We start from the raw sequence: 48,601 nt of genomic DNA, 5'->3' as shown, positions 1-48,601 counted from the left end.
CACACCGGCGTGGGCATCACCCGCGCCGACATCGCGGCGCAGCCTCGGCGGACGCCTGGGCGGCGGCGATGGTGGCGGTGCGGTTGGCCTCGGCCTCCTGCTCGAGCTTGTAGCGGGCGGCGTCGGCGGGCTTGCGGACCTCGGTGTCGAGCTGGCGCTGCTTGAGCTCGGCGTTGCGCTCGGCGACCTTCTGCTGCTCGGCGAGGATGGCCTGGTCGCGCTCGGCCTGGGCGAGCGGGCCGGCGGCGGCGGACTTGGCCTTGGCGGCGTCGATCTCGGCCTGGATGGCGGCCTGCTTGAGCGACAGGTTGCGCTGGGCCTCGGCGATGGCCTCCTCGGCGAGCAGGCGCTCCTGCTCGGCGGCCTGGCGGGCGCGGGCCTCGGCGATGGCGGCGTCCTTGAGCACGCGGGCGGCCTCGGGACGGCCCAGGTCCTGCAGGTACGAGCCCTCGGCGACGATGTCCTGCAGCTGGAACGTGTCGAGCACCAGGCCCTGGTTGGTCATCGAGTGCTCGGCCTCCTCGGCGACCGCGCTGGCGAAGGCCGCCCGGTCCCGGATGATCTCCTCGACGGTGAGCCGGCCGACGATCGAGCGCAGCGCGCCGGCCAGCACCTCGCGGGTGAAGTCCTCGATCTCGCTCTGCTGGTTGAGGAAGCGCTGCCCGGCGGCGCGGATGGCGTCCTCGGTGCCGCCGACCTTGACGATGGCGACACCGTGCAGCTCGGCGCGGATACCCTGCTTCGACACGGCGCCCTTGATGCTGACGTCGATGCGGCGGCTGGACAGGTCGAGCGACTGCAGCTTCTGCACGACCGGCATCACGAACACCGACGCGCCCATGACGACCTTCTGCCCGGACAGGTCGGTGGAGCTGGTGCCGTCGGCGGACTGGGTCACCCGGCCCTTGCGCCCGGTGATGATGAACGCCTCGTTCGAGCCGGCCACCTTGATCCGGGACAGCACGAATAACACGACCAGGACGGCAAGGACGACAACGCCGATCACGGCGATCACCACGGGGGACATCAGGGCCTCTCAGAGCGGGGGGTCTCGGCGACCCCGGGAGTTTCCTCGACCACGACGCTGGTCTCCGACGGTGCCTCGACCACGAAGACCCGCGCGCCGGCCGGGAGGGGACGGTCGGACCGGGCGTACACCTTGACGGGTTGCCCGCCGAGCCGCAGCCGGACCTCGCCGTACCCGGATCCCGCGGGCACCGGCGTGACGACCACGCCCTGGGTGCCCACGAGATGGTGCCGGGCCGGGGTGGCGTCGGTGGGCATGCTGCGCGCGGCCCGCGACAGGCGCCACGCCAGCCAGGCCGCCGGCACCGCGGCGAGCACCGCGATCACGCCCGCCAGGGCGACCGGCGCCCCGAGCTCCACGGCGATCGCCCCGGCGAAGCCGAGCGCGCCGGCGAACCCCGCGACCACCTCGAGCGGCACCAGCGCGTCGAACGCCGGGAACTCGAACCCGCTGAGCAAGGCGATCGCCAGCACGGCCACACCCGCGCCGCCGATCACCAGGAAAACCACGGTCGCCGTAGCCACCCCTGTTGCCTCTTTCCGCCCCGTCCCGGTCACCGACCGGCGCCATCAGGGTAGGGGACGGCCGCCACCTGCGGTTATCGGCCTCAAGGTCAGGATCAGGAGCAGGCGGCGACGACGGCGTCGCTGAGGTCGCAGAAGTGCTCGGACGCCTCGCCGCTGGGGTGCAGGCGGTTGGTGACGTAGGCCAGGACCAGGTCGCGGTCGGGGTCGGCCCAGGCCAGGCAGGCGTTGGAGCCGTTGTGGCCGAAGGTGCGCGGGCTCGTGCGGCGGCCCAGGGCCCGGATCCGGGTGGGGTCGTCGTCCGGGCCGCCCAGCTGGAAGCCCTGCGACCAGCGGACCGACCGGCCGAAGTACCGGTCGGTCTCCCCCTCGCTCGACGGCGTGAGCAGCTCGGCCGTCGCGGCCGGCGGCAGCACGTCGCCCTCGAGCACGGCCTGGTAGAAGCGGGCCAGGTCGCGGGCCGGGCCCGCCATGGTGGCGGCCGGGACGACCGCCTCGCGCAGCAGCCGGCGGTTGAAGAGCAGCTGGCGGGGCCCGGCCGCGCCGCGCAGCGGGACCCGGTGGCGCCACTGGTGGCGGGGCGTGCCCAGGTGAGTGTGGTGCAGGCCGAGCGGCTCGATCAGCTCGCGGCGCATCAGCTCGCGCAGCGGCTCGCCGGTCGCGCGCTGCAGCACCTCGCCGAGCAGGAAGCCGTAGCTGATCACGTGGTAGGCCGGCGCCGCCCCGGGCGCGTGGTGCGGCCTCGCGGCGGCGAGGGCGCGGGTCGAGCGCTCCCAGCTCGGGCAGGCCAGGGCGTCGCGGACCAGGCTGCGGGCCCACGGGAGACCGGAGCGGTGCTGCAGGACCTGCCGGACCGTGATGCCGTCCTTGCCGTGCGCCGCGAACTCGGGCCAGTGCCGGGCGATCGGGTCGTCGAGGTGGAGCGCGCCCGCGGCGGCCAGGCGGTGGGTGAGCACGGCGATGAACGGCTTGCCCGCCGAGAAGAGCAGGAACGGCACCTCGGGCGGCACGCCCCACGTGCGGTCGAGGACCACCTCGCCGCGGTGCAGCACGACGAGCTGAGCGCTCGCGCCACGCTCGGTGACGAGGTCGGTGACCCGGCTGAGCGCGGCGGCGCCGACATCGGTGACCGGGACGTCGCCGCGATGGTCCATGAGCATGACGTCCAGCTTGACAGCAGGTTAACCGTTTGGCTGCCGTCTGAGCCCCACGTCACCGTCCCGGGTGCCCGCCTTCCCGCGGAGCGCCCGGAGGTCAGCCGGCGTCGCCGTCGACGACGAGGACGCGGGTGAAGTAGTCGGCGAGGTTGGTGGCGAGGGGCTGGCGTTCGCCGGTGCCGGGGGTCCAGAGCCAGATGCGGACCGGCCCCGGCGGCCCGAAGGCTATCCGGTCGCCGCCCCCGGCGTCGTCGTCGCCGAAGAGCAGGAGGTCGTCGGTCTTGGCGTCGGCGTTCTCGCGGACGACCCGGTCCACCGACCAGATCAGCTCCACGCCGTCCGGGCTGCGCACGCCGTCGGTCTCGGCCAGCAGGGTGGCCAGGTCCTCGGGCAGCGGGCCGAGGCGGTCGGCCGCCGCGGCCAGGTCCGGGGCGGGCACACCCGCACTGAGCTGAGCGGACGGCATGACCGCCAGCAGGATGTCGCGCCACGAAACGGCCAGCATGAATGGCATCCTAGACACAACGAAGCCGTCCGTAAGCTCATTGTTGCGCTGAGGTAAAAGTCGTCGCCGGGCGTTGACCGTCGCATATGGATCACCGGAAGCTGTTCTCCGAGGTGGTGCACGGTGGAAGAATCCGGGTACGACGTGGTCATCGTGGGCGGCGGCACCGCCGGCGCGGTGGTCGCCTCGCGGCTGTCGGAGGATCCGGACGTCCGGGTGTGCCTGATCGAGGGCGGCCCGTCCGACGTGGGCGACGACCGCATCCTGCGGCTGCGCAACTGGATCAACCTGCTCGAGACCGAGTTCGACTACGCCTACCGCACGGTGCCCCAGCCACGTGGCAACGACCACATCGTGCACTCGCGGGGCAAGATGCTCGGCGGCTGCTCCTCGCACAACACCATGATCAGCTTGCTCCCCCCGCCCGCCGACTTCGCCGACTGGGTCGCCGCCGGCGCGACAGGCTGGTCGTACGCCGATATGCTCCCCTTTTGGGGTCGCCTCGCCACGCGGATGCAGCCAGTTGTCGAACGCAATCAGCCGTCGACTTCGTCGAGGCCGCGAGCCGCGCGCTCGATGTCCCGATGATTGCGGACTTCAACGCCGGTCCGTTCGCCGAGGGCGCCGGATTCTTCCCGGTCGCCTACGACCCGGCCACCGGGCACCGGCAGAGCTCCTCGGTCGCCTACCTGCACCCCCACCTCGGGCGTCCCAACCTCACGATCCGCACCGGCACGTGGGCCTTCGCGCTGGAGACGGCCGGCGACCGCGTGACCGGCGTGCGGGTCCGCAGCCAGGGCCGGACCGACACCGTCCGCGCCGACGAGTACGTCCTGAGCGCCGGAGCCATCGACACCCCGCGGCTGCTGCTGCTCTCCGGCATCGGGCCCGCCGCCGATCTGGAACGCCTGGGCATCCCGGTCGCCGCGGATCTGCCCGGCGTGGGCGAGAACCTCCTCGACCACCCGGAGTCGCTGATCCTCTGGGAGGCGGCCCGCCCGGTGCCGCCCGAGTCGGCGATGGACGCGGACGCCGGCCTCTTCGTGCGCCGCGACCCGGCCGGCAGCCGCCCCGACCTGATGTTCCACCTCTACCAGATCCCGTTCACGCTGCACACCGAGCGCCTCGGCTACGACGTGCCGGAGCACGGCTTCGGCATGACCCCGAACGTTCCCCGCCCGCGCAGCCGGGGCCGGCTGTGGCTGACGTCGCGGGATCCCGGGGTGCCGCCCGCGCTGGACTTCCGCTACTTCACGGATCCCGGGGGCCACGACGAGCGGACCATCGTGGACGGCCTGCGCCTGGCCCGCGAGGTGGCCGCCACGGAGCCGTTCGCGTCGTGGATCGCCCGGGAGATCGCGCCCGGGCCGCGGGTGCGGACCGATGAGGAGCTTTCCGCGTACGGCCGGGCAGTCCACCACACGGTCTACCACCCCGCCGGAACCTGCCGCATGGGCGCCGGCTCGGACGCGGCGGCCGTGACTGGGCCCGACCTGCGGTTGCGTGGCTTCACCAACGTACGCATCGCCGACGCCTCGGTCTTTCCGCTCATGACCTCGGTCAACCCGGTCGTCGCCGTCCTCATGATCGGCGAGAAGGCGGCCGAGCTGGTGCGGGGTCCCCTGGCCGCGGACGGTGGCGCTCCAGGCACGGCGGACCTGGCGGAGGGCTCGTTCAGCGGCTGACCGAGGAGGGGACCGATGATCACCGTCGACCGTCTGTGGAAAGTGTTCGGTCCCCGCCCGGAGCGGGTTCCCGGCTCGGAGCTGGCCGCGCTGCCCCGCGCCGAGCTGCACCGGCGCACCGGCTGCGTCGCCGCGGTCCGCGACGTGAGCTTCGAGGTGGCCGCCGGGGAGGTGTTCGTGGTCATGGGCCTGTCCGGCAGCGGCAAGTCGACCCTGGTCCGCTGCCTGACCCGGCTGATCGAGCCCACCGCCGGCGACATCGCCATCGGCGGCGACCCGGTGCGCGCCATGAGCCCGAAGCACCTGCGCGAGCTGCGCCGCCACCGGGTGGCCATGGTGTTCCAGCACTTCGGGCTGCTGCCGCACCGGCGCGTGCTCGACAACGTCGCGTACGGCCTGGAGATCCAGGGGACGAGCCGGACGGCCCGCCACCGCCGCGCCGCCGAGGTGCTGGAGCTGGTCGGCCTGGCCGGGCACGAGCAGCAGTATCCCGACCAGCTCTCCGGCGGCATGCAGCAGCGCGTGGGGCTCGCGCGGGCGCTCGCCGGGATCCGGAGGTGCTGCTCTTCGACGAGCCGTTCAGCGCGCTGGACCCGTTGATCCGCCGCGACATGCAGGCCGAGGTGCGCCGGCTGCACGCCGAGGTCGGCAAGACCATGCTGTTCATCACCCACGACCTCGCGGAGGCCCTCACCCTGGGCGATCGCGTCGCGGTCCTCCGCGACGGCGCCCTCGTCCAGGTGGGTACGCCGGAGCAGCTCGTGGGATCCCCCGCCGACGACTACGTGCGCGACTTCGTCCGCGACGTGCCCCGGGCCGACGTCCTGTCGCTGCGCTGGATCGTCCGCCGGACGCCCGATGACCCGGCAAGCGCGACGCCTGCGCCGGCCGCCCTGCCGGCCACCATGCTCATCCGCGACGCCGTGCCCCGGATCCTGCGGGCCCACGAGCCTGTCCCGGTCGTCGACGACGGCCGGGTCATCGGGGTCGTCGGCGTCGACGAGCTGCTGCCCGTCCTGGCCGGTCACCCCGATCGGATACCCGCATGAGCGCCGGCACGGCCGCCGCTGAGGAGGGATCCCGGCCCGCCGCCACCGTGTCCCGATGGCCGCGGCCGGGACGCCGTACCCTCGTCGCGGGACTCGCCGTCGCGGCCGTGGGCGCCTGGCTGGGCGTGCGCACGACGGGGGCCGCGGACAGCGACGACGCGGCCGCCTTCCGGTTCTTCGACGACGTGCGGGACTGGGTGGACGCCCATCGGGACACGCACCCGCTCTTCCGCTACGGCGTCAACTATCTCCGGCTCGCCGTCGTCGAGGTGGTCGGGTTCGTGCAGACGCTCCTGCACCTGCTGAGCGGTCCGGGCACGATCGCCGCCGTGGGCGCGGTCGCGTTCCTGGCGGCGGGGATCCGCACCGCGGTCCTGGCCGTCGCCGGGTTCCTCGGGCTCGGGCTGCTCGGCCTGTGGGAGGCGAGCATCGACACGCTCGCGCTGACCCTGGCCGCGGTCGTGCTCGCCGTGCTGATCGGGATGCCGCTCGGGGTGCTCGCGGCGCACGTGTCCCCGGTCGGCGCGGCGCTGCGGCCGGTGCTGGACGTGATGCAGATCCTGCCGACGTTCGCGTACCTCGCGCCCATGACCCTGCTGTTCTCGATCGGCGAGCCGGCCGCGGTGATCGCGACCCTGATCTACGCGGTGCCGGTCACCGTCCGCATCACCGAGCTCGGCATCCGCGGGGTCTCCCCCGTCGCCGTGGAGGCCGCCACGGCCCTCGGATCCACGCGCGGGCAGGTGCTGGCCAAGGTGCGGCTGCCGATGGCCCGGGCGAGCCTCGCCCTGGCCGTCAACCAGACGATCATGATGGCGCTGTCGATGGTCGTGGTGACCGCCCTGATCGACGCGCCCGGGCTGGGGCAGGACATCGTGCGCGCCCTGGAACGCGTCAACGTCGGCGCGGCCTTCGACGCGGGCCTCGCGATCGTGCTGCTCGCCGTCGTCCTCGACCGGATCACCACGGGCGCCGCCCGGCGGGCCACGGTGCACCGCTCGACGCGTACCCGACTGATCAGAACCGGTCTGGCAGCCGCCGCGGTCCTCGCGGTGAGCCTGATCCCGTGGGGGTCCGGCCATCCCGGGTACTCGTTCGCGCCGGTGGTCAACGACCTCACCGGCTGGGTGGAGCTGCACTGGTACGACGCCACCGACGCGCTCCGCAACGCCGTCAGCGCCGTGCTTCTCAACCCCTTGGAGTCGCTGCTCACGACCACGCCCTGGTGGTTCTTCGTCCTGGTCGTCGCGGTGTTCGGCACGCTCGGCGGGGGCTGGCGCTCCGCGCTGGTCGCCGCGCTCGCCGCCGCCGGGATCGCCGGGCTGGGGCTGTGGCTGCACGCCATGCAGACCCTGGCCACCGTGCTGGTCGCGACGCTGGTGACGATGGTGCTCGGGATCCTGTCCGGCGTCCTGTGTGCCCGGCACGACCGGTTCGCGGCGGCACTGCGGCCGATCCTGGACGCGGCGCAGACCATGCCGTCGTTCGTCTACCTGCTGCCGGCCGTCGCGCTCTTCGGGGCGAGCCGGTTCACCGCGATCGCCGCCGCGGTCATCTACGCCGTACCCCCGGTGGTGCGCCTGGTCGAACGCGGCGTGCGCGACGTGCCCGCCGAGGCCGTCGAGGCCGCCCGGGCGGCCGGCTCGACCCCCGCCCAGCTGCTCTGGAAGGTGCAGCTGCCGCTGGCCCGCCGGGGCCTGCTGCTCGCCGCCAACCAGGGCATCGTCATGGTCCTCGCCATGGTCGTGGTCGGCGGGCTGGTCGGCGCGGGCGCCCTGGGCTACGACGTGGTCGCCGGCTTCGCCCAGCGCGAGGACTTCGGCAAGGGCCTGGCCGCCGGCTTCGCGATCGTCCTGCTCGGCATCGTCCTCGACCGCCTCACCCAAGGTTTCGCGAAGGAGCGCGCCTCATGAGATGGGCCCTGATCACCTCCACCACGCTGCTGCTGGCCGTCGCGGGCTGCGGCGGCGCCTCCTCCACCGCCGGCACCGACGCCCCCGCCGCGAAGGGCACAGTCAAGATCGCGATCAACCCCTGGGTCGGGTACGAGGCCAACGCGGCCGTCCTGGGATACCTCCTCGAGCACGAGCTCGGCTACACCGTCGAGGAGAAGAACCTCAAGGAGGAGGTCTCGTGGCAGGGGTTCGAGACCGGAGAGGTCGACGTCATCGTCGAGAACTGGGGTCACGACGACCTCAAGAAGACCTACATCGACGAGAAGAAGGTCGCCGTCGACGCGGGCCCGACCGGCAACAAGGGCATCATCGGCTGGTACGTCCCCCAGTGGATGGCCGACAAGTACCCGGACATCACCGACCACACGAACCTGAACAAGTACGCCGGGCTCTTCAAGACCTCGGAATCCGGCGGCAAGGGTCAGCTGCTCGACGGCGACCCGTCCTTCGTGACCAATGACGCCGCCCTGGTGTCCAACCTGAAGCTGAACTACAAGGTCGTCTACTCCGGCTCCGAGGCCGCCCTCATCAAGGCCGCCCAGCAGGCCACGGCGCAGCAGAAGCCGCTGCTGTTCTACTTCTACGAGCCGCAATGGCTGTTCGCCAAGGAGAAGTACGTCCGGGTGAAGCTGCCCGCCTACACCGCCGGCTGCGACGCGGATCCCAAGAAGGTCGCCTGCGACTATCCCGATTACGTCCTCGACAAGATCGCGAGCAAGAAGTTCGCGGACACGGGCGGCCCGGCCTATCAGCTGATCAAGAACTTCACGTGGACCAACGACGACCAGAACCTCGTCGCGGACTATCTCACCAACCAGGGCATGGACCACGAGCAGGCCGCCGAGAAATGGGTCAAGGAGCACGAGGCCACCTGGAAGCCCTGGATCCCGTCGTGAGGATCGTGGTCATCGGCGCGGGCATCGTGGGATGCGCCCTGGCCGACGAGCTGACCCGCCGGGGCGCGACGGACGTGACCGTGCTCGACCAGGGCGACCTGGCCGACACCGGCGGATCCAGCTTCCACGCCCCGGGACTCGTCTTCCGCACCAACCCGTCACGGATGATGGCGTCCCTCGCGAAGGACACGGTGGCGAGGTATCAGGAGCTCGGCTGCTTCGACCCGGTCGGCAGCCTGGAGGTGGCGACGACGCCGGAGCGGCTGCGGGAGCTGCACCGCCGGCACGGGTTCGCGCAGTCGTGGGGGATCCCGTCGCGGGTGATCGGGCCCGAGGAGTGCGCCGAGCGGTATCCGCTGCTGGCCGTCGGCGCGGGCGGGCTCTCTCCGGCGGAGGGCGCGGTGCTGGGCGGGCTCCTTCCGGCGGAGGGCGCGGTGCTGGGCGGGCTGCTCGTTCCCGGCGACGGGCTGGCCCGGGCGGCGGCCGCGTGCCAGGTGCAGGCCGGCCTGGCGATCGAGCGCGGCGCGACGTTCCTCGGCCACCAGCGGGTCGTCGCGATCGACCGGGCCGGCGGGCGCGTCACCGGTGTGCGCACCGACGACACCACGTACCCGGCCGACGTGGTCGTGAGCTGCGCCGGCTTCTGGGGGCCGGTCGTCGGGCGCCTGGCGGGCGTCCCGGTCCCACTGCTGCCCATGGCCCACCAGTACGTCCGGACGGGCCCCGTCGCCGCCCCACCGGCCCCGATCCTGCGCCACCAGGACCGCGACCTGTACTTCCGCTCGCACGGCGACCACCTCGGCATCGGCTCCTACCTGCACCGCCCGATGCCCGTGGACCCCACGGCGCTGCGCGGGTCGATCCTGCCGTTCACCCCGGACGACTTCGCCGAGTCGTGGGACGCCGCCCGGGCGCTGCTGCCGGGCCTGCGCGACGCGGCGATCGCGCACGGCTTCAACGGCGTGTTCTCGTTCACGCCCGACGGCTTCCCGCTGCTGGGCGAGTCCCGGACGCTGCGCGGCTTCTGGACCGCCGAGGCCGTCTGGGTCACCCACTCCGCGGGCGCCGCCCGGGCCGTCGCCCGGTGGATCGTCGACGGGCGGCCGGGGCTGGACGTGCACGAGGGGGACCTCAACCGGTTCGCGGACGCGCGGACGTCCCCGTCGTACGTGCGCGAACGCTCGATCCGCAGCTTCATCGAGGTGTACGACATCGTGCACCCGCAGGATCCGCCGTCGGTGCGCGGTCTGCGGGTGAGCCCCTTCCACGAACGCCAGGCCGCCCTGGGCGCGGTCTTCGGCGAGGCCGCCGGGTGGGAGCGACCCCTCTGGTACGAGTCCAACGCCTCCCTCCCCGGGGCTGGCCTGCCGGACCCCGCAGGGGCTGACCCTCGGAGTGACCTTCTCGACGGCCTCGGGGCCGGCTTCCGGCTGGACGAGTGGTCGGCGCGGCACTGGTCGCCGATCGCGGGCGCGGAGGCCCGGGCGACGACCGAGCACGTCGCTCTCTACGACATGAGCCCGCTGACCCGGCTCGAGGTGACCGGGCCGGTGTCGTTCCTGCAACGGCTGACCAGCAGCAACGTCGATCGGCCGGTCGGGTCGGTCACGTACACGCTGCTGCTCGACGACGCGGGCGGGATCCGCAGCGACATCACGGTGGCCCGGCTGGGGCCCGAGCTGTTCCAGGTGGGCGTGAACGGGCCGCTCGACACCGCGTACCTGGAGTCGCTCGCGCCGCCCGGGGTGAGCGTGCGCGACGTCACGGGCGGGACGTGCGGGGTGGGCCTCTGGGGTCCGAAGGCCCGGGACCTGGTCACGCCGCTCACCGATCTGGACGTCACGCACGAGGGCTTCGGATACTTCCGCTGCCGGCAGGGGCACCTGGGCGACGTGCCCGTGACGATGCTGCGCGTGTCGTACGTGGGCGAGCTGGGCTGGGAGATCTACACCAGCGCCGACCTGGGCCGCCGGCTCTGGGACACGCTGTGGGCGGCCGGGGCGGAGCACGGTCTCGTGGCCGCCGGGCGGGCGGCGTTCCAGAGCCTCAGGCTGGAGAAGGGCTATCGCGCCTGGGGTATTGACATGACGACCGAGCACGACCCGTACGAGGCCGGTCTCGGCTTCGCCGTCCACCCGGACAAGGGCGACTTCCCCGGCCGGGCCGCCCTGCTCGCCAAGCCCCCGCCCACCCGTCGCCTCGTCCCCCTGGTCCTCGCACACCCCACGCCCTGCGCCCCGGCACCCGCCCCAGCCGCCGCGGCTGCACCCGCCCCGGCCGGCGCCGCAGCACCCGCCGCCGCAGCCCTGGCACCCGCCTCCGCCACCGCGGGGGCACCTACCCCTGCCGCCGCCGCACCCGCCTTGGCCGCCACGACCGAGATGACACCGTCAGCCGCGACCGAGATGACGACGTCAACGGGCAGGGAGGTGACGGTGTCAGCGCGGGGCGCGGCGACGGTGGTGCCGGTGGGCGGGGAACCTGTGTACGTCGGCGGGACCGCCGTCGGCTATGTGACCAGCGGCGCCTACGGTCACATCGTGGGGGCGGCGATCGCGTACGCGTGGCTGCCCGCCGCGCTGGCCGTGCCCGGGACCGCCGTGCACGTCGGCTGGTTCGACCGGCGGGTTCCGGCCACGGTGGCCGCGGAGCCGCTCGTCGAGGCGACAGGGGCGAGAGGAAAGCAATGACGACGTACGACGTGATCGTGGCCGGGCTGGGCGGCATGGGCAGTGCGACGGCCTACCACCTGGCGTCCCGGGGGCTGCGCGTGCTCGGGCTCGAGAAGTTCGGCCCGGCGCACGACCGGGGCGCCAGTCACGGCGGCTCGCGCATCACGCGGCAGTCGTACTTCGAGGGGGCCGACTACGTGCCGCTGCTGCTCCGGGCGTACGAGCTGTGGGAGCGGCTGGCGCACGACTCCGGCCGGGACGTGATCAGGCTGACCGGCGGGGTCATGGTCGGGCGGCCGGAGAGCCGGACCGTGTCGGGCAGCCTGGCCAGCGCGCGGCGGTGGGGGCTGAAGCACGAGATGCTCGACGCGGCCGAGCTGCGCCGGCGCTTCCCCGAGATGGATCCCGAGCCGGACGAGGTGGCGCTCTTCGAGGCCAAGGCGGGATACGTACGCCCCGAGGAGACCGTGCTCGCCCACCTCGACCTGGCCGCGCGGGCCGGCGCCGAGCTGCGCTTCCACGAGCCGATGACCCGGTGGGAGGAGACGGCCGGGGGCGGCGTCCGGGTCGACACGCCCGCCGGGTCGTACACCGCGGGCAAGCTCGTGGTCACACCGGGCCCGTGGGCGCCGCAGCTGCTGGCCGACCTGGGCATCGCGTTCACGATCGAGCGGCAGGTGCAGTACTGGTTCCGGCCGTCGGGCGGCGACTTCGCGAGCCTGCCCATCTACATCTGGGAGGATGCGGCCGGCAGCCAGGTGTACGGCTTTCCCGACGCCGGCGAGGGCGCGAAGATCGCGTTCTTCCGCCGCGGGGAGGTCACCACGCCGGAGACGATCGACCGCGAGGTGCACGACGACGAGATCGCGGCCATGGCGACCCGGGCCGGGCAGCACTTCCCGCAACTGCCCGGGACGTTCCTGCGCGCCAAGACGTGCCTCTACAGCAACACGCCGGACGAGCACTTCGTCATCGCCACGCATCCGGCGCACGCCGCGGTGACCGTGGCGTGCGGGTTCTCCGGGCACGGCTTCAAGTTCGTACCCGTGGTCGGCGAGATCGTCGCGGATCTGGCGGTCGCGGGATCCACCCGGCACCCGATCGCGCTGTTCGACCCGGCGCGCTTCACCGCACAGGAGGTTCCGTGACGGCGAGCCTGCACCCCACGCTGCCCGGCCACTACTACACCGATCCCGCGCTGTTCGCCGTGGAGCAGGCGCGGATCTTCGAAGCGATGTGGTTCTGCGCGATCCGGGGCTCGGACCTGCCGGCCCCGGGCGCCTTCCGGACGGTCCGGATCGGGCGCGAGTCCGTGCTGATCACCCGGTCCGCGGGCGGGGTGCGCGCCTTCCTCAACGTGTGCCGCCATCGCGGGGCGCAGCTGTGCACCACCGAGTCGGGCACGGTGAAACGGACGTTCCGGTGCACGTACCACGCCTGGGCCTACGACCTCGACGGCACGCTGGTCGCCGCGCCCAACCTGGTCAAGATGCCGGACATCGACCGCACCGAGTACGGCCTGCGACCGCTCGCCGTCCGCGAATGGCTGGGATACGTCTGGGTGTGCCTCGCCGACGATCCGCCGTCGTTCGAGTCCACCGTCCAGGGCGCGGTGGTCGAGCGCCTCGGCGACCTGGCCGCCATCGACCGCTACGGCATCGAAGACCTGGCGGTCGGCCGGCGCATCACGTACGACGTCCGCGCCAACTGGAAGCTCATCGTCGAGAACTTCATGGAGTGCTATCACTGCTCGACGATCCACCCCGAGCTGGTGCACGTGCTCCCCGAGTTCGCGGGCGGCTACGCGGCCCAGTACTACGTCGGGCACGGCGCCGCCTTCGCCCCCGGCGTCGAGGGCTTCACGGTCGACGGCTCGGCCGGGGTCACCACCATCGACGGCATCGACGCCGCGCAGGACCGCCGCTACTTCGCCGTCACGATCAAGCCGCAGGTGTTCGTCAACCTGGTGCCCGACCACGTGATCCTGCACCGCATGTATCCGCTCTCGGCCGATCGGACGATCGTCGAGTGCGACTGGCTGTACCTGCCGTCGGTCGTCGCGTCGGGCGCCGACCTGTCCCGCTCGGTGGAGCTGTTCGACCGCGTCAACCGGCAGGACTTCGAGGCGTGCGAGCGCTGTCAGCCGGGGATGAGCTCCCGCGCGTACGCGCAAGGGGGTGTTCTGGTCCCGAGCGAGCACCACATCGGCGCCTTCCACGCATGGGTCCGCGACAGGGTCGGCTGAGGCGCCGGGCCACCGCGCCATGGGCAACCGTGGAGTGCCGCGTGGCGCGCGCCACCGCCCCGGCCGGGGGCCCGCTCTGCGAGCAGCGCCGCGCGCCACGGAGACCGACGCCGCACGGCACGGGGACCGGGGCCGCGGGGCGGAGGCCAGCACCGCGCGCCGCGAGGGCCGGCGCCGCGCGGTGCGCCGGCGGCGCGGGGTGCGGCCGGAGCCGCGCGGTGCGGGCCGGAGCCGCGCGGTTGTTTCCGACTCATGTGAGCGTTAACATCCGGGCCATGACCTACGGTTCCGCCGCCTTGCGCGAGGCTGTCCTGCGCGCCAACCAGATGATCCCGGCGACCGGGCTGGCCGCGCTCACGTGGGGCAACGTCAGCGGCGTCGACCGCGAGGCCGGGCTCTACGTGATCAAGCCGTCCGGCGTCGCGTACGAGGACCTGACCCCGGAGAAGCTGGTGCCGGTGAGCCTGGAGACGGGCAAGGTGCTGGACGGGGACCTGCGGCCTTCCGTGGACAGTGAGACGCACCGGGCCTTCTACCTGGCGTGGCCGTCGGTCGGCGGGATCACGCACACGCATTCGGCCAACGCGGTCGCCTTCGCGCAGGCCGACCGGGACATCCCGGTGCTGGGCACCACGCACGCGGATTCGTTCAGCGGGCCCGTCCCGGTCGCCCGGCACCTGACGCCCGAGGAGTGCGCGGTCGACTACGAGCTCAACACCGGGCACGCCATCATCGACACGGTCGGCGGCGACGAGGAGGCGCAGGGCATGCCGGTCGCCCTGGCCGCCCATCACGGCCCGTTCACGTGGGCCGCCACCGCGCAGAAGTCCGTCGAGTACGCGATCATCCTCGAGAAGGTCGCCGAGATGGCCCTCAAGACGCTGTCGCTGAACGCGGCCGCCGCGGTGCCGCCGCACCTGCAGGAGCGGCACTTCAAGCGCAAGCACGGCCCGGGCGCCTACTACGGCAACCCCAGCCACTCCTGACCCGGGAAGCGCAACCAGAAACGACGGCCCCGCCGGGCATCGGGCACCGGGCAAGGCAGCATGCGGAAGGGCCGCCCCGCCGAAGCGGGGCGGCCTCAGCCGATCAGCGTCGGGATCCGCTCGAACAGCTGCGTCGTGAACTTCACCATCTCCGCCAGCATCCAGTTGCCGCTGAACAGGATGGCCGCGCCGACCGCGGCCGCCTTCGGCACGAACGACAGCGTGGCCTCCTGGATCTGCGTCACGGACTGGAACAGCGAGATGGCGAACCCGATGGCCAGCGCGGTGAGCAGCGTCGGTGCGGACAGCTTCGCCGCGATGGTCATCGCCTGCAGCCCGAGCTCCACGATCTGCGTGTCCGTCATGCCCTCCTGTTCGGGCCCTGAAGGATTCCGAGAAGTGCAGGACGGTTGCAATCGGGTTGACGGCGGTACCCACCGATCACGCCGGCCCCAGGGGCATCACGAGGCAGCGGGCAGCACATGGTCGGCGATCTTGTCGGTGGACAGGCACAGCGAGCACACGTACGCGTCGTGCGTCCGGCAGGCCGCCATGTCCGGCCGCTCGTACTGCTGCCGGCAGACGTGGCAGGTCAGCTGCTCCCCCGACGGGTTGCCGAACTCGTCGTACATCGGCAGCGGGATCCCGTCGTCGGCGCGGCGCAGGTAATACCTGCCCCGCGTGGCGAGCGCGATGATCGGCGGCAGCACGACGCCCAGCACGATCGCGACCAGCGGGGAGTACGGCTTGAGGGTGTCGCCCAGCGCGCCGAAGAAGGCCAGGATCGACAGGCCCGCGGCGAGCAGCATCGAGCCGAAGCCGACCGGGTTGACGGCGTAGAGCATGCCGCGGCGGAACTCGGGCTCCTTGGGCGACAGCTTGAGGACGTACTTGTTGATGGCGATGTCGGATGCGACGACCACGACCCAGGCCATGCCGCAGTTGGCGTAGAAGCCGAGGATCGTGTTGAGGAAGTCGAACATGTTCGCTTCCATCAGCACCAGCGCGATGGCCAGGTTGACGCCGAGGAAGACGATGCGGCCCGGGTAGTGCTTGGTGACGCGGGTGTACGAGTTGGTCCAGGCCAGCGAGCCGGAGTAGGCGTTGGTGACATTGATCTTGATCTGGCTGATCACCACGAGCACGACGGCGAGGGTCAGGGCGAGCCAGCCGGGCATGATGTCGCGGTAGATCTCCAGGAACTGGTGCACCGGCTGGTTGGCCACGGCGGCGCCGTCGGTCACGCTGGCGATGATGTAGACGGCGAGGAACAGGCCGATGATCTGCTTGATCGCGCCGAAGATGACCCAGCCGGGGCCGGCGAGGACGACCGCGGTCCACCACTTGCGGGAGTTCTCCGGCGTACGCGGGGGCATGAAGCGCAGGTAGTCGATCTGCTCGGCGATCTGCGCGATCAGCGACAGGCACACGCCCGCGGCCAGCATGATCGAGCCGAGGTTCGTCCCGCCGGCGCCGTCCTCGCCCTGGTAGGCGAAGAAGCTGTCGATCGAGTCGGGGTGACTGATCAGCAGGTACGCGAAGGGCAGCACCATGAGCACGAGCCACAGCGGCGTGGTCCACACCTGCAGCGTCGACAGCACCTTCATGCCGTAGATCACCAGCGGGAAGATGACGAGCGTGCTGACGGCGTAACCGAGCCACAGCGGGACGTGCAGTCCCAGCTGCAGCCCCTGGGCCATGATCGAGCCCTCGAGGGCGAAGAAGATGAAGGTGAAGGTGGCGAAGATGACGTTGGTGACCACCGAGCCGTAGTAGCCGAAGCCGCTGCCCCGGGTGATCAGGTCGAGGTCCAGGTTGTACCGCGCGGCGTAGTAGGCCAGCGGGAAGCCGGTCAGGAAGATGACCACGGCGAAGACGCCGATGCCCCAGAGTGCGTTCGTCGTGCCGTACGAGATGCCGATGTTCGCGCCGATCGCGAAGTCCGCCAGGTAGGCGATGCCACCGAGTGCAGACACCGCCACGACCCCGGTCGACCAGCGCCGGTAGCTGCGCGGGGCGAACCGGAGCGTGTAGTCCTCGAGGGTCTCGTGGGTCGCGGCGCGGACATCGGCATCCGCAGCGGGGATCTCAGTCGTCATGGGCCGCCTCCGTCGTCTCGGATGCGGCCAACCTAGAAACGAACCGTTACAGCCCCATTACCATTCGTGGTCAGGCATGGACGCTCGTCACTCGGCCTTCGACTCCGTACCGGTGTCGCCGCCCGCGCCGACCCAGACCGCCTTGAGGTTGCAGAACTCGCGGATGCCCGCGGCGGACAGCTCCCGGCCGTACCCGGAGTCCTTCACGCCCCCGAAGGGCAGCTGCGGATAGGACGTCACCATGCCGTTGACGAACACCGCGCCGGCCTCGAGCCCGTCGATCAGGCGCTCCGCCTCGAGCGAGTCGTCGGTCCAGGCGTTCGACCCCAGCCCGTACGGGACGGCGTTGGCCAGCTCGAGCGCCTCCTCCAGCGAGCCGGCCCGGTAGACGCCGGCGACCGGCCCGAACACCTCCTCGGCGTACATCCGCATGTCCGGCGTGAGATCCGTGACGACGGTCGGCGGATACCACCAGCCGTCGCCGTCGGGACGTGCGCCGCCGCAGCGTACGGTGGCGCCCTTGGCCACGGCGTCGGCGACCTGCTCCTCCACGTCCGCCCGCCCCTGCTCGGTGGCCAGCGGCCCGACATCCGTGCCGTCCTGCATCGGATCCCCGACCGTCAGCGCGGACATGTTCTTGACGAACGCGTTCACGAACTCGTCGTACACGTCGGTGTGCACGATGAACCGCTTGGCGGCGATGCACGACTGGCCGTTGTTCTGGCAGCGCGCGGTCGTGGCCACCCGGGCGGCCTCCGCCACGTCGGCGCTGGGCAGCACGATGAACGGGTCGCTGCCGCCCAGCTCCAGGACCGTCTTCTTCAGCTCGCGCCCGGCGATCGCGGCGATCGAGCGGCCGGCGCCCTCGCTGCCGGTCAGGGTCGCCGCCCGTACGCGGGGATCGGTCAGGATCTTCTCGACGGCGTCCGAGCCGACCAGCAGCGTCTGGAACGCGCCGGCCGGAAAGCCCGCCCGGGCGAAGAGCTCGCCGAGGTAGAGCGCGGTCTGCGGCACGTTGGAGGCGTGCTTGAGCAGGCCGGTGTTGCCCGCCATCAGCGCCGGCGCCGCGAAGCGCATCGCCTGCCAGAGCGGGAAGTTCCACGGCATGACCGCCAGGACGGGCCCGAGCGGCTGATACCGCGCGTACGCCCGCAGCGCCCCGACCGCCTCGGCGTCGGCCGGCTCGTCGGCGAGGAAGGTCCCGGCGTTGTCGGCGTAGTAACGGCACGCCGTCGCGCACTTGACCACCTCGGCCTTGGCCGCCGTCAGCGTCTTGCCCATCTCGAGGGTCATCAGGGCGCCCACCTCGTCCTGCTCCGCCTCGAGCAGGTCGGCGGCGGCCCGCAGCCACTGCGCCCGTTGCTCGAACGTCGTGCCGCGCAACTCCCGGAAGGCCTCGGCGGACCGCCCGATCGCGGCGTCGATCTGCTCGTCCGTCAGCGCCTCGAACGTCTTCAGCACCTCGCCGGTGACGGGGTTGGTGGTGGCTATCGGCACAGGTCTCACCTCATCGCAATCGTCTGTCACCGATCGCCATACCCGCGCCGCCGCGGTCCAGTCGCCGCTCAGCCCTTCAGCCCGGCCAGCGCCGCGCTGTCGTGGTGCCGCCCCTGCCGGATGACACCGCTCACCGCGTGCAGATGCGCGACGGCCGTGGTGGGATCCGCGTCGAGCAGCACGAGATCCGCCTCCTTGCCGGCCTCGACCACGCCGGCGTCCCGCTCACGGCGCAGGAAGCGCGCCGGGTCCACGGTCGCCGCCCGCAGGATCCGCAGCGGGCTGAGCCCCGCCTGCGCCAGCAGGTCGAACTCGTCGTGCAGCGACGCACCGGGCACCACCCAGGCGGCGCCGACCGCGTCGGTGCCGGCCAGCAGCGGCGCGCCCTCCTCGGCGAGGATCTTCACCAGGCGCAGCTGCAGCGCGAACTGGCCGGCGAAGATCTCCCGCTGCGCCGCGTCGAACTTCTTGCGGAAACGGGCGGCCGCCGCAGTCCACGCCTTGCGCTCCTTCGCCGTCACATGGCGCAGGTCGGGATCGGCGGCGAACTCCGGGGCGTCGCACAACTGCTGGGCCTTCACGCGGATCAGGGTCGGGCAGTTCCACGTGTCGCGGGCGGCGAACTCCTGCGCCAGCTCCCGGGCCCGCTGCTCGTCGAAGCTCGCGATCACGTCCCGCGTGGCGGCCAGCGTCGCCGGGGTGGTGAGCTGCGCCGGGTTGACGACGATGCGGTCGAGCAGCTTCGCGGCCACGCGGTCCGCGAACGGGATCCGGAACGGAGGCGCCTTGATCGGACGGGGCGCCGGCGTCCCGTGGCACGAGCAGTCGGCCAGCACGCCCAGGCCCGGCCCGAGGTGCTCGATCGAGCGGAAGCCGGCGCGGGCCGCGGCGCGTACGTCGATGCCCGCCGGCAGGTGCCCCACCACCGGCAGCCCGTGCCGGTCCGCCTCGGCCTGCACCGCGAAGTAGACCTCCGGCGTGATGATCGCCGCCTTGACGAAGTCCACCCCGGCTCGCGCCTGCCGTCGCACCTCCGCGACGGCCGCGGCGGGCGTGCCGGCGTTGATCGGCGTGAGCACGGCGCCGCTGGTGGCGAGCAGGGCGGGCGCCCGGTCGCCCCGGGCCGTGCCGCGACCGCCGCTCATCTGCCGGAAGCCGGTGATGCCGTGGGCGAGCATCAGCCCCAGCTCGCGGCGCGGATCGGCGCGGTTGAGCGGGTGCGCGTGCATGTCGGCGAAGCCGGGCACCACGAACCGGCCCCGCCCGTCGACGTCGCCCGGGCCACCGGCCGTGGCCGTCACCTGCGCGATGCAGTCGCCCTCGACCCGCACGTCCTGGTGCGCCGTGACCACCCCGTCCCGGGGATCCACGACGGCGACATCAGCGATCAGCACGGGCGGCCTCCTTCCGGTTAGTGAACAGATTTGTTCACTAACGACCGTACCAGCAGAATGGCGGGGTGAGCACGCAGCCCGCCACCCGCCGCCGCGGCCGAGCCCTGACCGAGGCGATCCACCTCGCCACGCTGGAGGAACTCGCCCGCACCAGCTTCGCCGAGCTGTCCTTCGACAAGATCGCCGCGGCCGCCGGCACCGGCAAGGCCGCGCTCTACCGCCGCTGGCCGAACCCGGAGACTTTGGTGCTGGCCGCGCTGACCGACCCGGCCACCGGCTTCGGCGACCCCCTGACCCCACCGGGTACGGGCTCCCTGCGCGCCGATCTGATGACGCTGCTCACCCGGTTCACCGACATTCTCGGCCAGCCCCGCGGGCGGGCCCTGCGGCCGCTGATCGCCTACCGGCACCAGCATCCGGCCCTGTTCGCCGAGGTGTGGGCCGCGGTGATCCAGCCCGCCCAGGAGACGCTGCTCGCCGTCCTGGCCGCGGCCGCCGCCCGGGGCGAGGCCGACCCCGCCCGGGTGACTCCCCGCGCCGCCGCGGTGGGTCCCCGCATGCTCCTGCTCGAGGCCTGGGCGACCGGCGAGGCGGACGCCGGCGAGGTGGCCGCCGTGGTCGACGAGATCCTGCTGCCGCTGCTGACGAGGCCCGCCCGATGACCGCCGGCCTGACCTACGACGAGGTGGGCGCCACGCGCGCGGAGACCCTCCCACCCGGGTACGGCCACATGGTCCGCGACACCGTCATAGGCCACGGGTCCGGCGTCTTCGCGCGCGCCGCCGAGGGCCTGTTCACGTGGCAGATGCACCGCCGCGCCGGGCTGCGCGTGCCGGCCGGCGCGGACCGGGCGGCCCCGGACGTCGTCGTGGTGCTGCGTGCTCTCGTGCTCCGGATCCCCTGCCGCGTCGTCTACACGGTCGAGACGGACACCTGCCGGGGCTTCGCCTACGGCACCCTGCCCGGCCATCCCGAGCAGGGCGAGGAGGCGTTCCTCGTGCACCTGCTGCCCGGCGGCGCCGTCCGCGCCCGGATCCGCGCCTTCTCCCGCCCCGCGACGCTGCCGGCCCGGCTGGGCGGCCCGGTGACCCGCGCCGTCCAGCAGCTCGTCACGGACCGCTACGTGCGCGCCCTGCGCGACCTCGGCACGCCGTCAGACCTCCGCTGACCCGGCGTCGAGCGCGTCCAGAACCGCCTCGCCGTTGTCGCGCGCCCACTCGGTCAGCACGTGGATCGGCTCGATGAGCGTGGCGCCGAGCGGGGTGAGCTCATCGCCCGCCTCGAGGCGGCCGGGCGGCGCTTCAGCGGCGTCGCGGTCGACCCGGACCCGCTCGCCCTGCGCCGGCTCGCCGCTGCGGGTCCACGTGCAGGAGACCTTCCCCTTCGAGCGGGTCGCCGACGCGCACCGGCTGCTCGAGGGTGGTCACCTGCGCGGCAAGGTCGTCCTCACCGTGTGAGGCTTCAGCCCACCTCCTGAACGATCTTCAGCAGGAGATCCATCGCGCGGCGCCGCTCGTCGCCCGAGCCCAGATGGGCATCCGGCACGATCAGCTCGTCCAGGCCGATCTCCCGGTACGTCGCGACGGCCTCGGCCAGCAGCGCCGGCGAGCCTCCGATGGCCGGCATGCCCGTATCGGGGAGCGGGCCGTCCACGACGGTGAGCGCCTGCGCCGTCCGCGCGATGGCCCGGGGGTCGCGCCCGACCTTGGCGCACCACTCGTCGAGCACGTGTGACTTGTGGGCGATGACGTCGGGCAGGCCCCAGGTGTTCCAGAGGTCGGCACGCTCGGCGACGACCCGGAGCATCCGCTGCTCGCCCTTGGCGCCGATCATGACGGGCAGCGGGCTCTGGATCGGCTTGGGCTCACAGACGGCGTCGGTGAGCTGGTAATACGTGCCGTCGACGGTGGTGCGCGGGTCGCGGAGCAGCCCCTGGATCACGTCGAGGCCCTCGACGAACCGGTCGATGCGCTGCTTGATCGGCGGGAGCTCGATGCCGTACTGCTCGTGCTCGTTGATCTGCCACCCGGCGCCGACGCCGAGCGTGAAGCGGCCGCCGCTGATGTGATCGACGGTCGCGGCCATGTTGGCCAGGACGGCCGGGTGCCGGTAGGTCATCCCGTAGACCAGGGTGCCGATCCGCACCCGGGGCACGGCCGCCGCGAGCGCCGCCACCAGCGAGCCGGCCTCCAGCAGCGGCGCCGTCCCGGGGAACGAGGTGCCGGCGTTGGGCATGAAGTGGTCGGCGATCCAGACGCCGTCCCATCCGGTCTGTTCGGCGTGACGGGCGGCGTCGAGGATGTCCGCGTACGGCTGGGTCGCCCGCGGCCAGAGGGAGAGTCGCATGCGATCACCCTGCCACGTGCCGTTTGAGAACGCTCGTTCTTGACTGGTCGTTCTCCAACGCGTACGGTCGTGGCATGGGCAGGCCGAGAGGGTTCGACGAGCAGCAGGCGGTGGCCGCGGCGGCCGAGCTGTTCGCGGGGCGCAGCTACGACGGCACGTCCGTCGACGACCTCGTCAGCCGCACGGGCGTGCACCGCGGCAGCCTCTACAAGACGTTCGGCAGCAAACGTGGCCTTTATCTCGCCGCCCTGCGCCACCACGTCGACCAGGACGTGACGCGCATCGCCGGATCGAGCGACCCGGCCCGGGCCCTGCTCGCCTCCGGCGGCACCGAGCTGGGCTTCCTGCTGCTCGCGGCGGCCGAGCGCGCCGCCGTGGACGACGAGGTCGCCGCCGAGGTCGGGCGCGCGCTCGACCTGCTCGACGCCGCGCTGCGCCCCGCCGGCAGCGACCCGGACCGGGCCGCCGACCTGACCGCCGCCCTGCTCGGCCTGCTGCTGCGCGCCCGCGCCCAGCCCGGCCGGGCCACCGGCGCCACCCTGCTCACCCCCCATTAGGCGGAGGACGACATGGCACGCATCGACATCACCGGCGACGCTCTCGTGGTCACGATCGAGGGTCTCGACCGGCTGTGGGCGCTGAAGAGCAGCGTCACGGTTCCGCTGGCGCACGTGCGCGGGGCGACGGCCGATCCCGGCATCGTGCGGGGCTTCAAGGGGGTGCGCACCAAGGGCACTTTCGTGCCCGGGCTCATCGTCGCGGGCACGTTCCGCACCGGCGAGGGGCGGGTCTTCTGGAACGTGCGCGATGCCGCCAAGGCGGTGGTGATCGAGCTCGCCGACGAGGAGTACACGCGCCTGGTCATCGAGGCGGACGACCCGCACGCGACCGCGGACCGCATCGAGCGGGCGCGCACGCCGGCGTGACCGGCGCTCGTGGTCAGCTCGTCCGGCGACAGGGGCTGGTGCCGAAGCGGGCGGCGACGGCACCCTTGAGCCCGCCGGGCGCCGCCTTGGCCTCGCGCTCGGCCCGCAGCACGGCGAGCTGCGCCTTCGGGTCCCGCTCCCAGGCGGCAAGACATTCCGAGGGTACGAGGTTCGCGGCGGCCACGATCGCCCCGGTCGCGCCCAGCCAGTGGGCGTGGCCGAGCAGCGCGGAGGAGCCGACGTAGACGTGACCGGGCCAGTCGAGGTCGAGCTGCCGGCCCAGCCGCACCGGGTCGCCGCTCGAGTCCTTGGTCCCGCTCACCGGCAGCCCCGGCAGCGCCTCCACCGGCACGGGCCCGCCCGCGACCGGCGGATAATGATAGGCCAGCACGGGCACGTCCCCGGCCGCCGCGGCCACCTCCTCGTAATAGCCGCCCAGGTCCGTGCCCAGCCGCGGCGGCGCCACGAGCACGGCGTCGGCACCCGCCCCGGCGGCGTCGCGGACCCGCTTCGCGGCCTGCCCCCACCACTCCCCCGAGGCGCCGGCGACGACCGGCACGCCGGGACAGGCCTCCCGCACCGCCGACACGAGCGCGACCCGCTCATGATCCTCCAGCGCGGCGGCCTCGCCCGTGCTGCCATTGACCAGCACGGCCCGCAGCCCGGCGCCGACCATCCGCGCCGCATGCGCGCCGGTGGCCTCCGCGTCGACACTGCCGTCGGCGGTGAAAAGCGTGACCAGTGCCACCGCGGGCCCGGTCCAGAGGGGCTCAGCCATACAAGCCAGCCTATGCCTTTCCGCCCGCCACGGCATCGCCCGACGGCGGCCGGGCACGCGTGAGACCGCACGGCGCGCCGGTGGCCGGGCACGCGTCACACCGCACGGCGCACCGCTGGCCGGGCACGCGCGACACCGCACGGCGCGCCGCTGGCCGGGCACGCGTGACACCGCACAGCGCGCCGGTGCCGGAGGCAGGCAACCCCACACTCGGCGCACTGTCACGGCCGGCAAAGGCGGAGGCCTCGTCGACGTGGCCGCCAGCGCCCCGCCGGCTGGACGGCGCGCGGCTGGTCGAGCTGGACCTCCGCGACCAGCAGGCCATGCGTCACTTGATGGCCTTGCCGCCGATCAAGCCGATCAACGCGGAGAAGCCGAAGATGAAGGCCTTCTCGCAGGTGCTGCCGGCGCTCGCGGCCCGGTCACCCGGCGCGAAGACGAGGGCCACAAAGGCGACGAGGGCCAGCAGAGTGAGGATGACGGTCGCGCCCAGAACGTACTTGAAGTGGGAGCTCGACCCGATCACCTCCTGCTCCGGGGCCGCGGGCTGGTCCCCGGGTGGCAGGTCCTCCGGCATGACCTTGCGATGCACCTCGAACTTCCCGTCGGAGGTCGGCGTGAAGGTGCATGGCTCGTTGGGGCGGACGACAGACTCCCGGACGAGGCCGCGGGCCAACGGGCTCCAGGTGACGACCGCGGCGAAGGCCACGGCGAACAGGCCGACGGTGGCCACGGACATTGCGCTCATCACCCGATGATTGCGGCGCCGCCGTCCCGCACAGTCACACGCCTGACATTGTCCTCAGCCCGACTGTCTCAAGCGTTGCCGGGAAATGCGCCGAGGCGGTCGATGGCGTGGGAGAGCACGATGTCGCGCAGCGCGGACGCATCGTCGTCGCCGTAGCGGGCGAAGTCACGAACCTCGGCGAAGCGGGCGGCGTCGAGCGCGACCGGGACATCGATGGTGGCCAGCCGGGCCAGGTACGGATACGCCGGCACGTAAGCGGGATCCCGCTGCAAGCGCGCCGCGGCGGGGAGCGAAGCGGGAGGGTCCAGCCGGCCGGAGGCGCCCTGCCGGGCCGGATCCGCCGGACTCCGCCCCGGGTCCCCCGGGCTCCGGGCCGGATCCGCCGGACTTCGGGCCGGATCCGCCGGACTCCGGGCCGGATCCGCGGGACTCCGGGCCGAGTTGGCCGGACTCCGCCCCGGATCCGCCGGGCTCCGGGCCGGATCCGCCGGGCTGCCCGAGCAGGGCGACCGCTGCGCCATCGCGCCTCCACGGCGAAAGGGCGCGGGGGACGGCAGGCCGAGTCCGGCGGCGCGCGCGACGGCCCGGCGTCCTGTCTCGTGGTCGTCGGCGGTCGCCGCCATGACGGTGACCCGGACCGGGCGCAGCCCGAAGTTGCTGCAGTTGGTGAGGTCGTCGCCGCAGACGTTCGGGATCATGAGGAGATCGTGCAGCGCGAGGAACGCGATGTGGTCGCCCGGACGGGCCGTGTTGCGCTGGATGACACCGTTCTCCGTGGACATGAACAGGTTCAGCGACTCGTGCATCTCCCACGGCAGCAGGCCGTACTCGCGCTGGGCCTCCTGCTGGATCTGCTCACAGTTGGTCCGGCCGTGCATCCCGAAGAAGGCGCTGTAGATCAGGCGGCTGCAGAACGGGAACGTCGTGTCGGTCCGGGCGGTGCTCCGGAGAATCACCGCGATCGGCCGCTCCCACGGCGTGTTCGACCAGAGCACGTCCCCCGCCCCGGGATGCGTCCCGGCAATCCCCCGCGTACGCCCGACATGCAGCCGCTCATGCCGATCGGCGAGCGTGAACACATTCAGATCGACGCACTGATGACCAAGAATCTGGGTGACCGTGAGCACCTCCCCGGCGCGCACCTCGACCGCCTTTCCGGTGCCCGGCGCGAGAACGTGTTCCGCACGAACACGTTCCCCACGAACAGGTTCGTCGCGAACATGGGCGTCGGGGAGGGGGTTGGGGTGGGGAGCGTCGCCGTGAGCGGGCTCGGCACGGTCGGGATTGTCATCGGCATGGGCGATGGCGGCGGGATCGGCGCGGATGTGGGCGCCGGGCGGATCGGCGCGGAGGCGGGCGGCTAGCGGATCGTCGCGGAGGCGGGCGCCGGGCGGATTGGCGCGGTCGTGGGCGGCGCCGGGCGGATCGGCGCGGTCGTGGGCGGCGGTGAGTGGATCGGTGCGGACGTGGGCGGCGCGGGCGGGGTGGGGGGCTTGGGTGAGGGCTTCGGTCACCAGGGCGGTGAGGGAGGTGAGGGCGGGGTCCCGGGCGATGACGAAGGCCAGGAACTCCCGCTGCTGGTCATTGATCCGCAGGGCGGCCACGGGAGCGCTCCAGGGCGGGGCGGAGGCCGTGGTTCACCGCGGCGTTGAGGAGGATCAGGAGGACGGCGCCCGCCAGCATCGGGGTGGTGACCACCGGCCGGAGCCAGTCCGGCATGGTCGCGACGATCGGGCCGGGGATCCATTGGCCGCCCAGGGCGAGGATGAAGGCGGTCGCGGCCACCGTGATGTTGAGGTCGTCCCAGGCGACGTCGCGCATCATCTGGACGCCGCTCATGGCGATGATGCCGAAGAGGACCGTCGACGCGGCGGCGAGCACGGCGCCGGGCAGGCCGGACACGAAGGAGGCCAGCACGGGCACGAAGGCCAGGGCCACGGCGATCAGGCCGGCGGTCATGGTCACGTAGCGGCTGCCGATGCGGGTGACGCGGACCAGGCCCGCGTTCTCGGGGTAGGTTGCCGTTCCGATGCCGCCGAACAGGGCGCCCGCGACCGAGCCGGCGTACTCGGTGAACAGGCCGCGGGTGATGCGGGCGCGGGAGAGGGAGACCGCGCCCCAGCGGGAGATCAGGGTGTACATGCCGACGGCCTCGGCGCTGGACTCGAGGAACGCCAGGAGCATCAGCACGACGGCCGGCCAGCGGATCTCGAAGCCGAAGGGCAGGAACGCCGGCGGGCCGAGGACGGCGACGCCGGACAGGTCCGGGGTCTGCCAGAGGCCGAGGGCGAGGGCGAGCAGGGTGCCCACCAGCATGCCGATCAGCACGGCTGCCCGGCGCACGATCGTGCCGCCGCCGAAGAGCAGGCAGGCGACCACCACGAGCAGGGTGGCCAGCGCGACCCGGAAGAAGTCCCAGCCGTAGCCGGGCGCGCCCTCGGTGCCGAACCAGTACGGCAGCCCGAGCGTCGCCAGCTGGGCGCCGATGATGATGCACAGGGTGCCGAAGACGAGCGGCTCGGTGGCGAAGCGGACGACGTGGATCAGCACGCCGAACCGGCCGATCGGCACGGTGAGCGCCAGGAAGATCAGCCCGGCGACGATCATCGAGCCGAAGGCCGCCCCCAGCCCGTACGTGGCCCCGGCCGCCAGCAGCGCCGCGAAGAACGCCGCCGTCGGCCCCTGCACGATCGGCAGGCGCAGCACCCGGCTGGACTGCAGGATCGTCACCAGCCCGGTCAGCAGGAACGAGGCCTGGATCAGGTGGGTGACGTCGCCCCGGCCCAGGCCGAGCGTCAGCCCGACGAGGACCGGGAAGACCCAGATCGCCGAGAGGGTGACGAGGTGCTGGAGGGCGAACAGCAGCAGCCGGGGCGCCGGCACCCGATCGTCGAACCCGACGTCGAGCACCGGCGCCCGGGTGACATCGTCATCGTCCGGAGGCGCCGCCCGCGAGCCGTCCACAGTGGCCGATGCTACGCGAATTCGTGACGCAGGTCACCCGCTGAAGTGCGACTCCTCGGCGGGGATGTCGACCGGATCCGCGGAGCCGACGGCCACGCGCCAGGGCAGCGAAGCACCCGTACGGGAGATCTCGACTCCGGCGGACGAGACGGTCACGGTGAAGGTCGTCTCCCCCACGCGCAGGGTGGTCGTGCCCGGGGACGGTTCGAAGAGCCGCAGCGTCACCCCGTCCCGGTGGTCGTAGTCGGGCCGGTCGGTCCGGTTGCCGATCGCCAGCACCGCGCCCGGCCGCACCAGCAGCGGCACGCTGTCGAAGCCGTGCGTCTCGTGCACCCAGCGCGGGCCCTCGACGACCTGGCCGGTCAGGTAGTGGGTCCAGCGCCCGGCCGGCACGTAGTAGCTGACGTCGCCGGACTCGCTGAGGACCGGCGCGACGAGCAGGTCGTCGCCGAGCAGGTACTGGCGGTCGAGGTGCACGGCGGCCGGGTCGTCGGGGAAGGCGACGACCATCGGGCGCATGACCGGCAGCCCGGTCTCGTGCGCCTCTTGCGCGGCGTTCCACAGGTACGGCATGAGCGTGTGCTTGAGCCCGGTGAACGTGCGCAGCACGTCGACGGCCTCCTCGTCGAACTGCCACGGCACCCGGTACGTCTGGTTGCCGTGCAGCCGCGAGTGCGACGACAGCAGCCCGAACGCGATCCACCGCTTGAACACGGCGGGGTCCGGCAACCCCTCGAAGCCGCCGATGTCGTGGCTCCAGAACCCGAAGCCGGAGGCCGCCAGGGACAGCCCGCCGCGCAAGGTCTCGGCCATGGACTCGTACGTCGCGGAGTTGTCCCCGCCCCAGTGCACGGGGAACTGCTGGCCGCCGACGGTGGCGCTGCGCGCGTAGAGCACGGCCTCGCCCTCGCCCTTGGCCTCGCGCAGCACGTCGAAGACCGTTCTGTTGTACAGCTGGGTGTACCAGTTGTGCATGCGCTCGGGGTCGGAGCCGTCGTGCCACACGACGTCGGTCGGGATGCGCTCGCCGAAGTCGGACTTGAACGCGTCCACGCCCATGTCCACCAGCGCGCGCAGCTTGCCCGCGTACCAGGCGGCGGCGTCGGGGTTGGTGAAGTCGACCAGCGCCATGCCGGCCTGCCAGCGGTCCCACTGCCACACGTCGCCGTCGGCGCGCTTGACAAGGTAGCCGTGCTCCAGGCCCTCGGCGAACAGCGCGGACCGCTGCGCAATGTACGGGTTGATCCACACGCACGTGCGCAGCCCGCGGTCCTTGAGCCGCTTGAGCATGCCCGGCGGGTCGGGGAACACGCGCGGGTCCCACTCGAAGTCGCACCAGCTGAACTCGCGCATCCAGAACGTGTCGAAGTGGAAGACGCTCAGCGGCAGGCCCCGCGACGCCATGCCGTCGACGAACGAGGTGACGGTCTCCTCGTCGTACGAGGTCGTGAAGGACGTGGTCAGCCACAGCCCGAAGGACCACTGCGGGGGCAGCGCGGGGCGCCCGGTCAGCGCGGTGTAGCGGCGCAGCACGTCGGCCGGGGTGGGACCGGCGATGACGAGGTAGGACAGCGACTGCCCGGGGACGCTGAACTGGGTGCGCGACACCACCTCGGAGGCGACCTCGAAGGACACCTTGCCGGGGTGGTCGACCAGGACGCCGTACCCCCGGTTGGTGAGGTAGAACGGCACGTTCTTGTACGCCTGCTCGCTGCTCGTGCCGCCGTCCTCGTTCCAGATGTCGACGCTCTGGCCGTTCTTGACCAGCGGGCCGAAGCGCTCGCCGAGCCCGTAGACGGCCTCGCCGACGCCCAGGTCGAGCTGCTCATGGACGTAGTGCTCGCCGGCGGCGGTGTCGACGACGCCCATGCCCTTCCACCCCGAGCCGGTCAGGCGCCGGCCGTCGGCGAAGAAGTCCAGCCCCCACTCGTCGCCGTCGCGGAACCGCGCGGTCAGGTCGCCCGAGGTGAAGGACGTGCCGTCGATGACCGGTGTCACGTCGGCGGGGAAGAGCTCGAAGTTCGGCGCGGCGGGCCTGGCCCCGAGGAAGTGGCTGAGCGTGACCCGGATGACGCCGGGCATGGGGGTGGACAGCCGCACCGTGATGATCGGCGCGTCGAGGGTGTCGCCGCGGCCGCGGACCTTGCGCGTGGTCGCGAAGACGGTCAGCGAGCGGTCGTCGGACGTGCTGTCCTGCAGCTGGGCGGGGTGCAGCACGGTCAGGCCGTCGCGCTTGCGCCAGTAGCCGTCGGTGAACTTCATGAGCGTCCTTACTTGATGGCGCCGGCGGCGATGCCGCGGGTGAGGGTGCGCTGGAAGATCAGGAAGAAGAGCACGGCGGGGAGGATGCCGACGAGCGCCGAGGCGCTGGTCGCGGTCGCGTCCATGAGCCGGTCGCCCTGCAGCACGGCGAGCGCCACGGGCACGGTCTGGTTGTCGGCGCTGACCAGGAAGATCAGCGGCAGGAAGAACTCGTTCCAGGTCCAGATGAAGAAGAACGTGAAGAGCACGCCGAGGGTCGGCCCGCTGACCGGCACCACGACCCGCCACAGGGTGCGCCACCTGCCGGCCCCGTCGACCGCGGCCGCGTCGAGCAGCTCGCGGGGGAACTCGTCGTAGACGCTCGAGAGCAGGTAGGTGCCGAACGCGGACTGGATGACCGTGAAGATGATGATGATCGCGACCGGGCTGTCGTACAGGTAGAGGGCCTTGGAGATGTAGTACAGGGGGTACACGAGGACTTCCTGCGGCAGCAGGTTCGCCACGAGGAAGAAGATCAGGAACCAGAGCCGGCCGCGGACCCGCCCGATCCCCAGCGCGTACGCGTTGAGCACCGACAGCAGCACGCCCAGCACCGCCACGGACAGCGCCGTGACGAGGCTGTTGAGCAGCTTGCGGGTGAAGTTGACGCGTTCCCAGAAGTCCACGATGCCCTGGAAGCTGATCTGCTCGGGGATCGACAGCGGGCCGTTCGCCGCGTAGTCGGCCGGCGTCTTGAAGGCGTTGAGCACCACGACGAGGATCGGCGCCACGACCAGCAGGCAGAGCACGAGCAGCACGGCGAGCACGATCCACCGGGCGGGCCGCCGGCGCGTCCGCACCGGCGCGTCCGAGGTGTCCGGCGCCGGCGGCGCGATGGTGGCGGTCACTTCGCGCTCTCCCGGTTCTGCAGGCGGAGGAACACGAAGGCGAGGATCACGATGATCACGGTGAGGACCGTGGAGATCGCCGAGCCGTAGCCGACCTGCGCCTTCTGGAAGTAGTTCTGCCACGCGAAGTACGAGGGGACGATCGTCGCGTTGCTCGGGCCGCCCCGGGTCAGCACGTACACCTGGCCGAAGATCTTGAGGGCGGCGATCGTGGTGGTGACCAGGACGACGTACATCTCGGGCCGGATGAGCCTGACCGTGATGTGCCGGAAGCGGGCCCACCAGCCCGCGCCGTCGAGGTCCGCCGCCTCGTAGAGCTCGGGATCGATGCGCTGCAGGCCGGCCATGAACATGACGACCGGATAGCCGAGCTGGAACCACACCATCACGAACATGACGCTCAGCAGCGCCCAGTCCGGGTCGCCCAGCCAGTCGCGGCTCAGCGAGCCGAGCCCGAGCGTGCCGAGGATCCGGTTGAGCGCCCCGAAGCTGGGGTGCAGGATCCAGATCCACACGATGCCCGTCACCGCGACCGGCAGCACCTGCGGCAGGTAGAAGCCGGAGCGCAGCAGGCGCGCCCACCGGTCGCCCACCACCTTGGCGACGTAGTCGAACAGGATCGCCGCCAGCACCAGCCCGAGCAGCGTCGGCACGACGGCCATCGCCACGATCAGCAGCAGGATGTGCCCGAACGAGCCCCAGAAGTTCGCGTCGGCGAACAGCCGCGTGTAGTTGTCGAAGCCGATCCACTGCGGATCGGTGACGCCGTTCCATTTCGTGAAGCTGATGCCGACGGTCATCACCAGCGGCACCACGATCACGGCCAGGGAGGCCACGATCCCTGGGAGAAGAAAAGGCGCGTAGCCTCCCTGCCGTCTGGCGCTCATTTGCCGAGGTCCGCCAGGTTGTCCTGGTACGGCTTGGCGATCTCGTCGAGCATCTGGTCCGGCTTCTTCGAGCCGTTGATCAGCCCCTGCACCCCGCCGACGAGCACGTCGTAGTAGCCGGGCGCCGGCCAGTCCGGGTAGAAGGCGAGCCCGTCGGCCGTGGACACCTTGGTCCACAGGTCGAGCAGCTCCTTGTTCTTCGGGTCGCTGATCGCCGCCGTGTCGGCCGCCACGGGCACGCCGCCGTTGTTGCCCAGCAGGTTCTGGACCTCCGGCTGCATGGTGATGTCGATGAAGTCGTACGCCAGCTTCTTGGCCTTGCTCTTGGCCGGCACGACCCACAGGTTGCCGCTCGAGCCGGGGTGCAGCGTGTTGCCCGGGAACAGGAACGTGCCCCACTGGAAGTTCTTGATCTCGTTGACGAAGCGGCCGTACCACCAGCTGCCGGAGATCACGATCGGGAACTTGCCCTGGGTGAACGCGACGCCCATGTCCTCGGCCGTGACGCCGGAGGAGTTCTTGGGGATGTAGCCCTTGGCGACCCAGTCGGCGAAGGTCTGCGCCCCGTAGGTCAGCTGCGGGCCGTGGAAGTCCACCTTGTTCTTGTAGAGCTGGTAGTCGTCGACCCAGGCGCGGTCGGCCTTGCTCAGCGCCAGCTCGTACATGATCTGCTGCGCCTGGTACTCCGAGCCGCCGACCGACAGCGGGGTGACGCCGTTCTTGACGAACGTGTCCATCGCCGCGGTGAACTCGGCGAAGGTGGTCGGCACCGGGATCTTGTACTTCGCGAACTGGTCCTTGTTGTAGTAGACCATCACGAACTCGCCGTAGTTGGGCACGCCGTACCAGTTGCCGCTGCCCATGATGCCGTCGGCGTCGTACTTGGCGGTGGTCTGCAGGCTGGGGGTCAGCTTCTTGTCCCAGCCGCGCGAGGTCGCCTCGCCGCTCAGGTCCTCCAGCAGGCCCTGCTTGGAGAGCTGGCCGGCGGTGGCGTTGCCCTTGTTGTACTCGAGGATGTCGGGGGCGCTGTCCGAGTTGAGGATCATGCCGGCGTTCTGCTGGATCTGCTCGAAGCTCTTCTCCTCGAACTTCACCTCGACGCCGGGGTGGCTGCTCTTGAACAGCTCGATCGCCTTGTTCCAGGCGATGCCCATGGCGCTGGTCGGGCCCTCGTAGTGCCAGAGGGTCAGGGTCTTGGCGTCGGCGCCCTCGTCGCCCTCGCCGTTGGATCCGCATGCGGTGAGGCCGAGGGACGCGAGAAGGAGCAGCGAGCCTGCGGCGGCCTTGAGTCGGGTATGAGCCATGCCGGTCTCCCGTGGGGGTGGCTTCCGGGGTGTCGTCGAAGCGCTTCGACGATCGCGGTGTCGAAGCGCTTCGACACTGGGGAGGACGCTAGGTTTCCGCCACCGTCGATGTCAACAGTGTGTCCAGGACATTTCCGCGGCGGGCCGCCCCGGTCACTGGCCGCCGTGCTCCGCGCTGACGTCGCGCACGCCCTCCAGGAACAGCTGGAAGAGCAGCTGCGTGGCATTGTTGTCGCCGAGCGACAGGCTGAAGTCGCCGTGCTGCTCCGGCTTCATCCCGATGTAGCCGGGCAGGACGCCCTCGTTGCCCGACGACGTCTTGTAGGGCTGCCCGGACCGCTCGCCCATCGCCACGAGGTTGCGCGTCGCGCCCTTGCCCGAGGCTGCGGGCGCCATGTAGTCGGGGCTGAACAGCAGCTCCGCCGCGCCCGGCTTGATGGTGAACTCCAGCATCTTGTTGCCGGCGGCCGCCCCGGCGTCCGCGAAGTAGTTGCCGACCTGTCCCACGTCGCCGAGGTGGTTCTTCACCGGCACCACGAAGGAGTCGTCGCCGTAGTCGGCGCGCAGCTGCTCCATGGTCGTGCCGGCGGCGATCTTCGCCTCGACCGCCGGCCGGATCGGGGCCCAGGCCAGGATCGCGGTGGCCTCCTCCGGCGTCATGGCCCGGAAGACCTTGAGCCGGCCCGTGTCCCCGTCGGCCGCGCGCTTGGCGATCTCGGCGAGCAGCGCCTGCCCGACCTCGGCGGCCACGTCTTCCGCCCGGCGCTTGTTGCCGCCCTTGGGCTTGCGGCCCTTGTCGTTCCAGAACTTGCTGTCCGTCTTGAGGTCGGTCAGGGTCTGGTCGGCGGCCTTCTCCGGGCTCACGGCCTTGGCGCCCTTCTTCGCCTTGCCGCTCCCCGACGGGCCGGCCTTCAGCAGCTCGGTCTTGTGCTTCTCGCGCCAGTATCTGTCGGTCATCAGCTGCTGCGGGTCGTCATCGGGCCCGAGCACCCGCTGCACGACCGGCGCCGCCGTGGCCGGTGCGGGCCCGCCACGCAGCACCTCGCCGGTCGCCCGGTTGCCGATCAGGCGCTGCAGCTCCAGGGCGCCGAGCGGCACGCCCGCGGCCCGGGCCGGCTCCCGCGCCGGCGTGGTCCGCTGCGAAGGGATGCGCTCGTCGGTCCGGCGGGTGGCTCTCATCCGGCCAGCCTAGATCCGGGCGCCGCGCGGCCCGGGCCGCCGGACGCAGCTGTGCCTTCACGGGCGACGGGTCTGCCCCGGCAGTGGACCGCAAGGGCAACAGCTCAGGCTCGGGAGGGCGCCGCGCAGCTGTCCCGCTCGACCAGGATCGGGGGCAGCAGGCGGGCCCCCGGCGCCGGGCGCCCGTCGAGCAGGTCCATGGCGGTCTGGACGGCCAGCGTGCCGACCTCGTGGGCCGGGATGTCGGCCGAGGTCAGCGCCACCGGGCCGGCCACCGCCACGTCGCGGGGGCAGACCGCCACGATCGACAGGTCCTGCGGGATGCGGCGGCCCCGGGCGCGCAGCTCCTCGAGCAGCGGCCCGAGGGCCTCCTCGTTGTGCACGACCAGGGCCGTCGTGCCCGGCTGCTCGGTGTCGATCCAGGCCAGGCAGTCGCGGACGCCGGTGGTGCCCGGCTCGCACGAGTGCGCCACCGCCTGCACGCCGAGCTCGTCCGCGGCCTTGGTGAAACCCCCGAGAAAGCGCCCCGCGTACGTCGTCCCGCGCTCGTAGACCGCCGGCGACGGCCCGACCAGGGCGACCCGGCGGTGCCCGTGACCCGCCAGGTGCGCCAGGCACTCGCGAGCCGTGGCCGCGAAGTCCAGGTCCACGCACGCGATCCCGGCCGCGTCGTCGGGCAGCCCGATCAGGACGGACGGCTGCTTGAGCCCGCCCAGCGCCGGGATGCGCACGTCGTCGCCCTCGACGTCCATGAGGATCAGCGCGTCGACCATCGTGGCCCCGGCGACCCGCTCCAGGCCCGCGGTGCCCTCGTCCTTGGTCAGCAGCAGCACGTCGTGGTTGACCGCGCGCGCCGCCGTCACGACCGCGGTCACGAACTGCATGATCACGGGCACGTTGACGTCGGCGCGCAGCGGCACCACGAGGGCCAGGACGCTGGTCCGGCTGCTCGCCAGGGCGCGCGCCCCGGCGTGCGGGTGGTAGCCCAGGTCGGCGATGGCGGCGCGGACCCGGGCGCTGGTCTCGGCGGAGATGCGGCGGCGGCCGCTGAGCACGTACGACACCGTGCTCATCGAGACCCCGGCCGCCCGGGCGACATCGCTGATCGTCGGCATCGCCTCTCCCCCGCCGAGCCTGTCAGTACTCATCGGGATCCTAACGATTCCCCGCCGCCCCGCCACGCTGTGTGCCCGCGGTCACCAGGACGGGCGGCGTGACCGTACCGGCGGTGGTGGCGACCACGCTCAGCGCGAGGGTGTTGGGCCCGTGCTCGTTCAGCACCCCGGCGGGCAGCACGAAGCCGGTCTGCGGCCCGATCTGCCCGCCGTAGTGCCCGAGGTTCCAGCCGTTGAGGAACAGCTGCACCCGCTGCCCGGCCGGCGGGGTGCCCGGGAACCGCAGCGCCACCGACGTGTCCTGACCGCGCGGCAGGTCGAGCGCGAAGGTCGTCCGGAACCAGGTCACCCCGGCCGGCACCGCCCAGTCCGCTCGCGGCCAGGAGAAGTGCCCCGGCAGCGTCCAGCCGGCCCGCTCGCCGTAGAGGCCGCCGAGGTTGAGCGGCCCCCGCACCGGGTCGGGCAGGTCCTCGCCGCCGCGGGCGCCCTGGAGGCGCCAGGTGACCGGGCCGCCGCCGGCGACCGACGCCCGCACGAGCCCGCGCGGCTGCCGGAAGCGGTTGTCGTCGGCGGTCCAGTCGTCGTTGTTGCCCATGTTCTGCACGAGCACCGACACGACCGCCTGCTGCCCGGCCTTCAAGGCCCCTTCCGGTACGGCGAAATGCCCCGGCCCCGGATCAGGATTGATCGGCGCGTCGGAGTCGGCCTGGGTGCCGCCCGCCGCCCAGCCGAGGTAGCGCCCGTCGAGCCACACCAGGTAGACGCCCCGGCGGCCGGTGATCGCGTTCAGGTCGATGCCGGTCTCGGCGCCCGTGGCGGTGAACCTGCCCCGGTACCAGACGGCGCCGCTGTGGAACCCGTAGTCGTCCGACGGCAGTCCCGCATCGGCGATCCGCCACCGGCTGTCGTCGAAGCCGGGCCGCGCCTCCGGCGCCTCGGCCTGCCCGCGCCACCCGTCGAGCCGCGGCAGCGTGACCTTCGCCGGGCCGGGCAGCCGGCCGGTGACCGAGCCGGCGGCCGTGGCGTTCGTGTTGATCCGCAACCCGTTGACGGTGACCGCTCCCGGCCTGTCCGCCCAGATCTCGATCGGCTGCGGCGCGGCGGTGTCGGCGCGCAGGGACAGCCCGTGCCGGTCGGCGGACGCGGACCGGAGCAGGTCGGTGCCGCGGACGAGGACGGGCCCTGCCGCCGTGTCCGCCCGCCAGAAGGTCGCGGCGGTCGCGTCGGTACCGAGCATGAGCAGCAGAGGCCGGCGTCCACCGCCGGTGATCAGCACCCGGGCGAGGCCGCGGTGGGTGTAGCTCAGGCGCAGGTCGCCGTTCGCGAAGGACGACGAGACGGCGCCGTCGAGGACGGTCACCCGCGGACGGCTCGCGTAGCGCAGCACCGCCTCCCCCGCGGTGCCGTCGGTGCCGTAGAGCACGGCGACGTCGCGACCGCCGATCGGCTCGTGGGTCAGCAGCTCCGAGGTGGAGTAGACGAGCCGCTGGCCGCCCAGGTCGTAGCCGGCGAGGAACAGCTTCGCGTCGCGGCCGATCAGCCGCACGGGCACCTGGTAGCGGCCGTCCGGCGTGGACCAGTCCAGCGTCGCGGTGTCGTCGGTCGTGGCGGCACGATCCGTGTGGCGCAGGAGGACGATCTGCGTACCCTCCGCGGTATTGACCCGCGCCGCGGTGGACAGCGCGGGCGAGCTCGACGCCGGTCCCGCCGCCGCGTCCGTCGAGGTGAGCGGTGTGACGGCACGCTGGAAGTAGTTCTGCCGCTTGAACTCGTCGTACTTGTCCGTCAGCTGCCGCGTCTCGGTGATCGCGGCGCCGTAGTCGTAGCTGGTGTAGACGTCGTTCGGCTGCCCGAGCCAGCCCCAGTTGGTGCCGCCGAAGCCCATGTAGTAGCTCAGCAGCGTGGATCCCGACGCGATCAGATTGTTCTTCTGGAAGTACTTCATGTACGGCACGCCGGTCAGATCACGGCATTTGTCATACCCGGCGTTGTTGAGGTCGATCGCCCCGGCCTGATACTCGGCGGCATATCCGGGCGCGTCGGCGCGGATCCGCTCGGTGACGCCCTCACCCCAGTCGCCCCAGACGGCCGACGCGGATTGACACTCGAACGTCTGGGGATAGTCGTCCACCCCCGGGATCTGCACGGCACCGAGCCCCGACCCCCACGTCGAGGCCCACGACGCCGCGTCGCAGCACACGTTCGTGGTGATCGGCACGGTGATGCCGTCCGCCCGCGCGGTGTCCTGCAGGTCCTGCATGTACCGCGCGTCGGTGTTCGCCTGGTACTCGTTCTCGACGTTGTAGAGCAGCACGCTGCCGCCGCGGTCCACCTGGTGCTTCGCGATGATCGGGTTGATGTGGGCGAGCCACTCCTGGTAGGCCCGCGTGTAGCCGGCCTCGCTGCTCCGCGCCCGCCCCGGGACCCGCTTGAGCCACGCGGGGAAGCCGCCGCCGCTGGTCTCGGCGTTGATGTAGGGACCGGGCCGGGCGACGACCCACAACCCCAGATCCTCCGCCGTACGAAGCAGCCTGTCGACGTCGCGGACGCCGGTGAAGTCGTACACCCCGCGCTTCGGCGAGTGGTACGCCCAGCTGAAGTAGAGCGAGACGGTGTTGAAGCCGGCCGCCTTGTACTTCTCCAGGATGTCGCGCCACAGGGCCGGGCTCGGCAGCCGGAAGTAGTGGAACTCGGCTGCGCGGACGAACACGCGCTCACCGTCCACCGTGAGCGAATGCGCGTCGTAGGCGACCCGGGAGGGGGCGGCCGGGGCCGCCTGGGCGGGCAGGGACAGCCCCGCGACGCCCAGGACGGCCACGATCAGTGTGGTGAGCAACCGGCGCATGGTCAGCCCACCCGGAAGTCGGCGACGCGCACGCCGTTGCTCAGCACGAGGTAGAGGTCGCCGCTGCCCCGGGACACCGGCGCGGTGACGGTCGTGTACGTGTAGCGACTTCCGGTGCTCGGCACGGAGACCTTGCCGAGCAGCGGTCCCTTCGGGGAGCCCCGGCGGATCTCCAGCGATCCGGCACCTGCCGACTCCTTGGCCACCGAAGCGGTGAACGTGCGCCCGAACCGGGCGTCTTTGTATCCGGCCCACTGGCCGTCGGCCGTGGACCCGACGGCCGTACCCCGTGCCTTGGTCTCGTCCACGAGCCGGACGCCGGAGTAGGTGTCGAAAGCCTCGGCCCGCGTGGTCCGGGTCAGGTCGCGCGGCGGGATCGTCTCACCGCGCACCGCCAGCGAGCCGCGCGCCCGGATGTCGGCCGAGGACGACCCGACCAGCACGTCGTGCGTGGCCGTCTCGACGACCCAGCGCTGCCGGGTGACGTCCCAGTGCGCGAGGTCGTCGCGGTCGAAGCGCAGGGACACCGTCCGGGTACGCCCGGGGGCCACGGTCACCTTCGCGAAGGCGCGCAGCTCCTTGACCGGCTGCACGTCGCGGGACGTCCGCTGGTGGGTGTAGAGCTGCACGACCTCGTCGCCGGTGACCTTGCCGGTGTTGGTGACGTCCACGGTGACCGTCGTGCCGCGCACCTTCAGGTTCGAGTACTGGAACGACGCGTACGACAAGCCGTGCCCGAAGGGATACAGCGGCTTCGCCTTTGAGTACAGGTACGTCTGCCCGCTGCCGATGATGTCGTACTCGTACAGGTCGGGCTGCAGCTGGTCGTCGGAGCGGTACCAGGTCTGGGTCAGCTTCCCGGACGGGTTGACCCTGCCGTAGAGGACGTCCGCGACCGCGTGGCCGGTCTCGGCGCCGGCGTGCGTGGTCCACAGGATCGCCGGCACGTGCTGCTGCTCCCACGTGATGCTGTCGGGGTAGCTGGTCTGCAGCACCACGATCGTCTTCGGATTCGCCCTCAGGACGGCCTTCACCAGGTCGCTCTGCCGGGGCGCGAGGGCCGTGCTGCTGCGGTCCTTGATCTCGCGGCCGTTGATGAACGGCATGCTGCCGACCACGACCACGGCGGTGTCGGACGCCTTGGCGGCGGCCACCGCCTGGGCGATGCCGTCCACGAGCACCTCGCGGGTGAAGTGGGCGGCCCCGGCGGCGTCCGGCGACCCGAGCACCAGCCGGCCGTCCGCGGCCACGGTCAGGTAGACGTTGGACCCGAACCAGCTCTCGCTGGTCTCGTAGCCGGCGTAGCGCAGGACGACCGTGCCGTCGGGCTGGTCCTCGAGCTTGAACTGCTGCTGGACGTACCAGCCGGAGGGCTGCTCGTCGCGGGTGACGAAGCCGCCGCCGCCCGAGCCCAGGTAGCGCCCGGTGCCGACGTTGCGCAGCGTCACGACGCCCTGGCCCCAGTCGACCACGTCGAACTGCGCGTTCGCCGTGGCGCCGGTGCCGGTCACGGTCACGGGCGTCGCGTCGGTGGTGCCGGCCGCGGTCACGTACCGGCCGGTGGCGACGTCCTTGAGGGCGATGCGGTCGGAGCCCTCGCTCTGCGTGACGGCCGAGGCGCGCTCGCGGATGCCGTCGGTCACCGTGACCTGGTACGGGAGCTTCCCGCCGTACCAGTCGTTGTAGAGGGTGCCGGACAGCGGGCCGACTACCGCGACCTTGCCGCCCTGCCTCAGCGGCAGCGCCTGCTTCTGGTTCTTGAGGAGCACCGCGGCCTCGGCGGCGGCCTCCCGGGCGAGCGCGCGGTGCGCGGGGCTGTCGACGACCTCGGGACCGATCCCGGCGTACGGGCCGCCGTCCGGGTCGAACTCGCCCAGCCGGAACCGGATGCTCAGCGCGTGGCCCACCGCCTTGTCGATGTCGCCCTCGGTCAGCAGGCCCTGGGCGAGCGCCGCCTTGACCGACGCGATCGTGGGGCCGCCGTCGGTGTTGTCCACGGTGAAGCTGTCCAGCCCGGCCTTGATGATCGCCGCGCTCGCCTCGGCCTGCGTCGCGAAGTACTGCTGCGAGCCGGTCAGGTTGTATGGCGCGTAGGCGTCGGTGACGTTGAACAGCGGGTAGTCACTCCAGCCGCGCTCGAGCCCGGCCAGGTCCGGGTCCACGGTGGCGGGACGGCCGTTGACCAGGTTGTACGAGGCCATCACGCCGGTGGCGGCGTCGGCTCGCAGGGCCGGCTCGAACGCCGCGCGGTCGTACTCGTTGAGCACGCGCTGCGGCAGGTTCGAGGAGCTGACGTCGCGGCGGGCCTCGTTGTTGTACGCGAGGTAGTGCTTGAGCGTCGGCGCGGTCTTGAGGTGGTCGGGGTCGCCGCCGGTCAGGCCGGTGCCGTACGCGGTGGCGATCTCCCCGGTCAGGAACGGGTCCTCGGAGTAGCCCTCCTCGTTGCGTCCCCACCGCGGGTCGCGCAGCAGGTTGACGACCGGCGCCCAGAGGTTGAGCCCCCACACCCGGTCGTTGATCTTGTTGTACCCGCGGGCCTCGTCCCCCACGGCGTTGCCCACGCGCTCGAGCAGCGCGGGGTCCCAGGTGCTGGCCAGGCCGACCGGCTGCGGGAAGACGGTGCCGGTCGCGGTGACGACGTCGCCGTTGTGGTCGACGTCGTTCGACCACGCGATGCCGTGCAGGGCCTCGGTGCCGGCCTTGAAGAGCTTGATGCCCAGCCGCGGGATCGCGGGCTGGTACTGGTGCAGCAGCGAGATCTTCTCGTCGAGCGTCAGGCGGCCGACCAGGTCGGCGACGCGGGTCTGCAGGGGCAGCGACGGGTCGCGGAACGGCGGGGCGGGCTCGGCGGCCAGCGCCCGGCCGGGCACCGCGGCCAGCGTGAGCAGCAGGAGGGCGGCGGCGGCGAGCGCGCGCCGGAATTCGACTTTTCGCATGGTCCTTCGTCCTCGCTCGCGCCCGGGCGGGCTCCGGAGGTGCTGGTGGGAGCCGTCGAAGCGCTTCGACTACGGGGTGGGCAGGGAGGCGGCGGAAAAGGGCTGGACGAGCGCCAACCATAGATGGCGCGCGATGCCTTGCTCAATAGCCGGGCCGAAATGTGCCGGTAACGCGGTCGAATTATGCGGCTTGGCGCACCTGGGCGCGGTCCACCCGGACCGGGCCCACGGCGGCGGGCAGCGCCGCGGCGGAGAGCGCCATCAGGATCAGCAGCGCGAGCGGCTTGCGGCCCCACGCCCAGTCCCGGGCGCGGTTCGGCGGGCGCCGCGGCTTCTGCCTCGGCACGGGCGGCGGCGTCGCCCGCAACGGCGGGGCCATGGGGGCCGGCAGCGCCGGAACGCCCTCCAGCCGGGCGGCGAGCCGGAGCAGCGAGTGGTGCAGCGCCTGCGCGTCCGGCCGGCGCCGCGGCTGCTTCTCCAGGCAGCGGGCGATCACGGCCCACAGCTCGTCGTCCAGGCCCACCGGGCGCCGCGGCCGGTGGTCGAGGTGGCCCTGCAGCACCGCGAAGCGCTCTCCGGTGAACGGCGTGCGCCCGGTGACCAGCTCGAAGAGGACGACCCCCACGGCATAGACGTCGGCGGCCGGGTCGGCCTCGCCGCCGCTGATCGCCTCCGGCGCCATGTAGTGCGGGGTGCCGACGACAATGTGCCCGGAGGTCACGCCGGGCTGGTCGAGGACCCGGGCGATGCCGAAGTCGGAGAGCCGGACGTCGCCGCGGGCCGACAGCAGGATGTTGTCCGGCTTGATGTCGCGGTGCACGACGCCGAGCTCGTGCGCCACGCGCAGCGCGGCCGCCGCCTGGGCCAGGAGCCGGGCGGCCTCGGCGGGCGGCAACGGCCCGTCGCGGTGCAGCTTGTCGCGCAGGCTGCCGCCGCCGGCGTACTCCATGGCCAGGCCGAGCGACTCGCCCACGCTGAACAGGTCGCGGACGCCGACCACGTGCTCGTGGCGGACCCGCTTGAGGATCGAGCGCTCCTGCACGAAGCGGGTGACCATGCCGGGCTGCCCGAGCAGCCCCTCGTGCATGAGCTTGACGGCGACCGGGTCGCCGGTGGCGCTCTCCAGCCCGCGCCAGACCGTGCCGGTCGCGCCGCGGCCCACCGGGCAGATGAGCACGTACGAGCTGCCGACCAGCCGGCCGTTCAGCTCGGCGGCGCCAGGTTCGGGGGTGTGCGGCACAGCGGCGATCCTCCCGGCCTGTCGCGCTCTCCGGGACCCTCCCGGCACGGCTGCCGTCGCCGATGGTCGCCGCTGTCCGCCCGCGAGGCAACGCCGGGGCGCCGGATTGTCCGATCAGCGCACGGCTGTCACCCGGTCCGTCACCCTGGTCCGGCCGGGTCGTTGAGCCTGTGTCCTTCGTCGCTCAGGACGCGTACCAGGGAAAATGGGTCTAGTATTTGCTCCGGCAACAAAGTTTGCCGCGTGTCCCGGGGTCGGTGCGAGTCCGAACCGGCGGTGACAGTCCGCGACCCGACCGCAGCCGGCGGCCGGTTGACCCGGTGGAATTCCGGGACCGACGGTGAAAGTCCGGAAGGGAGGCGACACGCTGCTCGTCCCCGTGCGCGGTCCGCCCCGGCGTGCACCTTCGTCCGCACGGAGGTGGCCCCGATGGCCTGGATCAACGACCTGCTCACCTGGTTCTACGACGCCCGGTGGCAGGTGACGGACACCCAGGCGATCTACTGGCGCGAGATCGTCGGCAACGCCTTCGGCCTCGGCTCCGCGCTCTTCGGCCTGCGCCGCAACGCCTGGGCCTGGCCGGTCGGCATCGTCGGCAACGTGCTGCTCCTCACCGTCTTCCTGGGCCAGGCCCTCGGCAACGACCAGGGCACCCCGCTCTACGGCCAGGCCTCGCGCCAGGTCTTCTTCATCATCACCAGCGGGTACGGCTGGTGGGCCTGGCGGCGCAACCGCAAGGCGTCCGGCGGCCCGGCGGTCGTCCCGCACTGGGCGACGACCCGGCAGCGCGTGATCCTCGGCTCCGCCGCCCTGCTCGCCGTGGCGGCCTGCTTCCTGATCTTCCGCGAGATCGGCGCCGGCTTCCCGGTGCCGTGGTGGTACTACCTCGCCGACTCCTGGATCTTCGTCGGCTCGATCCTCGCCACCTACGCCATGGCCCGCGGCTGGGTCGAGTTCTGGCTCTGCTGGATCGCCGTCGACCTGGTCGGGGTGCCGGAGCTGCTGCACTTCCGCTACTACCCGTCCGCCGTCCTGTACGCCGTCTACGCGGCCTTCGTCATCTGGGGCTTCGTCGTCTGGCTGCGGCTGTCGCGCACCACGCCGCCGCCGCGCCTCGACTCCCCCGCCATGGAGACCGTCGCGTAGTCGTTACCGCGCCGTGACGAGGTGAATTCTTCCGGACCGGCTCGACGTTGCCGGGCGGTTTCCCTAGGCTTGCCCCACTGCCGACAGCGGGTAACGGGAGAGCAGATGGCCACGTCCACCGTCGACGTCGAGACCACATCGGACGGCACCCTGGTGGTGCAGCCGCACGGCTGCCTGGACGCCGGCGACGCGGTCGATCTGCGCACCACGCTCGTGCACGCGGTGCGCACCATCCGGCCGCTGCGCCTGGTCCTCGACCTGCACGACGTCGCCGCCCTCGACCCCATCAACGCGGGCACCCTCGCCGCCGCCTGCCACCTGGGCGACGACCACCAGGTCGCGGTCTTCGTGCACGCGGCGACGCCGGAGCTGGCCCGGCAGCTGACCGCCGCGGGCCTGCCCCACGACCGGCTGCGCGAGCCGGCGGCCTGACCCCGGGCCGGTTTCGCAGCCGGCCGCGCGGCCTCGGGCCGGTTTCGCAGCCGGCGGCCTGGCCATGGCCGGTTTCGCGGCCGACGGTCTGGCCACGGGCCGGCTTCGCGGCCGGTTCGTGCTGGTGGGGCGGCTAGGCTGGGGTCATGGCCGGGGACGAGTTGGTGCGCCTGCGGGCGGCCGCCGAGGCGGAGGCGGCCGAGCTCGACCGTGACCTGCGCGCGCTCTTCGCGGCGTCGCGCGACTCCAACGCCGACGACGAGCACGACCCGGAGGGCGCGACCATCGGCTACGAGCGGGCGCAGCTGACCGCGCTGCTGACCGCCGCCCGCACCCGGGTCGCCGAGGTCGACGACGCGCTGCGCCGGGTGGCCGACGGCACCTACGGCACCTGCGAGCACTGTGGCCGCCCCATCGGCGCCGAGCGGCTCGAGGTCCGCCCGTTCGCCCGCCACTGCATCGCCTGCGCCTGAACCCTCCGGGCCGGCGTGGCACTCACGCCGGTCGCGCCGGGACAGGTGACCTGAGCGCCCTCCTGCGCCGCAACAACGCCACCTCGGCGTCGACGAACGCGAAGAAGCCGGCCGGCCAACCCTCCGGGGTCCGGCGTAGCTCGGCGCAGGCCCGGACGGCTTCCGGCTGTTCCGCCCAGTACGCGAACTCGCTGCGCAGCCCGTCCCAGTCGTCGTCCCGGTGCAGGCCGAGCCGCGCGGCCTTCCACGCCTGGGCATAGGTCAGGGAGAAGCGCACGAAGAGGAATCTCTTGTCCGGCTCCACGTGATCCTCCGGCACCGCCAGCACGCGAGACAGTTCGGGGAGCAGGTGATCCACGCGCTGGTTGAGCTCGGCGCTGATCTGGTACTCGACAAGACGGCGGCCCTTGCGACTTTCCCCGAATTGGAGCCAGGTCGACACGGCGACGAACATGAGCCCCAGACCTGCGATGGCGGTGCCGATTGCTTGACCGTCCACGGTTCCGTCCCGATGGTGAGAAGGGGCCCTCAGGGTACGGAAAGTGTCAAACAGGAGACTCCGAGTAGTTGCACCCCTGTCCCTCCGCGAAAAGCCGGTTTTTCCGTACGGCCACAGCGGTCTTGCTTCGATCATCGGCGACGGGCTATCCAGGGGGCGTCGTCGGGGGGAGCCGCCGCCATGAATGGAGCGCTCAGCCGCCCGTGCCTGCCGACCGGCGGCCGACGGGCCCGCGCAGCTGCCGCCGGGCCGCGGACGGGTGCCCGGACGAGGGTGCGTGCCCGGTGACCGAGCCGGTGCTCCGCGCGGAGGGACTGCGGAAGAGCTACGGGGCGCTCGTGGTGACCGCAGACGTGTCCCTGCGCGCCGAGGCGGGACACGTCCTGGGCGTGCTGGGACCGGACGGGGCGGGCAAGTCCACGCTGCTCGACCTGCTCAGCGGGGTGACCGCCGCCGACGCGGGGACGGTGTGGCTGGCCGGGGAGGACGTGACGCGGCTGGCGGCGGCCGAGCGGCGGCGGCGGGGCGTCGGGCGTACCTCGCAGGTGCCGCGCCCGCTCAGCGCGACGGCCGTCTTCGACAACGTGCTGGCCGCCGCGGAGGCCGGGGGCGGCCTGCGCGGGCACCGGGCGCAGACCGCGGCCGCCGACGCGCTGGAGCGGGCCGGCATCCGCCGCTGGGCCGGGGAGCCCGCCGGGCGGCTGCCGCCGCTGGACCGCCGGCGCCTCGAGCTGGCCCGGGCCCTCGCCACCCGGCCGCGGGTCCTGCTGCTCGACGGGATCGCCGGCGGGCTCACCGCGGCCGAGGGCCACATCCTCGTCAACACGGTGTCCCGGCTGCGCGCCGACGGGCTCGCGGTGGTCTGGGCCGAGGACACCGCGCCCGCCGGCGCCGACGAGCTGCTGCACCTGACCGGCGCGCGCAGCCCGGGCGACGACCCGCCGGTCAGCTCCAGCGCCGGATGAGGGCGGCCTGCCCGGCCGATGAGCCGTCGTCGTGGGCGAGGTTCCAGAGCGTCACGTCCTCGATCCAGAAGACCCGGCCGTCCTTCGCGACCCGCCGGCCCCGGTAGTGCTCGGCATAGCCCTGCCGCGCGACCGTGTCCAGGAACTCCTGGCGGGATCCCCGGTCCTCGTCGCCGGCGCTCAGCCGGGACGGCAGGCCCACGAACTCGTCCCAGTCGTATCCGAAGAGCCGCTGCGCCGCCCGGTTGGCGTAGACGAAGAGCGGGTCCTCGGAGGTGTCGTGGGCGAGCAGGGCGGCGGGGGCCTCGTACAGCCAGGTGGCCTTGTCCGCCCCCGCCGGGACCAGCGGCCTGCCGAGCAGCCCGGTGTAGCTGCGGTCGAGGAGCTGCGCGAAGGCCGCGTCGCGCGTCACTGCACGAAGATGTCGACCGAGGGCCGCATCCGGGCGCAGATGGCCAGCACCTCGTGGATCGGGTGCTCCTCGAAGGACTCGATCAGCGTCGTGTCCAGCACCGCGGTCTTGTGATCCACCGCCGGGTACGCCGTCTGTGTCAGCAGGTAGTCGAAGCGCGGCGCCCACTTGCGCGAGCCCAGCCGCGCGGTCGTCGAGCAGTTGTCCACCATGAACGAGACGCCACGGGCGTGCATGTACGGGTTGAGCGAGTCCGTCGCCTCGATCACCGACTCGTTCGCGATCTCCGAGTACGGGTGTCCCTTCTCGACGAACGTGTCGATCTGGCCCATCATCACGCCGCAGAACGTCCCGGCCGTGAACGGGTCGAGCGGCAGCCGGTCGTCGTCCCGGCTCTGCCGCGCCACCGCGCCGGCCCGCCACATGTCGCCCTGGTCGATCTTGCCCATCGGGAACCGGCCGAGCCGCTCGCCGGCCAGGATCACGCTGCGGATCTCGTTGCCCGACGCGACCTCGTCGTAGATCTCGTGGGTCAGCTCCAGGCCCACGGGATAGGCGGCCGCGTACGCCTTGGCGAACGTCTCCTTGTCGTCGCCGCCGAACGCGCGGTAGAGCCCGATCAGCCCCTCCTTGGACACGATCCGCGAGATCGGCCCGGTCACGCAGTCCACCGAGTGCCGGTAGGCGTCCGTCTCGTCCAGCCCCTGCTCGCGCAGCCGCCGGTAGAGCGACTCGACGATCCCGTGCACCCCGCCGAGCAGGATCGAGCGCTCGCCGGTCAGGTCGGACAGGTACTCCGAGCGCAGGGTCGTCCGGAACGTGTACGGCGCCCCGAGCCCGACCGACCAGCCCAGCGCCCGCTCGACCGCCTTGCCGCTGACGTCCTGCTGCACCGCGAAGCTCGCGTTGATCCCGGCGCCGTTCGTCTCGGCACCCTGCAGGTAGAGCGCGCGCACGGAGGCGCCCATCCCCTTCGGGCACACCGCGACCACGTCGATGCCCTCGGGGAAGCCGCTGCCGCGCTGCTCGAGATAGCCGAGCAGGAACCCGTGCGACAACCCCAGCGTGGCGCCCGGGCGCAGCGCCGCGAACACCTGCTCGTGCAACGCGACCTGCGCGGCGTCCGAGATCAGCAGCAGCACCATGTCCGAGGCCCGGATGACCTCGAACATCTCGCCCAGCGTCCCGTCGGCCTCGGCGAAGCCCGCGGCCCGCGCCGCCTCGAACGACGAGGAGCCCTCCCGCAGCCCGACCACGACCTTCACCCGGCCGTCCAGCGAGTCCCGCAGGTTCTGCGCCTGCGCCGACCCCTGCGGCCCCCACCCGATCACCGCGATCTGGTTCAGCCCCTCGAACGCCCGGGGCAGCCGCTCGAAGAGGTCCCTCCCCCCGACGACGATCCCCTCCCGCGTCCCGTTCAGCGAGATGTACTCCTTGTCGAAGACGGTCGTCTCGAAATCCAGCTCTTGCGTCGTCACAGCCATACCGCAGATCCCACCGCCCGGACGCCCCGAGCGGAATCCGGACACACGCTCATGCCCGCGAAGCCCCCCGGATCTGCCCGAAACGGAAGCCGCTTCGAGCCCCCTGGAAAAACCGCCCTGACCTGCGGAAACGCGTGGCAACCGGTTGCCGGACCGGCCGGTCGTCCGGAAAATACGAAAAACGAAGACTGTTCGTTTCTGGGGTCCTAGTGTTCGCCACGTGGCGACGTGGGCGCTTGAGATGACGAAACGGGTGGCGCTGGCGACGGCCACCCTGCTGGTGGTGGTCCTGGTGGGGCCGCCCATCGCGGCGTACGCCGCTGCCGGGCCGATCAACACGACGGCCCAGGGGGTCAGGGCGACCATCAGCCTGCTCTCCGGCGGGCTGCCGCTGACGCTCGCGCTACCCAGCCCGGCGCGCACGTGGACGACCGGGCAGGCCGACTCCTCCGGGACGACCGCCGGCGCCACGCTGGGCGGCGGGCTCCTGCCCCAGCTGCTCAACGTCGGGGCGGTGACCACGGCGGTCGGGACGGCGGCGCCGGGCGGCGGGCGGGCGCAGGCGGGCACCGCGGGGCTCAACGTGCTCGGGGCGCTGACCACCGGCGCGATCCAGACGACCTGCCAGATGACGGCCGCCGGGATCACCACGACGACCGACGTCGCCAACCTGACCGTCGCCGGGGCGAACGTCAACCCCGACGCCAACCTCGCGATCAGCGTGCCGGGCGTGCTCACCGGCACGATCGACCACCGGATCGCCGCCTACAACACCACGACCGGCCGGCTCGACTACACCGTCCGGGCGGTGGATCTCGATCTGCTGGGCGGCCTGGCCGTCGTGGCCGGCGGCTCGGTGATCGTCGCCGAGTCGACCTGCTCGGGCATCGTGAAGCTCGGGGCGGTCACCCTGGCCGCCGCCAACCTGGCGCCGGGCGAGACCGGGACGCCGCGGGTCACCGTGACCAACACCGGGGACGTCGCCGCGCCGAACACCACGATCCGCATCCCCGTGCCGCCCGCCGGCTACACGCTCGGGACGCCCACCGTGACCGGCGGCGGCAGCTGCTCGGTGACCGGCG

42 protein-coding genes, 2 pseudogenes and 1 riboswitch are annotated in these 48,601 nt (G+C 72.3%); of the genes and pseudogenes, 19 read left to right on the top strand and 25 right to left on the bottom strand.

Features of this window, described 5'->3' with window-relative positions; genetic code table 11:
- Positions 1 to 40 precede the first annotated feature (40 nt).
- The 4 genes and pseudogenes from RBH18_RS19835 to RBH18_RS19820 form a co-directional block, all read right to left on the bottom strand.
- Positions 41 to 1,027 (bottom strand): annotated as a pseudogene (locus tag RBH18_RS19835) (SPFH domain-containing protein); the annotation flags it as partial.
- Positions 1,027 to 1,551 carry an NfeD family protein gene (locus tag RBH18_RS19830; RefSeq protein WP_306209921.1) on the bottom strand — a complete coding sequence of 175 codons (525 nt, stop codon included), beginning with the start codon at positions 1,549 to 1,551 and terminating at the stop codon, positions 1,027 to 1,029. The pseudogene RBH18_RS19835 and the gene RBH18_RS19830, both read right to left, overlap by 1 nt.
- A 95-nt stretch (positions 1,552 to 1,646) precedes the next feature.
- Positions 1,647 to 2,711: a serine hydrolase domain-containing protein gene (locus RBH18_RS19825; protein WP_306209919.1), complete on the bottom strand. Its 1,065-nt coding sequence runs from the start codon at positions 2,709 to 2,711 to the stop codon at positions 1,647 to 1,649.
- A gap of 94 nt (positions 2,712 to 2,805) precedes the next feature.
- The gene (locus tag RBH18_RS19820; protein WP_306209917.1) at positions 2,806 to 3,213 is read right to left on the bottom strand and encodes an SMI1/KNR4 family protein; all 408 of its coding nucleotides are present in this window, start codon (positions 3,211 to 3,213) and stop codon (positions 2,806 to 2,808) included.
- A 123-nt stretch (positions 3,214 to 3,336) separates the two neighbouring features.
- Here RBH18_RS19820 and RBH18_RS19815 point away from each other — a divergent pair, with 123 nt between their 5' ends.
- The 9 genes and pseudogenes from RBH18_RS19815 to araD all read left to right on the top strand — a co-directional run bounded on the left by RBH18_RS19815 (position 3,337) and on the right by araD (position 14,701).
- Positions 3,337 to 3,801 (top strand): GMC family oxidoreductase N-terminal domain-containing protein, encoded by a 465-nt coding sequence (locus tag RBH18_RS19815; protein ID WP_306209915.1) that lies wholly within the window; start codon positions 3,337 to 3,339, stop codon positions 3,799 to 3,801.
- Positions 3,798 to 4,898, top strand: a complete 1,101-nt coding sequence (locus RBH18_RS19810) for a GMC family oxidoreductase (protein ID WP_306209912.1) — start codon at positions 3,798 to 3,800, stop codon at positions 4,896 to 4,898. The genes RBH18_RS19815 and RBH18_RS19810 overlap by 4 nt, the downstream gene beginning before the upstream one ends.
- A 15-nt stretch (positions 4,899 to 4,913) precedes the next feature.
- Positions 4,914 to 5,947 (top strand): annotated as a pseudogene (locus tag RBH18_RS19805) (quaternary amine ABC transporter ATP-binding protein).
- Positions 5,944 to 7,860, top strand: a complete 1,917-nt coding sequence (locus RBH18_RS19800) for an ABC transporter permease (RefSeq protein ID WP_306209910.1) — start codon at positions 5,944 to 5,946, stop codon at positions 7,858 to 7,860. The pseudogene RBH18_RS19805 and the gene RBH18_RS19800 overlap by 4 nt, the downstream one beginning before the upstream one ends.
- Positions 7,857 to 8,798 carry an ABC transporter substrate-binding protein gene (locus RBH18_RS19795; protein WP_306209908.1) on the top strand — a complete coding sequence of 314 codons (942 nt, stop codon included), beginning with the start codon at positions 7,857 to 7,859 and terminating at the stop codon, positions 8,796 to 8,798. Before RBH18_RS19800 ends, RBH18_RS19795 begins: the two co-directional genes overlap by 4 nt.
- Positions 8,795 to 11,488, top strand: a complete 2,694-nt coding sequence (locus RBH18_RS19790) for an FAD-dependent oxidoreductase (RefSeq protein ID WP_306209906.1) — start codon at positions 8,795 to 8,797, stop codon at positions 11,486 to 11,488. The genes RBH18_RS19795 and RBH18_RS19790 overlap by 4 nt, the downstream gene beginning before the upstream one ends.
- Positions 11,485 to 12,618 carry an N-methyl-L-tryptophan oxidase gene (gene solA, locus RBH18_RS19785; protein ID WP_306209904.1) on the top strand — a complete coding sequence of 378 codons (1,134 nt, stop codon included), beginning with the start codon at positions 11,485 to 11,487 and terminating at the stop codon, positions 12,616 to 12,618. Before RBH18_RS19790 ends, solA begins: the two co-directional genes overlap by 4 nt.
- Positions 12,615 to 13,715, top strand: coding sequence for an aromatic ring-hydroxylating oxygenase subunit alpha (locus tag RBH18_RS19780; RefSeq protein ID WP_306209903.1), 1,101 nt, complete (start codon positions 12,615 to 12,617; stop codon positions 13,713 to 13,715). The genes solA and RBH18_RS19780 overlap by 4 nt, the downstream gene beginning before the upstream one ends.
- 275 nt (positions 13,716 to 13,990) lie before the next feature.
- Positions 13,991 to 14,701: an L-ribulose-5-phosphate 4-epimerase AraD gene (araD, locus tag RBH18_RS19775; protein ID WP_306209902.1), complete on the top strand. Its 711-nt coding sequence runs from the start codon at positions 13,991 to 13,993 to the stop codon at positions 14,699 to 14,701.
- 95 nt (positions 14,702 to 14,796) lie between these two features.
- On the opposite strand, the gene fliQ is transcribed toward araD, so the two are convergent.
- The 4 genes from fliQ to RBH18_RS19755 all read right to left on the bottom strand — a co-directional run bounded on the left by fliQ (position 14,797) and on the right by RBH18_RS19755 (position 19,691).
- Positions 14,797 to 15,066: a flagellar biosynthesis protein FliQ gene (gene fliQ, locus RBH18_RS19770; RefSeq protein WP_306209901.1), complete on the bottom strand. Its 270-nt coding sequence runs from the start codon at positions 15,064 to 15,066 to the stop codon at positions 14,797 to 14,799.
- A gap of 96 nt (positions 15,067 to 15,162) precedes the next feature.
- Complete coding sequence (locus RBH18_RS19765; RefSeq protein ID WP_306209899.1) at positions 15,163 to 16,800, bottom strand: purine-cytosine permease family protein; 1,638 nt, start codon at positions 16,798 to 16,800, stop codon at positions 15,163 to 15,165.
- An 87-nt stretch (positions 16,801 to 16,887) separates the two neighbouring features.
- Complete coding sequence (locus tag RBH18_RS19760) at positions 16,888 to 18,297, bottom strand: NADP-dependent succinic semialdehyde dehydrogenase (RefSeq protein WP_306209897.1); 1,410 nt, start codon at positions 18,295 to 18,297, stop codon at positions 16,888 to 16,890.
- 68 nt (positions 18,298 to 18,365) lie between these two features.
- The gene (locus tag RBH18_RS19755; protein ID WP_306209895.1) at positions 18,366 to 19,691 is read right to left on the bottom strand and encodes an amidohydrolase family protein; all 1,326 of its coding nucleotides are present in this window, start codon (positions 19,689 to 19,691) and stop codon (positions 18,366 to 18,368) included.
- A 65-nt stretch (positions 19,692 to 19,756) separates the two neighbouring features.
- Here RBH18_RS19755 and RBH18_RS19750 point away from each other — a divergent pair, with 65 nt between their 5' ends.
- The 3 genes from RBH18_RS19750 (at position 19,757) to RBH18_RS19740 (ending at position 21,148) form a co-directional block, all read left to right on the top strand.
- Positions 19,757 to 20,353 (top strand): TetR-like C-terminal domain-containing protein, encoded by a 597-nt coding sequence (locus tag RBH18_RS19750; protein ID WP_306209893.1) that lies wholly within the window; start codon positions 19,757 to 19,759, stop codon positions 20,351 to 20,353.
- The gene (locus tag RBH18_RS19745; protein WP_306209891.1) at positions 20,350 to 20,859 is read left to right on the top strand and encodes a DUF1990 family protein; all 510 of its coding nucleotides are present in this window, start codon (positions 20,350 to 20,352) and stop codon (positions 20,857 to 20,859) included. Before RBH18_RS19750 ends, RBH18_RS19745 begins: the two co-directional genes overlap by 4 nt.
- 196 nt (positions 20,860 to 21,055) lie before the next feature.
- Positions 21,056 to 21,148 (top strand): zinc-binding dehydrogenase, encoded by a 93-nt coding sequence (locus tag RBH18_RS19740; protein WP_306209889.1) that lies wholly within the window; start codon positions 21,056 to 21,058, stop codon positions 21,146 to 21,148.
- A gap of 4 nt (positions 21,149 to 21,152) precedes the next feature.
- Here the strand turns inward: RBH18_RS19740 and RBH18_RS19735 are convergent, their stop codons facing one another.
- On the bottom strand, positions 21,153 to 22,037 hold the full coding sequence (locus RBH18_RS19735) for an LLM class flavin-dependent oxidoreductase (protein ID WP_306209887.1): 885 nt from the start codon (positions 22,035 to 22,037) through the stop codon (positions 21,153 to 21,155).
- Positions 22,038 to 22,111: 74 nt separating this feature from the next.
- Here RBH18_RS19735 and RBH18_RS19730 point away from each other — a divergent pair, with 74 nt between their 5' ends.
- Positions 22,112 to 22,594, top strand: a complete 483-nt coding sequence (locus tag RBH18_RS19730; RefSeq protein WP_306209885.1) for a TetR/AcrR family transcriptional regulator — start codon at positions 22,112 to 22,114, stop codon at positions 22,592 to 22,594.
- Positions 22,595 to 22,606: 12 nt separating this feature from the next.
- Positions 22,607 to 22,963, top strand: coding sequence for a hypothetical protein (locus RBH18_RS19725; RefSeq protein ID WP_306209883.1), 357 nt, complete (start codon positions 22,607 to 22,609; stop codon positions 22,961 to 22,963).
- Positions 22,964 to 22,976: 13 nt separating this feature from the next.
- Here the strand turns inward: RBH18_RS19725 and RBH18_RS19720 are convergent, their stop codons facing one another.
- The 13 genes from RBH18_RS19720 to RBH18_RS19660 all read right to left on the bottom strand — a co-directional run bounded on the left by RBH18_RS19720 (position 22,977) and on the right by RBH18_RS19660 (position 42,108).
- Complete coding sequence (locus RBH18_RS19720) at positions 22,977 to 23,741, bottom strand: dihydrodipicolinate synthase family protein (protein ID WP_306209881.1); 765 nt, start codon at positions 23,739 to 23,741, stop codon at positions 22,977 to 22,979.
- Between the two features lie 328 nt (positions 23,742 to 24,069).
- Positions 24,070 to 24,489, bottom strand: coding sequence for a hypothetical protein (locus RBH18_RS19715; protein WP_306209879.1), 420 nt, complete (start codon positions 24,487 to 24,489; stop codon positions 24,070 to 24,072).
- Positions 24,490 to 24,557: 68 nt separating this feature from the next.
- Positions 24,558 to 26,093, bottom strand: coding sequence for a DUF1989 domain-containing protein (locus RBH18_RS19710; protein WP_306209876.1), 1,536 nt, complete (start codon positions 26,091 to 26,093; stop codon positions 24,558 to 24,560).
- Positions 26,071 to 27,453, bottom strand: a complete 1,383-nt coding sequence (locus RBH18_RS19705; RefSeq protein WP_306209874.1) for a uracil-xanthine permease family protein — start codon at positions 27,451 to 27,453, stop codon at positions 26,071 to 26,073. The genes RBH18_RS19710 and RBH18_RS19705 overlap by 23 nt, the downstream gene beginning before the upstream one ends.
- Positions 27,454 to 27,486: 33 nt before the next feature.
- The gene (yicI, locus tag RBH18_RS19700) at positions 27,487 to 29,715 is read right to left on the bottom strand and encodes an alpha-xylosidase (protein WP_306209872.1); all 2,229 of its coding nucleotides are present in this window, start codon (positions 29,713 to 29,715) and stop codon (positions 27,487 to 27,489) included.
- Positions 29,716 to 29,723: 8 nt separating this feature from the next.
- Positions 29,724 to 30,602 carry a carbohydrate ABC transporter permease gene (locus RBH18_RS19695; protein WP_306209870.1) on the bottom strand — a complete coding sequence of 293 codons (879 nt, stop codon included), beginning with the start codon at positions 30,600 to 30,602 and terminating at the stop codon, positions 29,724 to 29,726.
- Entirely contained in the window at positions 30,599 to 31,438 is an 840-nt protein-coding gene (locus RBH18_RS19690) for a carbohydrate ABC transporter permease (protein WP_306209868.1), read from the bottom strand. The genes RBH18_RS19695 and RBH18_RS19690 overlap by 4 nt, the downstream gene beginning before the upstream one ends.
- A gap of 47 nt (positions 31,439 to 31,485) precedes the next feature.
- Positions 31,486 to 32,793 carry an extracellular solute-binding protein gene (locus tag RBH18_RS19685; protein WP_306209866.1) on the bottom strand — a complete coding sequence of 436 codons (1,308 nt, stop codon included), beginning with the start codon at positions 32,791 to 32,793 and terminating at the stop codon, positions 31,486 to 31,488.
- A 153-nt stretch (positions 32,794 to 32,946) separates the two neighbouring features.
- Entirely contained in the window at positions 32,947 to 33,972 is a 1,026-nt protein-coding gene (locus RBH18_RS19680) for a hypothetical protein (protein ID WP_306209864.1), read from the bottom strand.
- A gap of 104 nt (positions 33,973 to 34,076) precedes the next feature.
- Positions 34,077 to 35,087: a LacI family DNA-binding transcriptional regulator gene (locus RBH18_RS19675; RefSeq protein WP_306209923.1), complete on the bottom strand. Its 1,011-nt coding sequence runs from the start codon at positions 35,085 to 35,087 to the stop codon at positions 34,077 to 34,079.
- Positions 35,088 to 35,127: 40 nt separating this feature from the next.
- The gene (locus RBH18_RS19670; protein ID WP_306209862.1) at positions 35,128 to 37,932 is read right to left on the bottom strand and encodes a beta-galactosidase; all 2,805 of its coding nucleotides are present in this window, start codon (positions 37,930 to 37,932) and stop codon (positions 35,128 to 35,130) included.
- A gap of 2 nt (positions 37,933 to 37,934) precedes the next feature.
- Positions 37,935 to 40,868 carry a glycoside hydrolase family 3 protein gene (locus tag RBH18_RS19665; protein WP_306209861.1) on the bottom strand — a complete coding sequence of 978 codons (2,934 nt, stop codon included), beginning with the start codon at positions 40,866 to 40,868 and terminating at the stop codon, positions 37,935 to 37,937.
- A 181-nt stretch (positions 40,869 to 41,049) separates the two neighbouring features.
- On the bottom strand, positions 41,050 to 42,108 hold the full coding sequence (locus RBH18_RS19660; RefSeq protein ID WP_306209858.1) for a serine/threonine-protein kinase: 1,059 nt from the start codon (positions 42,106 to 42,108) through the stop codon (positions 41,050 to 41,052).
- A gap of 239 nt (positions 42,109 to 42,347) precedes the next feature.
- A riboswitch (FMN riboswitch) is annotated at positions 42,348 to 42,478 on the top strand.
- A gap of 59 nt (positions 42,479 to 42,537) precedes the next feature.
- Between RBH18_RS19660 and RBH18_RS19655 the strand changes: the two genes are divergently transcribed.
- From RBH18_RS19655 to RBH18_RS19645, 3 genes are all read left to right on the top strand, one after another.
- Positions 42,538 to 43,254 carry a nicotinamide mononucleotide transporter family protein gene (locus RBH18_RS19655; protein ID WP_306209856.1) on the top strand — a complete coding sequence of 239 codons (717 nt, stop codon included), beginning with the start codon at positions 42,538 to 42,540 and terminating at the stop codon, positions 43,252 to 43,254.
- Between the two features lie 105 nt (positions 43,255 to 43,359).
- Entirely contained in the window at positions 43,360 to 43,686 is a 327-nt protein-coding gene (locus RBH18_RS19650; protein ID WP_306209853.1) for an STAS domain-containing protein, read from the top strand.
- Positions 43,687 to 43,832: 146 nt separating this feature from the next.
- Positions 43,833 to 44,159 carry a TraR/DksA family transcriptional regulator gene (locus RBH18_RS19645; RefSeq protein WP_306209851.1) on the top strand — a complete coding sequence of 109 codons (327 nt, stop codon included), beginning with the start codon at positions 43,833 to 43,835 and terminating at the stop codon, positions 44,157 to 44,159.
- Between the two features lie 22 nt (positions 44,160 to 44,181).
- Here the strand turns inward: RBH18_RS19645 and RBH18_RS19640 are convergent, their stop codons facing one another.
- Complete coding sequence (locus tag RBH18_RS19640) at positions 44,182 to 44,658, bottom strand: hypothetical protein (RefSeq protein WP_306209849.1); 477 nt, start codon at positions 44,656 to 44,658, stop codon at positions 44,182 to 44,184.
- A 284-nt stretch (positions 44,659 to 44,942) separates the two neighbouring features.
- Between RBH18_RS19640 and RBH18_RS19635 the strand changes: the two genes are divergently transcribed.
- On the top strand, positions 44,943 to 45,623 hold the full coding sequence (locus RBH18_RS19635; RefSeq protein ID WP_306209847.1) for an ATP-binding cassette domain-containing protein: 681 nt from the start codon (positions 44,943 to 44,945) through the stop codon (positions 45,621 to 45,623).
- Here the strand turns inward: RBH18_RS19635 and RBH18_RS19630 are convergent.
- On the bottom strand, positions 45,604 to 46,035 hold the full coding sequence (locus tag RBH18_RS19630; protein ID WP_306209845.1) for an MEKHLA domain-containing protein: 432 nt from the start codon (positions 46,033 to 46,035) through the stop codon (positions 45,604 to 45,606). The two genes, RBH18_RS19635 and RBH18_RS19630, sit on opposite strands and share 20 nt — an antisense overlap.
- Complete coding sequence (locus RBH18_RS19625) at positions 46,032 to 47,513, bottom strand: hypothetical protein (protein WP_306209843.1); 1,482 nt, start codon at positions 47,511 to 47,513, stop codon at positions 46,032 to 46,034. The genes RBH18_RS19630 and RBH18_RS19625 overlap by 4 nt, the downstream gene beginning before the upstream one ends.
- Before the next feature lie 226 nt (positions 47,514 to 47,739).
- Between RBH18_RS19625 and RBH18_RS19620 the strand changes: the two genes are divergently transcribed.
- The coding region (locus RBH18_RS19620; protein ID WP_306209841.1) for a choice-of-anchor P family protein at positions 47,740 to 48,601 on the top strand (862 nt) is incomplete at its 3' end.

Source organism: Actinoplanes oryzae (genome assembly GCF_030757795.1).
GTDB lineage: Bacteria > Actinomycetota > Actinomycetes > Mycobacteriales > Micromonosporaceae > Actinoplanes.
This window is presented reverse-complemented; position numbering and strand designations above follow the sequence as displayed.

Bases quoted from the DNA above. Each gene is read 5' to 3' on its own strand.
- solA (WP_306209904.1), top strand. From the start codon at position 11,485: ATGACGACGTACGACGTGATCGTGGCCGGGCTGGGCGGCATGGGCAGT.
- araD (WP_306209902.1), top strand. From the start codon at position 13,991: ATGACCTACGGTTCCGCCGCCTTGCGCGAGGCTGTCCTGCGCGCCAAC.
- RBH18_RS19745 (WP_306209891.1), top strand. From the start codon at position 20,350: ATGACCGCCGGCCTGACCTACGACGAGGTGGGCGCCACGCGCGCGGAG.
- RBH18_RS19715 (WP_306209879.1), bottom strand. From the start codon at position 24,489: ATGAGCGCAATGTCCGTGGCCACCGTCGGCCTGTTCGCCGTGGCCTTC.
- RBH18_RS19730 (WP_306209885.1), top strand. From the start codon at position 22,112: ATGGGCAGGCCGAGAGGGTTCGACGAGCAGCAGGCGGTGGCCGCGGCG.
- fliQ (WP_306209901.1), bottom strand. From the start codon at position 15,066: ATGACGGACACGCAGATCGTGGAGCTCGGGCTGCAGGCGATGACCATC.
- RBH18_RS19810 (WP_306209912.1), top strand. From the start codon at position 3,798: ATGATTGCGGACTTCAACGCCGGTCCGTTCGCCGAGGGCGCCGGATTC.
- RBH18_RS19720 (WP_306209881.1), bottom strand. From the start codon at position 23,741: ATGGCTGAGCCCCTCTGGACCGGGCCCGCGGTGGCACTGGTCACGCTT.
- RBH18_RS19800 (WP_306209910.1), top strand. From the start codon at position 5,944: ATGAGCGCCGGCACGGCCGCCGCTGAGGAGGGATCCCGGCCCGCCGCC.
- RBH18_RS19795 (WP_306209908.1), top strand. From the start codon at position 7,857: ATGAGATGGGCCCTGATCACCTCCACCACGCTGCTGCTGGCCGTCGCG.
- yicI (WP_306209872.1), bottom strand. From the start codon at position 29,715: ATGAAGTTCACCGACGGCTACTGGCGCAAGCGCGACGGCCTGACCGTG.
- RBH18_RS19650 (WP_306209853.1), top strand. From the start codon at position 43,360: ATGGCCACGTCCACCGTCGACGTCGAGACCACATCGGACGGCACCCTG.
- RBH18_RS19765 (WP_306209899.1), bottom strand. From the start codon at position 16,800: ATGACGACTGAGATCCCCGCTGCGGATGCCGATGTCCGCGCCGCGACC.
- RBH18_RS19675 (WP_306209923.1), bottom strand. From the start codon at position 35,087: ATGCCGACGATCAGCGATGTCGCCCGGGCGGCCGGGGTCTCGATGAGC.
- RBH18_RS19825 (WP_306209919.1), bottom strand. From the start codon at position 2,711: ATGCTCATGGACCATCGCGGCGACGTCCCGGTCACCGATGTCGGCGCC.
- RBH18_RS19685 (WP_306209866.1), bottom strand. From the start codon at position 32,793: ATGGCTCATACCCGACTCAAGGCCGCCGCAGGCTCGCTGCTCCTTCTC.
- RBH18_RS19820 (WP_306209917.1), bottom strand. From the start codon at position 3,213: ATGCTGGCCGTTTCGTGGCGCGACATCCTGCTGGCGGTCATGCCGTCC.
- RBH18_RS19665 (WP_306209861.1), bottom strand. From the start codon at position 40,868: ATGCGAAAAGTCGAATTCCGGCGCGCGCTCGCCGCCGCCGCCCTCCTG.
- RBH18_RS19735 (WP_306209887.1), bottom strand. From the start codon at position 22,037: ATGCGACTCTCCCTCTGGCCGCGGGCGACCCAGCCGTACGCGGACATC.
- RBH18_RS19645 (WP_306209851.1), top strand. From the start codon at position 43,833: ATGGCCGGGGACGAGTTGGTGCGCCTGCGGGCGGCCGCCGAGGCGGAG.
- RBH18_RS19725 (WP_306209883.1), top strand. From the start codon at position 22,607: ATGGCACGCATCGACATCACCGGCGACGCTCTCGTGGTCACGATCGAG.
- RBH18_RS19655 (WP_306209856.1), top strand. From the start codon at position 42,538: ATGGCCTGGATCAACGACCTGCTCACCTGGTTCTACGACGCCCGGTGG.
- RBH18_RS19670 (WP_306209862.1), bottom strand. From the start codon at position 37,932: ATGCGCCGGTTGCTCACCACACTGATCGTGGCCGTCCTGGGCGTCGCG.
- RBH18_RS19680 (WP_306209864.1), bottom strand. From the start codon at position 33,972: ATGAGAGCCACCCGCCGGACCGACGAGCGCATCCCTTCGCAGCGGACC.